At 64.9% G+C, this 57,671-nt stretch carries 48 protein-coding genes, 1 tRNA gene, 1 pseudogene and 1 riboswitch (1 of these 51 running past the window's edge); of the genes and pseudogenes, 31 read left to right on the top strand and 19 right to left on the bottom strand.

The window, feature by feature from the left end:
* A protein-coding gene (locus CXY74_RS10520) for an ABC transporter ATP-binding protein (protein WP_104200395.1) crosses the window boundary here: on the top strand, positions 1 to 1,164 show its 3' portion. The gene continues 699 nt to the left of window position 1, outside the view; the window shows 1,164 of its 1,863 coding nt (coding positions 700-1,863); its start codon lies beyond the left edge, outside the window; it ends in the stop codon at positions 1,162 to 1,164.
* A complete protein-coding gene (locus CXY74_RS10515) occupies positions 1,161 to 2,978 on the top strand; it encodes an ABC transporter ATP-binding protein (RefSeq protein ID WP_104200394.1) in 1,818 nt (605 codons plus the stop codon). The genes CXY74_RS10520 and CXY74_RS10515 overlap by 4 nt, the downstream gene beginning before the upstream one ends.
* A 368-nt stretch (positions 2,979 to 3,346) precedes the next feature.
* On the opposite strand, the gene CXY74_RS10510 is transcribed toward CXY74_RS10515, so the two are convergent.
* Together CXY74_RS10510 and CXY74_RS10505 are read right to left on the bottom strand one after the other, a co-directional pair.
* The gene (locus CXY74_RS10510; RefSeq protein WP_104200393.1) at positions 3,347 to 3,748 is read right to left on the bottom strand and encodes a hypothetical protein; all 402 of its coding nucleotides are present in this window, start codon (positions 3,746 to 3,748) and stop codon (positions 3,347 to 3,349) included.
* 361 nt (positions 3,749 to 4,109) lie between these two features.
* A complete protein-coding gene (locus CXY74_RS10505; RefSeq protein WP_104200392.1) occupies positions 4,110 to 4,481 on the bottom strand; it encodes a cupin domain-containing protein in 372 nt (123 codons plus the stop codon).
* A 145-nt stretch (positions 4,482 to 4,626) separates the two neighbouring features.
* On the opposite strand from CXY74_RS10505, the gene CXY74_RS10500 reads away from it, so the two are divergent.
* Positions 4,627 to 6,255, top strand: coding sequence for a DUF4389 domain-containing protein (locus tag CXY74_RS10500; RefSeq protein ID WP_104200391.1), 1,629 nt, complete (start codon positions 4,627 to 4,629; stop codon positions 6,253 to 6,255).
* A gap of 45 nt (positions 6,256 to 6,300) precedes the next feature.
* Here CXY74_RS10500 and CXY74_RS10495 read toward each other — a convergent pair whose 3' ends face one another.
* From CXY74_RS10495 to CXY74_RS10485, 3 genes are all read right to left on the bottom strand, one after another.
* On the bottom strand, positions 6,301 to 7,203 hold the full coding sequence (locus CXY74_RS10495) for a sugar ABC transporter permease (RefSeq protein ID WP_370446147.1): 903 nt from the start codon (positions 7,201 to 7,203) through the stop codon (positions 6,301 to 6,303).
* On the bottom strand, positions 7,200 to 8,813 hold the full coding sequence (locus tag CXY74_RS10490) for an ABC transporter permease subunit (RefSeq protein WP_104200390.1): 1,614 nt from the start codon (positions 8,811 to 8,813) through the stop codon (positions 7,200 to 7,202). The genes CXY74_RS10495 and CXY74_RS10490 overlap by 4 nt, the downstream gene beginning before the upstream one ends.
* Before the next feature lie 92 nt (positions 8,814 to 8,905).
* The gene (locus tag CXY74_RS10485) at positions 8,906 to 10,141 is read right to left on the bottom strand and encodes a maltose ABC transporter substrate-binding protein (RefSeq protein ID WP_104200389.1); all 1,236 of its coding nucleotides are present in this window, start codon (positions 10,139 to 10,141) and stop codon (positions 8,906 to 8,908) included.
* 251 nt (positions 10,142 to 10,392) lie between these two features.
* Between CXY74_RS10485 and CXY74_RS10480 the strand changes: the two genes are divergently transcribed.
* On the top strand, positions 10,393 to 11,409 hold the full coding sequence (locus CXY74_RS10480; RefSeq protein ID WP_104200388.1) for a LacI family DNA-binding transcriptional regulator: 1,017 nt from the start codon (positions 10,393 to 10,395) through the stop codon (positions 11,407 to 11,409).
* Between the two features lie 68 nt (positions 11,410 to 11,477).
* Here the strand turns inward: CXY74_RS10480 and CXY74_RS10475 are convergent, their stop codons facing one another.
* Both CXY74_RS10475 and CXY74_RS10470 read right to left on the bottom strand, forming a co-directional pair.
* Positions 11,478 to 11,816: an MGMT family protein gene (locus CXY74_RS10475; RefSeq protein ID WP_104200387.1), complete on the bottom strand. Its 339-nt coding sequence runs from the start codon at positions 11,814 to 11,816 to the stop codon at positions 11,478 to 11,480.
* An 18-nt stretch (positions 11,817 to 11,834) separates the two neighbouring features.
* A complete protein-coding gene (locus tag CXY74_RS10470; RefSeq protein ID WP_104200386.1) occupies positions 11,835 to 12,287 on the bottom strand; it encodes a GNAT family N-acetyltransferase in 453 nt (150 codons plus the stop codon).
* A gap of 158 nt (positions 12,288 to 12,445) precedes the next feature.
* Between CXY74_RS10470 and CXY74_RS10465 the strand changes: the two genes are divergently transcribed.
* The 5 genes from CXY74_RS10465 (at position 12,446) to CXY74_RS10445 (ending at position 21,009) form a co-directional block, all read left to right on the top strand.
* Complete coding sequence (locus CXY74_RS10465) at positions 12,446 to 13,660, top strand: NADP-dependent isocitrate dehydrogenase (RefSeq protein ID WP_104200559.1); 1,215 nt, start codon at positions 12,446 to 12,448, stop codon at positions 13,658 to 13,660.
* Positions 13,661 to 14,089: 429 nt separating this feature from the next.
* Positions 14,090 to 17,788: a S8 family serine peptidase gene (locus tag CXY74_RS10460; RefSeq protein WP_233193335.1), complete on the top strand. Its 3,699-nt coding sequence runs from the start codon at positions 14,090 to 14,092 to the stop codon at positions 17,786 to 17,788.
* A gap of 196 nt (positions 17,789 to 17,984) precedes the next feature.
* Entirely contained in the window at positions 17,985 to 19,232 is a 1,248-nt protein-coding gene (locus CXY74_RS10455; protein ID WP_233193334.1) for an MFS transporter, read from the top strand.
* Positions 19,233 to 19,307: 75 nt separating this feature from the next.
* Positions 19,308 to 20,315: a ring-cleaving dioxygenase gene (locus CXY74_RS10450; RefSeq protein WP_104200383.1), complete on the top strand. Its 1,008-nt coding sequence runs from the start codon at positions 19,308 to 19,310 to the stop codon at positions 20,313 to 20,315.
* A 34-nt stretch (positions 20,316 to 20,349) separates the two neighbouring features.
* Positions 20,350 to 21,009 (top strand): alpha/beta hydrolase, encoded by a 660-nt coding sequence (locus tag CXY74_RS10445; protein ID WP_104200382.1) that lies wholly within the window; start codon positions 20,350 to 20,352, stop codon positions 21,007 to 21,009.
* 57 nt (positions 21,010 to 21,066) lie between these two features.
* Here the strand turns inward: CXY74_RS10445 and CXY74_RS10440 are convergent, their stop codons facing one another.
* Both CXY74_RS10440 and purU read right to left on the bottom strand, forming a co-directional pair.
* Positions 21,067 to 21,423, bottom strand: coding sequence for a YrdB family protein (locus CXY74_RS10440; RefSeq protein WP_233193333.1), 357 nt, complete (start codon positions 21,421 to 21,423; stop codon positions 21,067 to 21,069).
* 113 nt (positions 21,424 to 21,536) lie between these two features.
* A complete protein-coding gene (purU, locus tag CXY74_RS10435; protein ID WP_104200381.1) occupies positions 21,537 to 22,397 on the bottom strand; it encodes a formyltetrahydrofolate deformylase in 861 nt (286 codons plus the stop codon).
* Positions 22,398 to 22,593: 196 nt separating this feature from the next.
* On the opposite strand from purU, the gene CXY74_RS10430 reads away from it, so the two are divergent.
* On the top strand, positions 22,594 to 23,859 hold the full coding sequence (locus CXY74_RS10430) for an MFS transporter (protein WP_104200380.1): 1,266 nt from the start codon (positions 22,594 to 22,596) through the stop codon (positions 23,857 to 23,859).
* Positions 23,860 to 23,927: 68 nt separating this feature from the next.
* On the opposite strand, the gene CXY74_RS10425 is transcribed toward CXY74_RS10430, so the two are convergent.
* Positions 23,928 to 25,403: an amino acid permease gene (locus CXY74_RS10425; RefSeq protein WP_233193353.1), complete on the bottom strand. Its 1,476-nt coding sequence runs from the start codon at positions 25,401 to 25,403 to the stop codon at positions 23,928 to 23,930.
* A 428-nt stretch (positions 25,404 to 25,831) separates the two neighbouring features.
* Here CXY74_RS10425 and CXY74_RS10420 point away from each other — a divergent pair, with 428 nt between their 5' ends.
* The 6 genes from CXY74_RS10420 to mnhG are packed head-to-tail and all read left to right on the top strand — an operon-like array spanning position 25,832 to position 32,146.
* Entirely contained in the window at positions 25,832 to 28,783 is a 2,952-nt protein-coding gene (locus CXY74_RS10420; protein ID WP_104200379.1) for a Na+/H+ antiporter subunit A, read from the top strand.
* Complete coding sequence (locus CXY74_RS10415; protein WP_104200378.1) at positions 28,780 to 29,310, top strand: sodium:proton antiporter; 531 nt, start codon at positions 28,780 to 28,782, stop codon at positions 29,308 to 29,310. The genes CXY74_RS10420 and CXY74_RS10415 overlap by 4 nt, the downstream gene beginning before the upstream one ends.
* Positions 29,307 to 30,914 (top strand): Na+/H+ antiporter subunit D, encoded by a 1,608-nt coding sequence (locus CXY74_RS10410; RefSeq protein WP_104200377.1) that lies wholly within the window; start codon positions 29,307 to 29,309, stop codon positions 30,912 to 30,914. Before CXY74_RS10415 ends, CXY74_RS10410 begins: the two co-directional genes overlap by 4 nt.
* Positions 30,911 to 31,513: a Na+/H+ antiporter subunit E gene (locus CXY74_RS10405; RefSeq protein ID WP_104200376.1), complete on the top strand. Its 603-nt coding sequence runs from the start codon at positions 30,911 to 30,913 to the stop codon at positions 31,511 to 31,513. Before CXY74_RS10410 ends, CXY74_RS10405 begins: the two co-directional genes overlap by 4 nt.
* Entirely contained in the window at positions 31,510 to 31,779 is a 270-nt protein-coding gene (locus tag CXY74_RS10400) for a monovalent cation/H+ antiporter complex subunit F (RefSeq protein WP_199183204.1), read from the top strand. Before CXY74_RS10405 ends, CXY74_RS10400 begins: the two co-directional genes overlap by 4 nt.
* Before the next feature lie 34 nt (positions 31,780 to 31,813).
* Positions 31,814 to 32,146, top strand: a complete 333-nt coding sequence (mnhG, locus tag CXY74_RS10395) for a monovalent cation/H(+) antiporter subunit G (RefSeq protein ID WP_104200375.1) — start codon at positions 31,814 to 31,816, stop codon at positions 32,144 to 32,146.
* An 80-nt stretch (positions 32,147 to 32,226) separates the two neighbouring features.
* Here the strand turns inward: mnhG and CXY74_RS10390 are convergent.
* Positions 32,227 to 32,478, bottom strand: a pseudogene (locus CXY74_RS10390) (LLM class flavin-dependent oxidoreductase); the annotation flags it as partial.
* Between the two features lie 140 nt (positions 32,479 to 32,618).
* Positions 32,619 to 32,707: riboswitch (ZMP/ZTP riboswitch) on the top strand.
* Between the two features lie 21 nt (positions 32,708 to 32,728).
* Here CXY74_RS10390 and glyA point away from each other — a divergent pair.
* Positions 32,729 to 34,021 carry a serine hydroxymethyltransferase gene (glyA, locus tag CXY74_RS10385; RefSeq protein ID WP_370446146.1) on the top strand — a complete coding sequence of 431 codons (1,293 nt, stop codon included), beginning with the start codon at positions 32,729 to 32,731 and terminating at the stop codon, positions 34,019 to 34,021.
* A gap of 181 nt (positions 34,022 to 34,202) precedes the next feature.
* The gene (locus CXY74_RS10380; RefSeq protein ID WP_104200555.1) at positions 34,203 to 35,087 is read left to right on the top strand and encodes a bifunctional methylenetetrahydrofolate dehydrogenase/methenyltetrahydrofolate cyclohydrolase; all 885 of its coding nucleotides are present in this window, start codon (positions 34,203 to 34,205) and stop codon (positions 35,085 to 35,087) included.
* Between the two features lie 135 nt (positions 35,088 to 35,222).
* Here CXY74_RS10380 and CXY74_RS10375 read toward each other — a convergent pair whose 3' ends face one another.
* The 3 genes from CXY74_RS10375 to galT form a co-directional block, all read right to left on the bottom strand.
* Complete coding sequence (locus tag CXY74_RS10375) at positions 35,223 to 35,765, bottom strand: gamma carbonic anhydrase family protein (RefSeq protein WP_104200374.1); 543 nt, start codon at positions 35,763 to 35,765, stop codon at positions 35,223 to 35,225.
* Between the two features lie 179 nt (positions 35,766 to 35,944).
* Positions 35,945 to 37,108 (bottom strand): galactokinase, encoded by a 1,164-nt coding sequence (galK, locus tag CXY74_RS10370; RefSeq protein WP_104200554.1) that lies wholly within the window; start codon positions 37,106 to 37,108, stop codon positions 35,945 to 35,947.
* Positions 37,109 to 37,146: 38 nt separating this feature from the next.
* Positions 37,147 to 38,331 carry a galactose-1-phosphate uridylyltransferase gene (galT, locus tag CXY74_RS10365; RefSeq protein ID WP_104200373.1) on the bottom strand — a complete coding sequence of 395 codons (1,185 nt, stop codon included), beginning with the start codon at positions 38,329 to 38,331 and terminating at the stop codon, positions 37,147 to 37,149.
* 86 nt (positions 38,332 to 38,417) lie between these two features.
* Here galT and CXY74_RS10360 point away from each other — a divergent pair, with 86 nt between their 5' ends.
* The 3 genes from CXY74_RS10360 to CXY74_RS10350 are packed head-to-tail and all read left to right on the top strand — an operon-like array spanning position 38,418 to position 41,202.
* Positions 38,418 to 39,299 carry a DeoR/GlpR family DNA-binding transcription regulator gene (locus tag CXY74_RS10360; protein WP_199183202.1) on the top strand — a complete coding sequence of 294 codons (882 nt, stop codon included), beginning with the start codon at positions 38,418 to 38,420 and terminating at the stop codon, positions 39,297 to 39,299.
* A 9-nt stretch (positions 39,300 to 39,308) separates the two neighbouring features.
* A complete protein-coding gene (locus tag CXY74_RS10355; protein WP_104200372.1) occupies positions 39,309 to 40,280 on the top strand; it encodes an aldose 1-epimerase family protein in 972 nt (323 codons plus the stop codon).
* A gap of 1 nt (position 40,281) precedes the next feature.
* Positions 40,282 to 41,202, top strand: a complete 921-nt coding sequence (locus tag CXY74_RS10350) for a DMT family transporter (protein WP_104200371.1) — start codon at positions 40,282 to 40,284, stop codon at positions 41,200 to 41,202.
* Positions 41,203 to 41,350: 148 nt separating this feature from the next.
* Here the strand turns inward: CXY74_RS10350 and CXY74_RS10345 are convergent, their stop codons facing one another.
* Positions 41,351 to 43,555 carry a heavy metal translocating P-type ATPase gene (locus CXY74_RS10345; protein ID WP_199183201.1) on the bottom strand — a complete coding sequence of 735 codons (2,205 nt, stop codon included), beginning with the start codon at positions 43,553 to 43,555 and terminating at the stop codon, positions 41,351 to 41,353.
* 265 nt (positions 43,556 to 43,820) lie between these two features.
* Here CXY74_RS10345 and CXY74_RS10340 point away from each other — a divergent pair, with 265 nt between their 5' ends.
* From CXY74_RS10340 to CXY74_RS10330, 3 genes are all read left to right on the top strand, one after another.
* Entirely contained in the window at positions 43,821 to 45,107 is a 1,287-nt protein-coding gene (locus CXY74_RS10340; RefSeq protein ID WP_104200370.1) for a DUF445 domain-containing protein, read from the top strand.
* A 101-nt stretch (positions 45,108 to 45,208) separates the two neighbouring features.
* A complete protein-coding gene (locus CXY74_RS10335; RefSeq protein WP_104200369.1) occupies positions 45,209 to 46,456 on the top strand; it encodes a GAF domain-containing protein in 1,248 nt (415 codons plus the stop codon).
* Between the two features lie 90 nt (positions 46,457 to 46,546).
* Positions 46,547 to 47,065 carry a pyridoxal 5'-phosphate synthase gene (locus CXY74_RS10330; RefSeq protein WP_104200368.1) on the top strand — a complete coding sequence of 173 codons (519 nt, stop codon included), beginning with the start codon at positions 46,547 to 46,549 and terminating at the stop codon, positions 47,063 to 47,065.
* Positions 47,066 to 47,181: 116 nt separating this feature from the next.
* Here the strand turns inward: CXY74_RS10330 and CXY74_RS10325 are convergent.
* Positions 47,182 to 47,254, bottom strand: a tRNA-Lys gene (locus CXY74_RS10325).
* A 102-nt stretch (positions 47,255 to 47,356) separates the two neighbouring features.
* Here CXY74_RS10325 and CXY74_RS10320 point away from each other — a divergent pair.
* From CXY74_RS10320 to CXY74_RS10300, 5 genes are all read left to right on the top strand, one after another.
* Positions 47,357 to 47,986 carry a DNA-directed RNA polymerase subunit beta gene (locus CXY74_RS10320; RefSeq protein ID WP_104200367.1) on the top strand — a complete coding sequence of 210 codons (630 nt, stop codon included), beginning with the start codon at positions 47,357 to 47,359 and terminating at the stop codon, positions 47,984 to 47,986.
* Between the two features lie 357 nt (positions 47,987 to 48,343).
* On the top strand, positions 48,344 to 48,928 hold the full coding sequence (locus tag CXY74_RS10315; protein WP_233193332.1) for a sigma-70 family RNA polymerase sigma factor: 585 nt from the start codon (positions 48,344 to 48,346) through the stop codon (positions 48,926 to 48,928).
* The gene (locus tag CXY74_RS10310; RefSeq protein ID WP_104200365.1) at positions 48,925 to 49,857 is read left to right on the top strand and encodes an anti-sigma factor domain-containing protein; all 933 of its coding nucleotides are present in this window, start codon (positions 48,925 to 48,927) and stop codon (positions 49,855 to 49,857) included. Before CXY74_RS10315 ends, CXY74_RS10310 begins: the two co-directional genes overlap by 4 nt.
* Positions 49,858 to 49,931: 74 nt before the next feature.
* Complete coding sequence (locus tag CXY74_RS10305) at positions 49,932 to 50,819, top strand: aminodeoxychorismate lyase (RefSeq protein ID WP_104200364.1); 888 nt, start codon at positions 49,932 to 49,934, stop codon at positions 50,817 to 50,819.
* A gap of 123 nt (positions 50,820 to 50,942) precedes the next feature.
* Entirely contained in the window at positions 50,943 to 52,253 is a 1,311-nt protein-coding gene (locus tag CXY74_RS10300) for a UDP-glucose/GDP-mannose dehydrogenase family protein (protein ID WP_104200551.1), read from the top strand.
* Positions 52,254 to 52,466: 213 nt separating this feature from the next.
* Here CXY74_RS10300 and CXY74_RS10295 read toward each other — a convergent pair whose 3' ends face one another.
* A complete protein-coding gene (locus CXY74_RS10295) occupies positions 52,467 to 52,940 on the bottom strand; it encodes a hypothetical protein (RefSeq protein WP_104200363.1) in 474 nt (157 codons plus the stop codon).
* A 94-nt stretch (positions 52,941 to 53,034) separates the two neighbouring features.
* Positions 53,035 to 53,397, bottom strand: coding sequence for a zf-TFIIB domain-containing protein (locus tag CXY74_RS10290; protein ID WP_104200362.1), 363 nt, complete (start codon positions 53,395 to 53,397; stop codon positions 53,035 to 53,037).
* Positions 53,398 to 53,609: 212 nt separating this feature from the next.
* Between CXY74_RS10290 and CXY74_RS10285 the strand changes: the two genes are divergently transcribed.
* Positions 53,610 to 55,823 carry an acyltransferase family protein gene (locus CXY74_RS10285; RefSeq protein WP_104200361.1) on the top strand — a complete coding sequence of 738 codons (2,214 nt, stop codon included), beginning with the start codon at positions 53,610 to 53,612 and terminating at the stop codon, positions 55,821 to 55,823.
* 124 nt (positions 55,824 to 55,947) lie between these two features.
* On the opposite strand, the gene CXY74_RS10280 is transcribed toward CXY74_RS10285, so the two are convergent.
* Positions 55,948 to 56,571: a flavin reductase family protein gene (locus tag CXY74_RS10280; RefSeq protein WP_104200360.1), complete on the bottom strand. Its 624-nt coding sequence runs from the start codon at positions 56,569 to 56,571 to the stop codon at positions 55,948 to 55,950.
* Positions 56,572 to 56,720: 149 nt separating this feature from the next.
* Here CXY74_RS10280 and CXY74_RS10275 point away from each other — a divergent pair, with 149 nt between their 5' ends.
* Entirely contained in the window at positions 56,721 to 57,488 is a 768-nt protein-coding gene (locus tag CXY74_RS10275) for an HAD-IIB family hydrolase (RefSeq protein WP_104200359.1), read from the top strand.
* Positions 57,489 to 57,671 lie beyond the last annotated feature (183 nt).

Below are 57,671 nucleotides of genomic sequence, written 5' to 3'. Positions count from 1 at the left end.
CTCAAAGCATTCGGCCGCGGGTCTTTCGCCCTCAAGAACTTCGCCTCACAGGCGGAAAGCCTGCGCGGCACCGAGATCGAGAAGGCCCGCGCCATTGCGGGCATCTGGCTCTGGTTGCTGCTCGTGCCCGACGTTGCATTCGCGTTCTGCCTCGTGGTCGGCGTCTGGCTCACCAGCCAGGATGACCTGAGCAGCGGCGAGCTGCTGGCCTTCTTCGCCACCGCCACCGTGCTGCGGTTTCCGGTGGAATCGATCGGGTTCCTGCTCTCGATGACCTTCGACGCGCGCACTGCGACCGATCGCTTCTTTGACATTCTCGACACCCCGAACGAGATCACCGACCCGAAGGACCCGGCCACAGTGGCGGCACCGCTCGGCCGACTCGCGTTCGATAACGTGCACTTTCGCTACCCGGATTCGCCCGAGCGCTTTCCTGACCTGCTCAACGGCATCGACCTCGTTCTCGAGCCGGGGGAGACCATGGCGCTCGTCGGCCTCACTGGAAGCGGCAAGTCCACACTCACGGCCCTCACCACCCGGCTGTATGACGTGACTGCGGGCGCCGTGACGCTCGACGGTGTCGACGTGCGGGCGCTGCGTCGCGAGGAACTGCGCGGCCACCTCGCGATGGCATTCGAGGATGCCACCCTGTTCTCGGCATCCGTTCGTGACAACGTTCTACTCGGTCGCGCTGACCTGGCCGACAGCAGCCTCGAAGCGGACGCCGCGCTCGCGCAGGCCCTACAGATCGCGCAGGCCGATTTCGTGCACGATTTGCCCCTCGGCGTCGACACCCTCGTTGGCGAAGAGGGAATGAGCCTGTCCGGCGGGCAGCGTCAGCGTCTGGCGCTTGCTCGCGCGGTCGCGGCGCGGCCATCCGTTCTTATTCTCGACGATCCGCTGTCGGCGCTCGATGTGAACACCGAATCGCTCGTGGAGAACGCGCTGCGAGAGGTGCTCGTCGACACCACCGCGCTCATCGTGGCGCACCGACCGTCAACGGTCATGCTTGCCGACCGCGTGGCGCTGCTCGAAGACGGCCGCATCACCGCCATCGGAACGCACTCCGAGCTACTGCGCACCAGCGCGCACTATACCTTCGTCATCTCCAGCCTCGAAGACGAAGAACGCAGAGAATCGAACCGAGCGGAGGAAAAGCTGTGACCGCCAAGGGGAGTGTCCGCGGCGTCAGCGGGGAAGAACGCCACGACTTCACCAAGGCCGAAAGCAAGCAGATCCGCGCGCGTTCGCTGCGCCTGCTCGGTTCATTGCTGTTGCCGGTGCGCGGCAAGGTCGTGCTCGCCATGCTCGTGGTCCTCGTCTCGACCGCAGCCCAGGTCGCCGGCCCCGCGCTCATCGCCTTCGGCATCGACCGCGGGCTACCCGCATTGCTCAAGCAAAACTGGGTGCCGCTTGCCGCGACCGGCGCGATCTACCTGATCGCCGGGGTGCTCGGCGCGCTCCTCATCGCCTGGTACACCGTGTTGAGCGCCCGGGTGAGCCAGGGCGTCTTGATCGACCTGCGCAAGCGGGTATTCTTGCACACGCAGAAACTCAGCCTCGAATTTCACGAGTCGTATACTTCCGGCCGCATCATCTCGCGCCAGACCAGTGACCTCGATGCCATTCGAGAACTGCTCGATTCCGGCATCAACCAGCTGGTGCAAGGCATCCTTTATATGTCATTCACCGCGATCGCCCTGGTGCTGCTTGACGCTACCAGTGGACTCGTGCTCCTCGGTGCACTGCTGCCGCTCGTCATTCTCACCCGCTGGTTCCAAGTGCGCTCGCAGAGCCTGTTCCGGCAGTCGCGGGTCGCATCGGCGAGCCTGATCGTGCGATTCGTCGAGACGATGACCGGTATTCGTGCCGTGAAGGCTTTTCGCACCGAAAAGCACAACGAGACGGTGTTCGGCACGCTCGTCGAAAGCTACCGCATGGTCAACGCGCGCGTCATCCAGCTGTTCGGGGTCTTCGACCCGGGGCTCGTTCTCATTGGCAATGTCACGGTCGCTGCCGTGCTGCTCGTTGGTGGTTTTCGGGTGGCTGACGGCCAGCTGGCCATCGGAGCACTGCTCGCGACGTTGCTCTACACTCGCCGGTTCTTCGACCCGATGGAGGAGATGGCGATGTTCTACAACTCCTACCAGTCGGCCGCTGCGGCGCTCGAGAAGATCTCAGGCGTGCTCGAGGAACGCCCCGGCGTGCCCGATCCAGTCGCCCCGGTTGACCTCTGGGAGGCTCGCGGTCGGGTGCGGTTCGACAACGTGCAGTTCGCGTATCAGGCGGATCGGGAGATCCTGCCGCACTTCGACCTCGACATTCCGGCCGGGCAGACCATCGCTTTGGTCGGGTCGACCGGAGCCGGTAAATCGACGCTCGCCAAGCTGATGAGCCGGTTCTACGACCCGACGGATGGCCGGGTTCGGCTCGACGACATAGACCTGCGCGACCTGCATCCCAAGGACCTGCGGCGCGCAATCGTCATGGTCACCCAGGAGGCCTACTTGTTCAGCGGTTCGGTCGCCGAGAACATCGCAATCGGCAAACCGGATGCTTCGGCGCAGCAAATTCGCGCCGCCGCGGCTGCCGTCGGTGCTCACGAATTCATCGAGAATCTACCGAATGGCTATGACACCGATGTGAACAAGCGTGGCGGCCGCGTGTCAGCCGGACAACGCCAGTTGATCTCGTTTGCGCGCGCTTTTCTCGCCAATCCGGCGGTGCTCATCCTCGATGAAGCTACATCGTCGCTCGACATCCCGAGCGAACGGCTCGTGCAGGAGGCGTTGCAAACCCTGCTCGCTGATCGCACGGCCGTGATCATCGCCCACCGCTTGTCGACGGTCGCGATCGCCGACCGGGTGCTCGTAATGGAACACGGTCGCATCGTGGAGGACGGAACCCCGAATGACCTCATCTCGGGAACCGGCCGCTTCGCGACCATGCACGCCGCCTGGCGCGAGTCCCTCGTATAGCCACTCCCAGGAGACGGCGAGCGTCTTCGTGGCTCCCGGAAAAAGACCAGTCTCGGACCATGACGGTCGTGCACAGTGCACGCCAGCTTCGGTAGTCGCCGTGCAGGTGACCTGGTTGCGGGTTGTCCCCGGCGAGCTGCTCGAGACCGCCGTTTCGTGAGTTCACGGCGATGGCGTATGACCTACGGGAGCGCGTGTAGAGGCATCGGCCTCTGGCATGCCGCGCTGCCAGTTGCAGCGTCGCAGCATCGTTTCAGTACGCCTGGCCCCTCACCCACGGAGAAGACTCTTGTAGTGACCCGAGTACCCGCGACGATGACCATGAGCGTTAGCTGAGCCTGGGCCAGGAAGGTGGCCCGGTGGGCACCTCAGCCAGCGGGCTTCGAACTGAGATATCGGCGTAGGCCGGGGATGGCAAAGTCGATTTTGCCGTGCCCGACCGATTCAATGAGTCCGGCGGCCAGAAGCCGTGTCCGGTAGTTGGCGACAAGATTTGTCTTGGCGCCCAGCCGTCTCCCGATGTCGCCGGCGACCGATGGTTTGTCGTCTTTGGCCATTGCGTGAAGGAATTCCATGTCTTTGGGTGAGGTGTCGTGGGCGGCACCGAGCATGACGGTCTTGCCGATGCCACGGGCACCGGTGAAGATGGTCAGGAGTCCCGGTGCCCCTGAGCCCAGGCGCAGACCGTAGTCAAATTCGTCGAGAAGGCCTGCCCGGCCAAGGATTTCCGGCGGTGTGGCGCCCGCCGAGGGGCGGAATGGGTTCTCCATCTAGTGGATTCCTTGTGAGTCTCTGTGTGTTTTGTGAGTTTCATTGGATTTATGAGTTTGGTGAGCTTCTGTATCACGATACCGCCCGCATCAGCATCTGGAACGTGTGACCGGCAAAGATCATGCGTGCAGTGATGCGTATCCACGCCCATAGACCGGTCTCGTGCAGCCGGCCAGATCTTGTTCGGCAAGAACTCTTCATAGCTGGGCTTGCAAGGCTGATGCAACGGAAGCCTTGGATTTGATTCTGCCCGGGCATGTTTGTTCATGCGGAGGCCGCCGGTGTTGACTTCCGCGCCACTCGTGCCGAAGATCCAGACGCCCTCGCTGGCCAATGGCTTCTCCAGTCGAGTCGGTCAGCTCAATCGGGCACGGGACTGAGGGAACCATCGGGACCGAGGGGCTCGGGGGAGCCGGGGGTGAGCGGGTCCGGGGCAGGTTCCTTGAGTTCCACGAAAATGGTATGCGTGGCCGTTTCTCCGATGTTCGCACCGGAATGCTCCTGGGCGGGGAGCCACCGAGCCACGCCCTCCGGCAGCTCGAGGTCGACGGATCGACCGCCGGTGGTCAGCCGCCGGGTGAAGGCCGTGAGGGTGAACATGACGCTATCCGGGTGCCGATGCGGCGTTGTTTCGTCGCCGGGCCGGTCGAGGTACTCGAGCACCCGCACCCGCTCGTTTTCAAAGATCACCCGATAGAACTGCGGGTTGGTAACGACCGGATCGCTCTGCATGGCAGCACGGTAGCACCGCGCCGGAGGCCTGCACAGCAAACCACAGTCGGGTCTTTGGTCACTGGTCAGGCGTGCGGAGGTGGGGCATGCTGGACTCGGAAGTTCATTCCCTGGGCATAAACGTTTTCAGAAAGGCTGCCAGACGATGAGTAACCTGAATTCACCTACTCGACCCGCGCTGCCCCCTTCCGATTCAGCGCCCACAACTCCCGGTCGCGTACGGTCAGGGAGACGACCGGGTGCGATCATCATGCTCGCTCTGGGCACGGTGCTGGGCCTGGTCGGTGCTGGCATGCTGTCCGGGGGAACGGCGCTCGCCGTCGCCACGGCGGCCCAGGGAAATGATGGATACTTCACATCACAGGCCGAGATCTTCACGACCGATTCGTCCGCGATCACATCGCCGAATTTTGACATTGGCAGAGACTTCGACGTGCCGACCGGAGTCGGATTCGACCTGGCCACGCTGCGCCTGCAAGCCAGCAATGTCGCGACCGACCGGGACGTGTTCATCGGCATTGCGCCACGCGCCGACGTCGATGCGTACCTCGCCGACGTGAATCACAGCGAGCTGCGTGACGTGCAGACGTCACCGTTTCGAGTCGATTACCTCGACGTTCCCGGCACCCAAACGCCCCCCGCTCCCGCCGACCAGACTTTCTGGACCGAATCTGCAGCGGGCTCGGGCCCTCAGGAGATCATCTGGAAACCCGCTGCGGGCGACTGGTCGGTCGTGGTGATGAATGCCGACGCCAGGCCCGGAATCGCGGTGAACCTCGCAGCCGGCGTCCACACCGATCTGCTGGGGCCGATCAGCATGGGGCTCGTCCTGGGCGGTGGCATCTTTTTTCTGCTCGGTGTTCTTCTCGTCGTGTTCGGTGCCATCGGCCTCGGGAGAAGGCTCACGCCGACGACGGTCGAGCCCGGTGCTCTCGGTGATGCTGGCGCGCCAGTGCAGGCGCCCGCCTTCGGCCGAGTGGATGCGACAGGCCCGGTCACCCCGCAGCGGGTCGCCCGGGCGGCGACCGCGCCGCAGGCATCCGTTCTGGTCGCTTCTGACTCGGTCAAACCCGTGTATCCGTCAGCACTGACCGGGCACCTCGACCCCGTGTTGTCCCGTGGGCTGTGGCTGATCAAATGGCTGTTGGCCGTTCCGCACTTCGTACTGCTCGCCGGCCTGTGGTTCGCGTTCCTGGTCACGACGGTGGTGGCGGCGTTTTCGATTCTGTTCACCGGTCGCTACCCGCGTTCGATCTTTCACTTCAACGTGGGCGTGCTGCGGTGGAGCTGGCGCGTGTTGTTCTACGCCTATTCGGCCCTCGGTACCGACCGATACCCGCCATTCACCCTCGCGCGCACCGACTACCCCGCCGACTTCGACGTCGAGTACCCCGAGCGACTGTCGCGCGGCCTCGTGCTCGTGAAGAGTTGGCTGCTCGCCATTCCGCACCTGGTGTTGCTCACGGTACTCGTCGGCGGCGGGTCGGCCGGAGCCTACCCCTGGCGAGGCGACGGCGGCGCGGGTGCCGGCGGAACCGACGGAGTATCGCTCCTCGGCATTCTCGTCGTGGTCGCCGGGGTTATCCTGCTGTTCACCGGCCGGTATCAGCGGCCGCTGTTCAACGTCATCATGGGGGTCAACCGCTGGGTGTTTCGCGTCGTGACGTACACGGCACTGCTGCGCGACGAATACCCGCCGTTCCGACTGGATCAGGGCCCGACCGAGCCTGCCACCGAAACCGCCGCTAAAACGCCCGCCGGGTCGACGCTGTAGACCGTGCCGGGCCGTTCGACTTGCCGCGGTCGGGCCAGCCGTCCGCTACTTGTCCGACCCAGCGGTGAGGCCGCCCACGATGTACTTCTGCAGGTAGAGGAACAACGCCATCACCGGCAGGGCGGCGAGCACTGCCCCGGCCGAGAAGGCACTCCAGTCGGCGTAGTTCGGGTTGGACACCAGCCGGTACAGTCCAACGGCGAGGGTCTGCTTGTCCGGGTCGATCAGCAGCACGCTGGCGACCACGAAATCGTTCGTCGTCGCGATGAACGAGAGCAGCCCCACCACGGCCAGAATCGGGGCGACGAGCCGCAGAATGATCGTGAAAAAGATACGAGCGTGACTGGCCCCGTCGATCTTGGCGGCCTCATCGATTGATGCGGGAATGGTGTTGAAGAACCCGTACATAAGGTACGTGTTCACGCTGAGAGCTCCGCCCAGGTACACCATGATCAGCCCGATCTGCGTATTCAGGCCGATTGCCGGGAACAGATCGCTGATCGTACTCATCACCAGAAAGATCGCAACGACGGCGAGCAGCTGCGGAAACATCTGCACGAGGACGAGGGTGAGCAGCCCCACGCGGCGACCGGTGAAGCGCATGCGCGAAAAAGAATATGCCGCGAGGGCGCCGAGGAACACGGTGAGGATAGCCGTCGTCGCGGCGACGACGATGGTGTTGCCGAACCACAACGCAAAGGGGGCTTCGGGCGTGCTGAGAATGCGAGCGTAGGCATCGAAGCCGATGCGCGAGAACAACTGGTTCGATCCGGTGAGAGTGCCTTGCGGATTGAGCGACGCCGACAGCACGTACAGCAGCGGAAAGCCGGAGAACACGACCATGACGATGCCCACCAGGTGACGCCAGCCGGTGCGAGCAAACCAGCGCCGAAGTGTGAACGGACGTTTGAGCGGGATTACCCGCGTGGCCCCGTCGACAGACATCATCGGTTCAACTCCTCGAGTGCCTTGGTCTTGCGGAACGCGACCACGGAGATGACCGCAACCAGAATGAAGATGATGATCGAAAATGCGCTGGCGAGTCCGTAATCGCGCGCTTGACCGGTGAACGCGACCTTGTACACCATCGAGATCAGGATGTCGGTGGCCCCGACGTTCACATCGGCCGCGGCATCGCGCGGCCCGCCGCCGGTGAGCATGTAAATGAGATTGAAATTGTTGAAGTTGAAGGCGAACGATGCGATGAGCAGGGGGGCAACGGAGACGAGGAGCAGTGGCAGCTTGATCAGCCGGAACACCGCCCAGGGCTTGGCGCCGTCGACCGTGGCCGCTTCTTCCAGCTCTGCCGGAATGGATTGCAGAGCTCCGGTGCAGACCAGGAACATGTACGGGAAGCCAAGCCACAGATTCACCACGAGAACGCTGATCTTGGCCAACCACGCATTGGTCAGCCACGGAATCTCAGCGCCGCCGAGCAGAACCTGGTTGACAAAGCCGAAGCTTTCGCTGAGCATTCCAGCCCAGACCAGCGCGGACAGGAACGCAGGAAAAGCGTACGGCAAGATCATGGCGACACGATAAAACTTACGGCCCTTCATGCGCATGTCGTTGAATACGATCGCGAGGAAAAGCCCGAGGAAGAACGTGGTCGCGACCGACAGCGTGGCGAAGGTGATGGTCCACAGGGTCACGCTGATCAGCGGGGTACGGATGCCTTCCTCGGTGAACGCGCGGGCGAAGTTGTCGAATCCCACGTTGATGCGCCAGCCCGGCAGCATCTCCGCGCCAGTTGCGGAAACAAACGCGCCGTCACCGGTGTCGGTGAAGATGGTGCCGGTTTTGGCATCCGTCATCGTGTCGGCCTGCTCGTCGTAGACGAGGGAGGAGAGATACAGGTACGCGCTACTCCCGTCGTTGGTGCGCAGGGCGCCGTCGTTCGGATCATCGGAGAACGGCACCGCCAGGGCCGTGATTTCGGTGGTGCGGGACAGGATGTCCTGAAAGCTGAGGGTCGTGTAGCCGGAGAGGCCGACGCCCTCGCCGCCGTCGATGGTGGCGTTGTTGACGGGGGACAGTGGGCTGTCGGCCGAACCGAGGCTGACCTCACCGTTGGGGTCGGTGACCAGAAAGCTCAGCGTGCCGAATTGATCGAGCACCGTCACCGCGTAGGTCGGGGAAGCGGGCACACGCTCCTGGGCGCTGCTCATCAGCGCCGAGATGGCCTGCGCCTTGTCGCTGTTGTGCCCGGTGCTGTAGTTGGTGAAGCCGATGTAGGCCGTGTAACCAACCACGAAGATTTGGAACACGACAAGAAAGATGACGCCGGGGGTGAGGTACTTGGCCGGTAGCTTGCCGGGCGTGAAATAGATCCAGTTGACGACCAGAGTGACCGCGGCGACGAGCCCGAAGATGATCCACTGCTGCTGAAGGAACAGGGTGAACAATCCGTAGAGGGCGATCGCGTCTACGATGCCGAGGAGCGTGATTTTGATCAGGATGGTTTTGAGGCCACCGGACGCCGCCTCGGCGATCATCGCGGCGCGTTGGTGACGCTTCGACGGTTTCGTTGTGCTGGCATCGGTGTCATCGGTGCGCATAGTTCTGCTTTCAAACGGTGAACGGGTATCTGGCCTGTGGCTGCCGGACGGGCGGCCACAGGCCATTGGGGTGGCGCGGGAACGTACGTTTTCTAGCCGATGGCGCCCTGCACGTCGGCGGCCAGCTTCTGCCACGTGACGGTCGGATCTTCACCGTTGATGACGGCGGCCTGGGCGATTCCCCAGAACTGCCAGACCTGGCCCATGGCAGGGATGGCGGGCATCGGCACGGCTTGTGCGCCTACGGCAGCGAAGCCGGCAACCACGGGATCGCTCGAGGCAGCTTCAACGGATGCCTTCAGCGCGGGAAGCACCTGTCCTGACTCGAACAATGCGGTCTGTACCTCTTCGGTAGCCATGTAGTTGACCAGAAAGTCGTTGGCGGCGACCTTGTTCGCGCTCTGCTCGCTGATGAAGAACCCCTTGACGCCGGCGAAGGGAGCCGCAGTACCCGTTGACGGAGCGGCGATCGGGTCGACGGCGAGATTGATGCCGGCCTCGAGCGCAGCGCCGACGTTCCATGGTCCAGTCAGCCAGAAGGCCGCGTCGCCGGAAGTGAACGCGGTCTTGGCGATGTCCCCGGTGATCTCGGTGTTGAACACCCCGGTGCCGTTTTTGCCTTGGCTGCCGAGCCAGCTCGCGAACGCCTCGCCGCCGGCATTGCCGATCTCAAGCTTTGTGGCGTCGTAACCGCCGGAAGCGTCGGTGCCGAAGACCGGAGCACCGAAGGAGGTTTCAAATGGGTACAGGTGGTACGGGTTACCGTCAACACCCTGCTCGACCAGGAACGGGTAGGTCACCCCGGCGGCCGTGCCCTTGGTGATCATGTCCTCGTAGGAGCTGGCCGCCTCGGGGACGAGATCCGCGTTGCGCAACAGGGCGAGGTTCTCGACGGCATAGGGCAGCTCATACACCTGGCCGTCGTAGGTGGACGCTGTGATGGCGACGGGGAGAAAATCGTCGACCTTGTCGCCGAGTTCGATCGGGCTCACGACCCCATTGGTGACCAGTTCGCCAAGCCAGTCGTGGGCGCCCATGGTGATGTCGGGACCCTTGCCAGTGGGTACCTGCTGAATGAAGTCGTCCTTGAGAGTGGCGTTGTCTTTCGAAACGAGATCGACCTCGACACCGGTTTTTTCGGTGTAAGCGGCCGCGGCGGGTTTCAGGGCCTCGACTCGTTCGGCATCAACCCACACGGTCAAGGTGTTGGCGGACGAGTTGTCACTGTTGGTGTTATCGGACGATGCGGGGGAGCATCCGGCCAGGGCCAGAGATGCGACGACCGCGAGAGCGCCGACTCGGAGCAGGTTCTTGGTATTCACCGTCATTGGTGTGGAGCCTTTCGCAAAATAGTGCCTGCAGCGGTGCAGGCCGGCTATGACCGGCTCGTTTTGCAAGCGATTGCACAACGCGCCTGCACTGAGGCTAGTCTAAAATCACGACAATTAGGTCACAAAATGACAACAAACTCAGCGTCGCTCGAGTCGGGAGCGAATCATTCTGCAATCGCTTGCAGTGTCTGAAAGATGTGTAACATATCAACTGCGCCACCAACGAGGGCGGCACGTTTGAGGACTTCATGATCAATATTGCCGACGTCGCGCGTCACGCCGGAGTATCCACGGCCACCGTGTCACGGGCGCTCAGCGGCGGTCATCACGTGTCGCCAGCCACCCGCCTGCGCGTCGAGGCATCCGCTGCGCACCTGGGGTATGTCGTGTCGTCGAACGCGTCCAGCCTGGCGTCCGGGCGCATGAAGAATATCGGCGTGGTCGTGCCGTTCTTGAATCACTGGTTTTTCGCGAGTGTCGTCGAAGGCGCCCAACAAGCGCTGCAACGCCACGGGTACGACCTCACTCTCTACAACCTCACCGGCGGACTCGAAGCTCGCCGCAGCGTCTTCGAACACTTTCTGCTGCGTCAGCGAGTGGATGCTGTCATCGCGGTTTCGCTCGAGCTCACCGAAAACGAGGTGGCCCGGTTGCACGCTTTAAACAAGCCCCTCGTGGGCGTCGGCGGTCCGCTGGCCGGCGTTCGCACGCTCACCGTCGACGATCTCGCCGTTGCCCGTCTCGCGACGGAGCACCTCATTGCACTCGGCCATACCCGCATCGCGCACATCGGCGGTGACAAGGCATTCGATCTGGACTTCAACCTGCCGACCAACCGGCGCTTCGGCTATGAGGCCGCCCTCGTGGCCGCGGGAATTGAAGCGCGCCGCGATGATTTTCGTCCGGCCGATTTCACCACTGCCGGGGGCTATCAGGCGGCCAAGCAGTTGCTGGGGCGGCCGCACGAACGCCCGACTGCCATCTTTGCCGCCTCCGACGAAATGGCCATCGGCAGCATTCTGGCCGCGCGCGACCTTGGGCTCGTCGTGCCAGGGGACGTATCGGTGATCGGTGTCGACGACCATGAACTGGCGACTTTTTTCGGGCTCAGCACCGTGGCACAGTTTCCGCAACGGCAGGGCGAGAAGGCTGTCGAGGTACTCATGGAAGAACTCCGACCGCACCCGGAGTCGCGCACTGGGCTCAATATCAACATGCCGTTCGAACTCATCGTGCGGGGCAGCACGGCACGTCCGGCGGTGTAACCTGCCCACGATTGCACCTTCACCGCAGCTGTTCGGCGGGCTGGGGTCTAGTCCACTGCGCTCTGGTCTCACGTGCGCGGCGCCCAGCGGGCAGCAGTGTAGTCGACGCGGTAGGTGGCATCCGTTGTCGTTTTATCCTTGACCGCACACAGCAGCGGCGTGTGCTCGGCCTCGTAGTGCGGCAGCGCCTGGGCCTCGTGCCCGATGGGCGGATGCCCGCCGGCGCGAATCACCCGCCACCACGCCACATCAGAGCCATAGCGAGCCATGACTTGGCCGACAGCGCGGGCGGCGCGGGAGCCGAGCTGGGCCGCCACTGCACCATACGTCATCACACGACCCGCCGGGATGGACTCAACCACGCCGAGCACCCGCGAGACGAAGTCATCGGGCTCCGGCGTGGTCATGCGCAGATTGAACGCAGCTCAGAGCTTCAGCGAACCGATGACCTCGCCGTACTGGGTCTCGCCGACGTCGACGAAGCCCAGACGGTGAAAGAAGGCCTCCGGGCCGTCGGCGCCGGGCTCCCAGATGACGTTGACGTGATCGAAACCACGATCGCGGGCTTCAGCGGCCAGCGCTTCGGCGGCGAACTTGCCAACGCCCTGACCCTGGGTCTCAGCGTTGACGTTGATGCGCCAGATGCAGGCGCGAAACTCTTCGTGCTCGGAGTGAGGGTCGAAGTTGCCGTGAATGAACCCCGCGACGACGCCGCCGAGAAGTACCACGCGCTGCCACGATGTGGCCGGGTTGATCACCGAAGCGGCAACCGAATACGAGACCGGTGCAATGAATTGCTCCTGGCCCGGCTTCAGGCTCAGGTTGTTGGCCGCAACGATATTGCGTGCGGATAGTTCTTCCAGCGTCAGCTCACCCATGTGCTCAGGCTAACGTGCGCCCGGGGCCGCCGATAGTCGATCCACGCTTCGACACCCGCAATTCACTCGCAAATTTATCTCGATGTCAAGATAGTTGTGAGTTTCTAGTAAGCTCGACGATGGTCGTGACGGCCACACTGAACAAAGAGGAGAAATTTTTGTCGAAGATCAAGGTTGAGGGAACAGTCGTCGAACTCGATGGCGACGAGATGACCCGCATCATCTGGCACGCCATCAAAGAAACGCTCATTCACCCGTACCTCGATATTGACCTCGAGTACTACGATCTCTCGATTCAGAAGCGCGATGAAACCAACGACCAGGTCACGATCGACGCCGCCCACGCCATTCAGAAGCACGGCGTCGGAGTGAAGTGCGCGACCATCACCCCCGACGAAGCTCGGGTGGAAGAGTTCGGCCTCAAGAAGATGTGGCTCTCGCCGAACGGCACCATCCGCAACATCCTCGGCGGCACCATCTTTCGTGAGCCGATCGTCATTTCCAACATCCCGCGCCTGGTTCCGGGCTGGAACAAGCCGATTATCATCAGCCGGCACGCCTACGGCGACCAGTACAAGGCCACCAACTTTCGTTTCAAGGGCAAGGGCACGCTCAGCATGACCTTCACGCCGCAGGACGGCAGCGAGCCGTCGACGTTCGAGGTGTTCGAGGCCCCTGGCGACGGCGTCGCCATGGGCATGTACAACCTCGACTCGTCGATCACCGACTTCGCTCGCGCCACCCTGGCCTACGGCCTCGAGCGCAACGTGCCGGTCTTTCTCTCGACCAAGAACACCATCCTCAAGGCCTACGACGGTCGGTTCAAAGACATCTTCCAGGACATCTTCGACGCCGAGTTCAAAACCGCCTATGAAGCGGCCGGCCTCGGCTACGAGCACCGCTTGATCGACGACATGGTCGCCTCGGCCATGAAGTGGGAGGGCGGTTACCTCTGGGCCTGCAAGAACTACGACGGCGACGTTCAGTCCGACACCGTCGCCCAGGGCTTCGGCTCGCTCGGCCTCATGACCAGCGTGCTCTCCACCCCCGACGGCAAGATCGTCGAAGCGGAGGCCGCCCATGGCACCGTGACACGTCACTATCGCCAGCACCAGCTCGGCAAGCCCACGTCGACCAACCCGATCGCGTCGATCTACGCCTGGACCCGCGGGCTGTCGCACCGCGCGAAGCTCGACAACAACCCGGCCCTGGCCGAGTTCGCGTTGACCCTTGAAGACGTCGTGATCAAGACCGTCGAAAGCGGCAAGATGACCAAGGACCTCGCGCTTCTGGTCGGCCCCGACCAGGGCTACCAAACCACCGAAGAGTTCCTCGCCTCGCTCGCCGAGAACCTGCAGACCCGCCTGGCGTAAGCGCTGGTAGCAGTAGCACACAGGCCCCGACCAGTTCTGGTCGGGGCCTGTGTGCATCTGCGAGTCGATGCCGGTCGTGGGTGTACCCGGGTGGCGGAAGGAGCGGCGGACGGAGTGGCGGCGCGCAGGGGCCAGAATCGGGCCATGACCCGCATCCCGGCCCTCGTTTGGAGGTATCGCATCGTGGCGGCGACGATCGTCGGACTCGAGCAACCTCGACTGGGCGTCCATCGCGATCGGATCACTGACCGCGCTGAAAACCTCGGTGCGCGTCGGCGCGCCGCTGCCCGACGTACCTGCGGAATACCCCTATCCGCAGGACGGTCAGCGCGCTACGGTCACCAGCGAACTGTCCCGCGCATCGGAACAGCGAACCGTTCCCGCTGTGGAACGAGACCACCTCGCACCCTTATCGGATTGGACACCAACGTGAGTTCTTTCTTTAGGCGCACGATGTCGGCGCCGGATTCAGCGCTGAACCCGGCGCCGACATCCCGCATACGTCGCCGCGCCACGATTGCGGCCACCGTCACCGTCGCCCTGGTGGGCGCTTCAGTACTCGTCGGCGGCACCCTGCCCGCCGGTGCTGCCCCCGCTGCGACCGGCCTGTACGGCAGCATCGCCGCTCCCGGCGGACAACGGATGGACTTCACCGCCGGACGCTACATCGTGACCCTCAGCAACCAGGCTGTCGCGCTGTACCAGGGTGGGGTCAACGGTTTCTCGGCGACCATGCCGGATGCCGGAGCTAAGCTCGACGCGCAAAGCCGCTCGGCCGAGACCTACAAGGACTATCTCACCCGACTGCAGAGTGAGGCAGCAGCATCCGTTGACGCCACGGTGGCGTATTCCTACACGCTCGCGGTGAACGGATTCGCCGCTCAGCTGACCGGCAAACAGGCGGCGGCCCTCGCTATCAAGAAGAACGTTGTGTCGGTTGTCCCCGACGCCCTCCGTCACGTGACCGCCGAGTCATCGACCGACTTTTTGCGCCTGAGCGGGCCGACCGGACTGTGGTCCAAGCTGGGCGGATCGAGTGAGGCCGGCAAGGGCGTGGTGATCGGCGTGCTCGACACCGGCATCGCCCCGGAAAACCCCTCCTTTGCCGGCTCATCGCTCGGCACGACACCCGGCGATGAGCCGTGGCTCGATGGCGACACGATCACCATGAACAAAGCCGACGGGACCACCTTTACCGGCACCTGTCAGACGGGTGAACAGTTCACAGCGGATGCGTGCAGCACCAAGGTGATCGGTGCGCGTTACTTTCTCGACGGCTTCGGCGCCGGCCAAATCGGCGACGCGTCAACGGGTGAATATGTCTCCCCGCGCGATGGTGACGGCCACGGTTCGCACACCGCGAGCACCGCCGGCGGAAACGTCGACGTTGCCGCGAATCTGAACGGTGTCGACTTCGGTACCATTTCCGGTGTGGCTCCGGCCGCCAAAATCGCCGCCTACAAGGTGTGCTGGTCCGGCCCCGACAACTCGGTCACGACCGATGACGGATGCACGGACACCGATATTCTGCGTGCCATCGACCAGGCCATCTCCGACGGCGTCGACGTGATCAACTACTCGATCGGCGGCGGCCCGGCCCAGACTACGTTCTCACCCACCGGCCAGGCCTTCCTCGGGGCGGCGGCAGCTGGCATCTTCGTGGCCGCTTCTGCCGGCAATGCCGGACCCACGCCGTCGACCCTCGACAACGCATCACCGTGGATCACCACGGTCGCTGCGAGCACGATCCCGTCCTATGAGGCGACGGCCGCTCTGGGTGACGGCTCGCAATACGTCGGTGCCTCGATCACCGTTGACCGTACGCCGGGAGCCACCCCGCTCTCCGGTGATCTCGTGCGAGCCGACCTCGTATCGGTGAACGGCTTCGACCCGGCCGACGCGCTGCTGTGCGCGCCGGATTCACTCGACCCGATCAAGGTGGCCGGCGCAATTGTGTTTTGCCAGCGCGGCGTCTACGACCGAGTGGCCAAGTCGGCCGAGGTACTTCGGGCCGGCGGCAGCGGAATGCTGCTGGTCAACCGCACACCGGCTGACGTTGACACCGATGAGCACTCGGTGCCGAGCGTCCACCTGGACGCGAACGCCTTCGATCCGGTCTTCGCGTACTCGGCAACGGATGGCGCAACGGTCACGTTCACTCCCGACAACAGCACCGCCACGCAGACTCCGGTGCCCCAGGTGGCCGGGTTCTCCTCTCGTGGACCGGTTACTGCCGACGGCGGCGACCTGCTCAAGCCCGATATCGCCGCGCCCGGTGTCAGCATCCTGGCCGACGGCGCCAACGCGGCCGGGGCCGACCCGACGTTCGAGTTTCTGTCGGGCACCTCCATGGCCAGCCCGCATATCGCCGGTCTCGCCGCGCTCATTCTGGGCTTTCGGCCGCTCGCGACTCCGTCCGAGATCAAATCAGTCATGATGACGACCGCAAAAGACACGGTCGACGCCAATGGTGACCGGGTGACCGACCCGTTCGCGCAGGGTGCTGGACAGGTCAATCCCTCGTCCTTCGACTATCCGGGCCTGGTCTACCAGAGCGGCCCGGCCGACTGGCTGGCCTACCTGCAGGGAATCGGATTCGATGCCGGCGTAGAGCCGATCGATGCGAGCAACCTGAACCTGCCGTCGATTCAGATCGGAGCGTTGACCGCGCCCGAGACGGTCACCCGCACGGTCACCGCGGTGCGGGTCGGCACCTACACGGCCCTGCCGATCGTGATTCCCGGCATCAACGCTGTCGTTTCGCCGGCCGAGATGACGTTCGGTGCGGTCGGTGAGAAGCAGAGTTACACGGTGACGTTCACTCGAACGGATGCTCCGCTCGACGTGTACACGACCGGCGCGCTGGACTGGGGCTTCGGAAACGGTGGCTCGGGTGACCCGGGCGACTTCTTCGACGTCGTGCACAGCCCAATCGCCATTCGCCCGGTCACTGTCGTCGCTCCGACCGAGGTGGCTGGCGCCGGAGTGGACGGCACGGTCGACGTGACCGTGGCCCCAGGCGGTTCAGAGCCAGTGGCGCTGAACCTCGCCGGCCTCGCCAACGGGGTACATCAGAACAACGCCGACGACCCGTCCAGCCCGCATACCAATGCGGGCACGACGGGCGATCAGTTCACCTACGAGGTGGAGATTCAGGAAGGTCGGCTGGCCCGGTTCGATCTGAACGCCGTTGATGATTCAACCGACCTCGACCTGTTCGTGCTGTTGCTCGACGGCCCCGGTGGCGACCCGGTGGCCGGCTGGCAGTCGGCCACCGGGTCGGCTGACGAGCACGTCGACCTGAACGACCCCGAGGCCGGTTTCTACCAGGTGGTCGTTGACGTGTTCTCCGGTTCGACCGCGTTCGATGTGAACACTTTCTCGGTCTCGTCGGGGGAGCCCAGCAATGGGTTCACAGCGACCCCGCCCGCGATTCAGGGACCGCAGGGCGTTCCGATTACATACACGCTGAGCTGGGCCGGCCTCGTGCCGAACACGCCGTACCTCGGTGTGGTCGACTATGGCGACAGTGCTGCGTCGACGATCCTCACCGTGGCTGCCAGCCAGGGCGGCCAAACGGATGCCCCGGTGAACACGGTGGCGCCCATCGTGTCGGGTCCGGCAGAGATCGGGTCGGTACTGACCGCTGACCCCGGCCAGTGGAACACCGAGGGCCTCGCCTTCGGCTACCAGTGGCAGAGCAACGGCGTCGACATCGCCGGTGCTACGTCGGCGAGCTTCACACCGACCAAGGCGCTCGCCGGAACCACATTGACCGTGGTGGTGACCGCCACGGTACCCGGCGGGCCGAGTGCCACGGCGACGTCGGTCGGGGTCGTCGTGAAGTATGCCGCGAAGGTTGCCCTGAGTATCAACCACCGCGCCGTCTTCTTCTCCAGCCGGGTCACGGTGTCCGTTACGGTCACCAGCAAGGGTGCGGTCGGCGACATGGCGACCGTGACAGTCGATAAGCGCCGGTTCACCGTGGCGCTCGACGCGAACGGGCGCGGCACCATCACGCTGCCGAAGCTCGGTCGTGGCCTGTACAAGGTCGTCGGCCACTACGCCGGCAACGACGCGGTCGCCGCCGCGACGAGCCCGGCGCGTTCCCTGCTGATCGTGCGGTAGTCCCGCCGCTCGCCCGCACCCCGGGCCCCGTCTCTCTCTGGACGGGGCCCGGGCCCCGTCCGTGGGCCCAGGTTAGAAACTGGGCCCATGGTCAAAAGGTGGGCCCGGACTCGGCCCGGGCGACGGGCGACGGGCGACGGGCGAGGTGCGGGGGCGAGGTGCGGGGGCGAGGTGCGGGGCGGCTTAAACTGGAGGGATGCGAGTGGCGGAATGGATGCGGGGGCGACGCCGGGCATCCGCTGTACCCGAATCAGACCCGGGCAGCACGAGCCAGAAGCCCCGTTTGAATCGCGACGTGATCGTGCTCGGCGTCATCGCCTTCTTCGTGATGGTGGGGTTCGGCGTTGTCGTTCCGGTGCTTCCGGTCTATGTGCAGAGTTTCGGGGTGGGTAACCTCGAGGTCGGGGCAGTCGTCTCGGCGTTCGCGCTCATGCGTTTCGTGTTCAGTCCGGTCTGCGGGCGCCTGATCGACTGGGCGGGGGAGCGCGCCGTGCTGGCAATCGGCATCGGTATCGTCGCCCTGTCCAGTGGCCTGGTCGGCGCCGCAGACAGCTACCTGCAACTGCTGCTGCTGCGCGGCGCGGGCGGTATCGGCTCAGCCATGTTCTCGGTGTCGGCGATGACGCTGTTGCTGCGCACGGCGGAACCGGGCCGACGGGCCCGCGCGATCGGCTTCTATCAGGGCGGATTTCTCATCGGCGGCATGGCCGGCCCGGCGATCGGCAGCCTGCTCGCCACGATCTCCCTGACGGCGCCCTTCTTCTTCTACGCTGGTACCCTCACCGTGGCTGGCCTGGTCGGGCTGTTTCTATTGCGCTCGGGCGGGCGAAGCGGCGCGCTGGCCGGAGGCGACGCATCCGCCGTGCGCACGCCGTTTCGCACCGTGCTGCGCGATGAGCGGTTTCGCGCGGCCTGTATCGCCAACTTCGCCCAGGGCTGGACCTCGCTCGGGGTGCGCACGACACTCATTCCCCTGTTCGTCGTCGTGGTTCTCGGCGGAACGAGCTCATGGACCGGCATCGCCCTCGCCGCCGCCGCCGTGGCCCAGGCCCTCGCCCTCGCTCCGGCCGCTCGCTTTGTCGACACCGTTGGGCGTAGACCGGCCATCATCGGGGCGTTCACTGTCGCCGGACTCGCGATTGTGGCGATCTCGTTCTCACCGAATATCTGGGTTCTCGGCGCCCTGCTCTGCGTCTACGGAGTCGCCGCCGCGTTCATGGGCACGGCGCCGGCCGCAGCCGTAGGCGATGCTGCCGGTGCACACGGGGGCCGCCCGGTGTCGGTGTTCTCCATGTGCGCGGATGCCGGTGCGATCGTCGGTCCGCTCGTCGCGGGCCTGCTCGTTGACACCTTCTCGTTCTCGGCCGGGTTCGCGGTCGGCGGGATTTTCCTCGTCATCGCGGCCATCTATGCAGTACGGATGCCGACCGAACGGCGTGTCTGAGAATTTGGGAATAAAACCCGATATACATGCGTTTGCATAAATATTGAACGTTTAATTTGCCCAGGAGAGGACCTCATGACCGCCCAGACCACCGGACTGCACCATGTCACCGCGATCGCGGGCGCCCCACAGCGCAACATCGACTTCTACGTGACCGGGCTCGGCCTGCGCCTCGTCAAGAAAACCGTGAACTTCGACGACCCAGGAACCTATCACCTCTACTACGGCGACGATTCCGGCCGACCCGGCTCATTGCTCACCTTCTTTCCCTGGACCGGCATTCGCAGCGGTCGCATCGGCGCCGGCCAATCGACGACGACCGCGTTCTCGGTTCCGGCCGGCAGCATCGGCTGGTGGAAGGACCATTTCGCGAAGCTTGGCGTGGAGTCTGACGTGACCGGGCGTTCCTCCCACGAGGAGCGGCTCTCACTGCGCGACCCGGACGGGCTGCAGCTGGATCTGGTGGCGTCGTCGACGGTGGATCCGCGTAATCCCTGGGATTCCGCATCCGTTCCCGCCGAGTTCGCGGTTCGCGGGCAGCACTCCTCCGTGCTCACCGTGGCCGACCCGGCGAAGACCGTGCAGGTGCTCACGGCCGACCTGGGCATGCACGTCATTTCCGAAACGGCGGGCCGCATTCGCGTGGGCGCCGGCGACGGCGCGCCGGGCAACCTCGTCGACGTGCTGGCCGACCCCACGAATGAGCCCGGTTTGACCGCCGGTGGCAGCGTGCACCACGTGGCCTTCCGAGCGCCTGACCGGGCCACCCAGGTCGAATGGCGTGAGCAGCTCGCGGACCGCGGCTACGGCGTGACCGCCATTCTCGACCGCCAGTACTTCACCTCGATCTATTTTCGCGAACCCGGCGGCGTACTGTTCGAAATCGCCACCGATACTCCCGGATTCGACATTGACGAGCCGCTCCTCGAGCTCGGCCGGTCGCTCAAGCTTCCGCCGTGGCTCGAGCCGAGCCGTGAGGCCATTGAGAATGCGGTCGTGCCGATCACTCTGCCGCCCGCGAACAACCCCGGGGCAGCGGATGCTGCGGCACCGGTTTCGGTTGCCGCCTCGGTCACCGAATGAGCGTCGCCGCGCACACGTCGAGCGGACCGGCCGAATGAGCGCCGTGAACGAGAATGCCCAGTGGCCGCACCTGTTCCGGCCCGGTTCTATCGACGCGCCCGTGCTGCTTATGCTCCACGGTACCGGCGGTGATGAACAACAGGTCAGTGGTCTGGCCGCGGCGCTCGACCGAAACGCCGCCGTGCTCGCCCCGCGCGGTCGCGTGCAGGAGAACGGTATGAACCGCTGGTTCCGGCGCCTGTCAGAGGGTGTCTTCGACACCGACGACGTGGTGCGACGAGCCGATGAGCTGGCCGGATTTTTGGTCTGGGCGCGTGACCACTATGAATTGGGTGACCGCTCGCTGGTCGCCGTCGGATTCTCGAACGGCGCCAACATCGCGCTTGCGACGGCGTTATTACACCCCGAGGTGGTGCCGCGCGTGATCGCGTTTTCGGGCATGCATCCGCTCGACCGGGCTGCATCGAATGCAAAACCTGACGCGCGGGTCGCCGGGAGAGAGCTGGCGGCATCCGCTCTGCTGCTACTGAACGGGCGCAGCGATCCGATGGCACCGCTGCCGAGCGTTCAGAAACTCGTGACGTTGCTCGAAGCGCGCGGCGCGCAGGTGCAGCAGGAGCTGCGCGCGGGCGGCCACGGCATTGCCGAAACGGATGTTGCCGCCGCGGTGGCCTGGCTGGGCGCCGTCTCGTAGCCTGCCGCGAGTGTGCGAAGTGCCCGTTCCCACGGGTACTTTTCGCTCTCGAGCGGGCTAGCGGAGTTCTTTTCGACCCGAGATGACGCCGCTCACCGTGGCGACGACGGCGAAGACCACGGTGATGATGGGGAAGCCGAGGTCCCACCAGGCGATCGCGGCTGCGCCGAAGATGGCGATCTCGATGAAGGCCTTACCGAACGGATCGAGGCGGAACACGGCCTTCGGGGACCGGAACAGGGCCCAGACCAGAATCGCGAAAGCCGGGGTGGCGAGGCCGAACAAGATACCGGGCCAGGGGAGTGGCCAGGCGATGAAGCCCCAGAATCCGAGGCTGATGAAGGCGAAGAGTTCGAGCACGAACCGAAGCATGTCGTTGGGGCCGATTTTCGGAAGGCCGCGCGTATCTGTCACCTATCAATCTTAGCGATGCGCTCCGCCCCCGCGGCCCGGGCCTGGGCCCGAACCCTGGGCCCAGGATAGAAACTGGGCCCAAGGCCAGAAGGTGGGCCCGCGAACGGGCGCGGCTACTTGAAGATGATCGTGCGCGCCCCGTCGAGCAGTACCCGGTTCTCGGCAAACCACTTCACCGCCTGGGTCAGCGTGCGGCTCTCCTCGTCTTGTCCGATCGACACCAGCTCCGTCGGGGTGCGCGAATGATCGACCCGCACCACGTTCTGCTCGATGATCGGTCCCTCATCGAGATCGCCGGTCACGAAGTGCGCCGTCGCCCCAATCAGCTTCACGCCGCGGGCATGCGCCTGGCGGTACGGGTTGGCACCCTTGAACCCCGGCAGGAACGAGTGGTGAATATTGATCGCCCGACCGTTGAGCCGAGCGCACAGTTCGGGCGAGAGAATCTGCATATAGCGGGCGAGCACGACGAGTTCGATATCGAGCTCGTCGACAGCGTCGATGACGCGGGCCTCGAAAGCGGCCTTGCTGGCGGCATCCGTTATCGGCAACGACTCGAACGGAACGCCATAAAACCCGACCAGGTCGCGCAGCGTGCCGTGATTGCTCAGCACGAGCGGAATCTCGACCGGCAACTGCCCGCCACGCTGGCGAAACAGCAGGTCGTTCACGCAGTGGCCGGCCGACGAGGCGAGCACGAGCGTGCGCAGCGGACGCCCGACGACATCGATGATCGACGCCATCGCGTAGCGTTCGATCACGGGCGCGAGGGCCGCTTCGAGCTCGGGCCGGGTTGCCGGCGACTGCACCTGCAGCCGCATGAAAAACCGCCCGGTGTCATCACTGGAGAACTGCTGGCTCTCGGAGATATTGCCCTGCGCCTGAACGATCGCGCCGCTGACCGCGTGAACGATTCCGGGCTGGTCGGCACAGACCAGCGTGATAACCCAGTGATGTGGGGTGGAAGAAGTCATTACCTCAGAATACCGGGCGGTCGAGCGGATGCCGTGGTCCGACGAGTCTGCCGCCTCACCTCGTTTGAGTAGACTACCCGTTGGTCGTACTGAACAAGGCGGCCCCGGGCGCGCACGTCGGCGCGCAGTCGAGTGGATTTGACCTCGGTGTGCATGGTCCCACCGGTCGGCTTCGACTCTCAGCATGAATGCAGACATGACCAATACAGCCAATATTTTTCTGCCCACCGGGTCGATCCCCGTCGTGCGTCCCGCCCGCATCCGCGCGAGTGAACCTCCGTTTCCCTGGGTCGGATTGATCACACTGTCGGCCGCCGTATTTCTTTCAGTCACGAGCGAAATGTTGCCGACGGGCCTGCTCCCCGAAATGAGCGGCAGTCTGGGCGTCGCCCAGTCGCAAATCGGGCTTCTCGTCTCGTGGTTCGCTTTCACGGTCGTGCTCACGAGCGCCCCGGTCGCAATTTGGACCCGCCGTTTTCCGCGCCACGGCCTGATCATCGTCGTGCTCATCATCTTCGCGGTGAGCAATATCCTCACCGCCATCGCTCCGACCTACGAGTTCGTCGTTGCCGCCCGAGTGCTCGGCGGCGTCGCGCACGGCTTGTTCTGGTCGGTTGTCGGCGCCTACGCTGCCCACCTCGTGCCGAAGGCGCAGATCGGTCGCGCGGTTTCCATCACGGTCGCGGGTGGCACGCTCGCCTTCGTCTTCGGGGTTCCGCTCGGCACTGCGGGCGGGCATCTGCTCGGCTGGCGGCTCTCTTTCGTCGTGCTCGCCGCCCTGATGCTCGTCGGCGCGGTACTGGTCTGGAAATTTCTGCCGCCGGTGGCGCGGCACTCTACGGGCGCATCGACATTCGCTGACCCGACCAAATCGGCAACGAAAAACCGTCGGGACGCGACTGTGCCGGCGGTGGTGCTGATCTGCAGCATCACCGGCATCACGATGATCGGTCACTACAGTTTCTACACGTACATCACGCCATTCCTGCTCGATGGGCTCGGCGTCGACCCCGTTCTCCTGGCCCCGCTGCTCTTCGCCTATGGCGTGGCCGGTGCTGTCGGATTGCTGCTCGTCGGCACGGTTTTCGGTTCCCGACCGAGCCTCGGCCTGGTTCTCGGCCTCGCCGCGAGCGCCGTCAGCGTGAGTCTGCTCGCCCTGTTCACGGCGACCCTGCCCGTCGCGATCGCCGCGTTCGTGCTCTGGGGCATGGTGTTCGGCATGCTGCCCCCGCTCATGCAAACGCGGATGCTGCACGCCGCGTCGCCGCACATGCGCGATACCGCAAGTGCCTTCTACACCACCGCGTTCAACGCTGGTATCGGCGGCGGCGCACTGCTCGGCGCTGTGCTGATTGACAGCGTCGGGCTCGAAACGGTGCCGATCGTCTACGTGGGGGTGCTGGTCGTGGCGCTGGTGCTCGTGATCATTACCGACCGCATGGCGACCCGCCGCAGCAGCTGAATGCCGCAGCAGCTGAACGCCGCAGCGACCAAACGCCGAGCAGCGCGTTGCTCAGAGAAGGCGGATGGCTAGGGGCGGGGTCGGTCGGACAACGGACGGTTGGCGACGACCGGCACGTGGCCGGTGAAGCCCTCGCGGGCCGCGGCGATCTCGAGAATGCGGCCGCGGCAGGCATACCAGCCGATCATGAGTCCCGGAATGATGAGCACGAGTGAGCTGATCGTGAGCGTGCCCACCGGCCAGTCGAATGCCATCAATACGAGCACCCCGACCAGGAACACGAGCGTCACGTAGCCGGAGTATGGCGCCCACGGCATGCGGAACACCGGGCGCACCAGAATGCCCCGTTTGGCCCAGGCCTGCAGTCGAAGCTGGCACAGCACGATCATGCCCCACGCGCTCACGATGCCGATCGCAGCCATATTGAGCACGATCTCGAAGGCATTGTCGGGCACGATGGCGTTGAGTCCGACGCCGAGCAGCGTTACGGCACCGGTCAGCAGTATGCCGCCGAACGGCACGCCGTTGCGGCTGATCTTGCCCGCGAAGCGCGGCGCCGAACCGGCGAGCGACATCGACCGGAGTATGCGTCCAGTGGAATATAAACCGGCATTGAGCGAGGACAACGCCGCTGTGAGCACGACGAGGTTCATGATCACGTCGACGCCATCGACCCCGATCGTGGCAAAAAAAGTGACGAACGGGCTCTCGCCAGCTTTGTAGGCCGTGTACGGCAACAGCAGCGAGAGCAGCAGGATCGAGCCTACGTAGAACACCGCGATGCGAATGATGACCGTATTGATCGCCTTGGGCATCACCTTTTCGGGGTTCTTCGTCTCGCCCGCTGTCGTGCCGACCAGCTCGATCGAAGCGTAGGCAAAGACGACGCCCTGAACGACCAAAACGGATGCGATCAGTCCGTTGGGCAGCCAGCCCCCGTTTTCACCGATCAGCGCAAACCCAGCCGTGGCGCCGTCCAGTGGCGTGCCGAAAATCACCATCCAGGTTCCTACGATCAGGAACGCCACGATCGCGAGCACCTTGATCAGCGCGAACCAGAATTCCATCTCCCCGAACACCTTGACCGAGAGGAGGTTCAGGAACATGACCAGGCTGAGAGCCGCGAGGGCATACAGCCACTGCGGCACCGAACCGAACGGTGCCCAGTAGGTGGCGAAGAAGTTCATATACAGCGCAACCGCTGTCACATCGACGATGGCTGTCATAGCCCAGTTCAGCCAGTACAGCCAGCCGGTCACGAAAGCCGTCTTCTCGCCGAAGAACTCGCGTGCGTATGACACGAAGGAGCCGGAACTCGGACGGTGCAGCACCAGTTCACCGAGCGCCCGCAGAATGAGAAAGGCGAAGAAGCCGCAGATTGCATAGATGACTACCAGGGCGGGACCGGCGCTGGCCAGGCGTCCGCCGGCACCGAGGAACAACCCGGTGCCGATCGCTCCACCGATCGCAATCATCTGCACGTGGCGAGACTTCAGTCCCTTATGCAGCGCATCATCTTCGTGCACGCTCAGGGCGTCTTCGATGTGCTCGAAGGGGGTCTCTCCGGGCGGATTCGCGTGGTCGTGGTGTCCGTGCGGCTCAGAAGGCGAGGCACCCGGTGCCGGGGTGGAAGAGGGCTTCTGGCCGCGGGTGGGGCTCACAACGGTGCTCGATTTCGTTGGCCGGACCCTCACGAGCAACTTCTTCAGAACGAAAACAGTGCGTTCGAAGAAACGGTCGAAAGTGGCGCGGAAAGTGGCCGGAAACTGTAAGCTCGCACGCTCATGGCGGCGGGCGACGTCGGCCGGGTGGATAACGTAACCCTACCCCGCGGTCCGATGTGCTCGGCTGGGAGATGCGCCGGAAGTGCACTTCTCCGTCCGGGGCGCCGGTCGGCGGGTAGAATTGGGCTTCACGACCCGACCTGACAAGCCCGCCCTGACCAGCCCGACCTGACAAGCCTGGAGGACGCATGGTTCCATTGCTCCTCGCGTTCATCGTCTTGTCGGTACTGACGCCCTGGCTCACCCGGTATCTGGGTACCCGCGTCTTCTACCTGATCGCCCTGCTGCCCGCCGGCGCCTTTGCCTACACGCTCACCCAGACGGCCACGGTCACCGCGGGCGGGGCCGTAACCCAGTCGATTCCGTGGGTTCCGCAGCTCGGCATCAGCCTCTCTTTTCGGGTCGACACCCTGGCCTGGTTGCTCGCCCTCGTCGTCACGGGCATTGGCGCCCTCGTATTGGTCTATTGCGCCCGCTACTTCACCGATCAAGAACCCAGCCTCGGTCGTTTCGCCGCACTGTTGCTCGCCTTCGCGGGCACCATGTACGGGCTGGTCACCGCCGACGACCTGGTGATCATGTTCATGTTCTGGGAGATCACGAGCGTGCTCTCCTACCTGCTGATCGGGCATTACACGCACAAACGCGAGAGCCGCGGCGCCGCCCTGCAGGCCCTGATCGTGACGACCTTCGGCGGCCTGGTGATGTTGGTCGGCGTTGTGATGATCTCGGTCGCTTCCGGCACGACAAGCCTCGCCTACATCGTGGCGAACCCGGTGACCACCCAGATGGGCACCTGGGCGATTCTGCTCATTTTGGTCGGGGCGCTTTCCAAGAGTGCCCTCGTGCCGTTCCACTTCTGGCTGCCCGCCGCGATGGCCGCGCCGACCCCGGTCAGTGCCTACCTGCACGCCGCCGCCATGGTCAAGGCCGGCATCTACATCGTCGCCCGTCTCGCCCCCGGCTACGCCGACAGCGACGGCTGGCTGCCGGTGCTCGTCACCTTCGGCGTCTGGACCATGATCGTCGGGGCCTGGCGGGCGCTGCGCCAATATGACCTCAAGCTGCTGCTGGCCTACGGCACGGTCAGCCAGCTCGGCTTTCTCATGATCGCGATCGGATTCAACACCCGCGACACCGCGCTCGCCGGCGCCGCTCTGCTGCTGGCGCACGCCTTGTACAAAGCCACACTCTTTCTCGTGGTCGGGGTCATCGACCACCGGGCAGGCACCCGCGACTGGCGCAAACTCAGCGGCGTCGGTCGCAGCGCCCCGGCGCTGGCCGTCATCGCGTTCGTGGCGGTCGCGTCGATGGCAGGCCTGCCGCCGTTCTTTGGTTTCGTCGCCAAGGAAGCCGTGTTCACCTCACTACTCGACGCCGGTGTCGGCGGTTCCGGCTGGGGTTATGCAGCGCTGATCGGCACGGCCGTTGGATCCGTTCTCACCGTGGCCTACAGCATCCGCTTCTTCTGGGGCGCTTTCAAAACGCGCAAGAAGCAGCCGGCCACAGTGCTGCGCGCGAGTCCGTGGGACACGCTTCTCGCCCCCGGTGTGCTCACGGTGGCGACCATCGGCCTTGGTCTGTTCGCCTCGGTACTCGACCCGTTGCTCACGCCCTACGCTGACACGGTGCCGGGCGTCGGCAGCCTGACCGAACCGCCGTATCACCTGGCGCTCTGGCATGGGCTGGAACCGGCCCTGTACCTGAGCGCGGTTGTCCTGCTGCTCGGAGCGCTCATGTTCCGCGCTCGCCGCCAAGTATTGCGGCTGCAGGCCAAGGTGCCCGACGTTATCGATGCCGGCCGCGGCTACGGCAAGGCCATTCGCGGTGTCGACCGTCTTGCGGCCCGGGTCACCCATTTCGCCCAGCGAGGCGGGCTCCCGCAATACCTCGGCACCATCCTCACCGTTTTCGTGCTCACCCTCGGCTTTGCAGCCTTCGTCAACCGCACCTGGCCCGACACAATCGTGTGGTGGGACTACCCCGGCCAGGTGCTCATCGCACTGATCATGGCCATCTGCGCGGTCATGGCGGCGCGGGTCGAGCAGCGGATGACCGCGGTCATTCTTGCCGGTGTCACCGGTTACGGCCTCGTCACCCTGTTCGCTTTCCACGGCGCGCCCGACCTCGCCCTCACCCAGGCGCTGGTGGAATCGATCACCCTCGTGATTTTCGTGCTGGTACTGCGCCGCCTGCCCGCCAACATCGCCCAGCACAACAAACCGGTGCGTCCCAAACGCCGCCTGCTGATCGGCAGCCTCGTGGGCCTGGTCATGGGAACAATCGGCTTCATCGCGCTCGGCGCCCGCCAGTTCGACAGCATCGCCGGCGCCCTGCCCCGATTGTCGGTCGAAGACGGTCACGGCGACAACATCGTCAACGTGATGCTCGTCGACATACGCGCCTGGGACACCATGGGCGAGGTATCGGTGCTCATCGTCGTGGCGACCGGCGTCGCGAGCCTGCTGTTCGTCTCCGGTCGCAATGCGGTCGTGCCGCGCCTGAAGGAATCCCGCAGCCTGCGCTCGGCGGCCAACCGCCGTCGAGTCGTCGCCGACCCCGAACTCTCGAGCGAGGGCCACGCCGTCACCCGGCAGGCTTTCCTGCTCGCCGGGCGCAAAAATGATCCGCGCAGCCGGTCGATTCTCATCGAAGTGCTCGTGCGGCTGCTCTTCCACCCCGCAATGATCGTGTCGATCTACCTGCTCTTCGCCGGCCACAACCTGCCCGGCGGTGGATTCGCCGGGGGACTGCTGGCGGGCCTGGCGCTCGTGGCCCGGTATCTCGCCGGCGGACGCTACGAGCTCAGCGAAGCGGCCCCGATCGACCCGGGCAAGCTTCTCGGCTTCGGCGTCATCCTCGCCGTGGGTATGGCCGTCGTCTCGCTGTTCTTCGACGGCCTGCCGCTTGAATCGGCTTACTTCACGGCGACCGTGCCCGTGCTCGGCGACCTGTCGTTTGGCACCTCGACCATCTTTGACATCGGTGTCTACCTCGTCGTCATCGGCCTGACCTACGACATTCTGCGCAGCCTCGGCAGCGAGATTGATCGGCAGAGTGACAATGACGAGATCGGGCCACCGCCGGACACCGCTCCCGAGGGCGCATCCACGACAACTCCCGAGCAGGTCACCCGATGAGCGCCTCCCTGACCCTCGTCATCGTGATGGCCGTCATGTACGCGGCCGGCGTCTACGTGATGCTTGAACGCAGCCTCACCCGGGTTCTGATCGGCTTTCTATTGGTCGGCAATGCCACCAACCTGCTCATCTTCATCATGAGCGGCCGGCCGGGCAGCGCGCCGATTGTCACCGGTTCGAGCGTCGAAGATATGGTCGACCCGATTCCGCAGGTGCTCATGCTCACCGCGATCGTGATCAACTTCGGCATCTCCGCACTGCTGCTCGCCCTCATCTACCGGTCGTGGTGGCTGGCCCAGCTCGGCGACGAGGGCGATACCCTCACCGATGAACACGCCACCGAGAGTGGCGACGATGCCGACGCCACTTTTCGTTCTTCCTCTGACGACGACGACGCGGTTGCCGAATCGATCGACGAGTTCGAGCGCGGTGACGGCGCGACGAGCGACGAAGACACCGTCTCCACCAAAACGCATACTGCCGGCGGGGCCGCCGCATCCGGTTCCAACCCGGGGGACGCGCGGTGACCACCCTCATTCCCCTCATCGTCTGCCTGCCGCTGCTCGGAGCGGCCGTAGCCCTGATGCTCGGCCGGCGCCGCCGCCTACAGGTGCTGGTCAGCGTGCTGAGCCTCACCGCCGCCACGGTGATGAGCGCCGTGCTGCTGGTACTCGTCGACCGGTCTGGCCCGGCCGTGGTGCAGGTCGGCGGCTGGGAAGCACCGTGGGGCATCGTGCTCGTCGTCGATCGGCTCTCGGCGATCATGCTGCTCATTTCGGCGCTCATGCTGCTCGGCGTGCTGCTGTTTGCGGTGGGCCAGGGCATCATCGACGGTGACACCGAGACTCCGGTCTCGATCTTTCATCCCACCTATCTGGTGCTCGCCGCCGGATTGTTCAACGCCTTTGTCGCCGGCGACCTGTTCTCGATGTACGTTGGCTTTGAAATGCTGCTCTCGGCCAGTTATGTGCTGCTGACCCTCGGCGGCACCGGCGCGCGCATTCGGGTGGGCATCACCTATATCGTCGTGAGCCTGGTGTCGTCCATGCTCTTCCTCAGCGCGATCGCCCTGATCTACGGCGCCACCGGCACTGTCACCCTCGCCTTGATCGCCGAGCGGATGCCCAACCTCCCCGCCGACATCCAGCTGATTCTCGGGCTGTTGTTGCTGATCGCTTTCGGGGTGAAGGCGGCCGTATTTCCGATGTCATTCTGGCTGCCGGACTCCTACCCGACGGCGCCGGCGCCGGTCACCGCGGTGTTCGCCGGGCTGCTCACCAAGGTCGGTGTCTACGCGATCCTGCGCACCCAGACCTTGTTTTTTCCCGACAACCAGTTCTCGTTACCGCTCATGATCGTCGCCGCACTGACTCTGCTCGTGGGCATTCTTGGTGCGCTCGCCCAGGCCGACATCAAACGACTACTCTCATTCACCCTGGTCAGCCACATCGGCTACATGCTGTTCGGCATCGCGATTGGCACCCCGCTGGCTATTGCCGCGACCATCTTCTACGTCGTGCACCACATCGTTGTGCAGACGACGTTGTTTCTCACCACGGGGCTGATCGACCGTGTCGGTGGCACCACGTCGCTCTCGCGCCTCGGCGGGCTGCTGCGGTCGTCGCCGCTCGTGGCCATCCTGTTCTTCCTGGGTGCCCTCAACCTCGGAGGGATCCCACCGTTCTCAGGCTTTCTCGGCAAGATCGCCTTGTTTCAAGCCGGCACAATCGTGGGTGACCCGATCATCTACCTGCTGATCGGAGTCGGGGCGCTCACCTCGCTGCTCACCCTGTATGCCCTGGCTCGGGCCTGGAACATGGCGTTCTGGCGGCCGAAGCAGCAGGTCACGGATTACACCTCGTCAATGTCGGCGTCACTCGTGGAAGACCCACACGACGAGGGAATCGTGGTGAAGAAGACGATCTCCCCGCTCATGATCGGCGCGACCACCTCTATGCTCGTGTTGACTCTGGCCCTCACTGTGTTCGCCGGGCCCATCTTCGACTTCACCACTCGAGCAGCCGCCAATATCCGCTCACCGTCGACGTACATCGACGCCGTGTTTCCGAACGGCACCGGTTCTATTGCCGAGAGTAACGTGGGCACCAACTTCGAGGGGGGCGCGAAGTGACCACACCGCGTGAACGCCTCGAGGCGGTGGGCAACCAGATTCCGCCGCTGATCGCCCTGATCGTGCTGTGGATGCTGCTGTGGGGCGAGCTCTCCTGGCTCAACCTGCTGGTCGCTTTCGTCGTGGGCATCGTGGTGACCGTGGCGTTCTACCTGGTGCCGGTGCAACTGAGCGGTCGGGTGCATCCGCTGCACGCCGTCGTGTTCTTCGTGCGCCTCATTCTGGATATCGTACGGGCGTCGATCGACGTGGCCTGGCTGGCGATCCAGCCGAAGCTGGTCACGAGCAACGCAATCCTGGCGATTCGCCTGCACACCCGCAGTGACCTCATTCTCACCTGGACCGCCGTCGCCACGTCGATCGTGCCCGGCTCGATCGTGGTGGACATCGACCGGGAATCTTCTATTTTGTATCTGCACGTGCTCGATATGCACAGCGCCGCTGACATCGAGAGTTTTCGTCGGCAGGTACTCGACACCGAACAGCGTATTGTGCGCGGGTTCGGCTCACGCGAAGACGTCGAGCGGATGCGCGGGGTGCCGCCTGCCAACCGTCGCACCGCTCGCGGCGCCGACCAAAATGGACAGGGACCATCATGATTCTGCAGATTGTGGCCGTGGTCGCTTCGATCATGTTCGGGATCGCGGCGCTTTTCTCGGCGTATCGCATCGTCGTCGGCCCGAGCGTGCTTGACCGGGTCATCGCCTCCGACGTGCTGGTCGCGACGGTCATCTGCGCCCTCGGCGCGGAGATGGCCCTGAACCGGCACACCGACAATCTGCCGGTGTTGCTCGTACTGGCCCTGTTCGCGGTACTCGGGTCGCTGAGCGTCGCCCGCTTTCTGCCCGGCCGGGACAGCGCATGAGCGCCCCACTGTTGTGCCGGCTGGCGGTGAGTGTATGAGCGCGATGCTGCACGATGTGTTCACGGGGCTTCTCGTGCTCGCCAGCGCAACCATGTGCCTCGCCGCCGGAATCGGGCTCATCCGCTTTCCCGACGTACTATCGCGCCTGCACGCGGCGACCAAGCCGCAGATCTTCGGTCTCATGGCCGTGACAACGGATGTTGCCATCAACAATTTCTCGGTCGGCACCGTGACCCTCGTTGTCGCGATCGTCGTCTTCCAGGCCCTGACAGCGCCGATGGCCGCGCACCTGGTGGGCCGGGCCGCCTACGAGACCGAGCACCTGCGGCCCGACCTGCTCATCGTCGACGAACTGAAAGGCCGCTGACCGGCGGCATCGCTCGCGGCACTGACCCGGGAAGCGGGCACTCCGAGGTCGGAGTGCCCGCTTCCTCAACGAGTGCCGCGAGTGCTCAGTGTCGTTGCGGTCGACAGGATGATGCGCTGGGTCTGCGCTGCAACGTAGCCGCGCAGGGTCGTCGGCGACGACGGCACGAACGGCGGATTGTGGTGCTCGACGGTCGCGAAGACGTCGAGGCCCACCTCCTCGACCTTCTGCGCAATGGTGAGCATGGCCTTGATCCGGGCGTTCTCGGTGGGGGTGTCGCCCGTGGTGGGATCGGTGGTCCTGTCCCCGACCGTGAAGATTCCGAGCTGCATGCCATCCTCCAAAATTCAATGCGTATGCAGGTATATCTAGGATAACGGTGGATCGCCCCGGGCGATTCCCTCGGTGGGTCGCTCGGTGCCGACGCGCAAACGGATGCCGAGATCGCGGCCGGCAGCATCCGCTGATATGCTGGTGGAGTCGCAACTGGCGTAGCACGAAGATGGGTCACCATCGGGGAGCGACTGACACGGTTAGTGGCCGCACGCCTGGGCCGCAACATCCATATATAAGGAGAACTCCGTGCCTGATTCCGCCATTGCTGTGAAGTCAACCTTCAATGAACCACTCTCGATCGTCGACCCCGAGATCGCCGCCGTGCTCGAGCTGGAGCTTGGTCGCCAGCGCGACTACCTCGAGATGATCGCGAGCGAGAACTTTGTTCCGCGCGCCGTACTGCAGTCGCAGGGCTCGGTGCTCACCAACAAGTACGCCGAGGGTTACCCCGGTCGCCGCTACTACGGCGGCTGCGAGTACGTCGATGTCGCTGAGCAGCTAGCCATCGACCGGGCCAAGAGCCTGTTCGGTGCCGCCTACGCGAACGTGCAGCCGCACTCCGGCGCCACCGCCAACGCCGCGGTACTTTCTGCCATTGCCACGCCCGGCGACACCATCCTCGGCCTCGAGCTGGCCCACGGCGGCCACCTCACCCACGGCATGAAGCTCAATTTCTCGGGCAAGCTGTACAACCCGGTCGCCTATGGTGTCGACCCGGAAACCTTCCGCGTCGATATGAACGTCGTGCGCGACAAGGCGCTTGAGAGCAAGCCGAAGGTCATCATCGCCGGCTGGTCTGCCTACCCGCGCCACCTCGACTTCGAAGCCTTCCGCGCTATTGCCGACGAGGTTGGCGCGCTGCTCTGGGTCGACATGGCTCACTTCGCCGGTCTCGTCGCCGCCGGGCTGCATCCCTCGCCCGTGCCCTATGCCGACGTCGTGTCGACCACCGTGCACAAGACCCTCGCCGGCCCGCGCTCTGGCTTGATCATCTCGCGCGACATGGCCCTGGCCAAGAAGCTCAACTCCAACGTGTTCCCCGGCCAGCAGGGCGGGCCGCTCATGCACGTGATCGCCGCCAAGGCCACCGCGTTCAAGCTCGCCGCCGAGCCCGAGTTCAAGGAACGCCAGGAGCGCACCCTGCGCGGTGCCAGCATCCTCGCCGACCGCCTCACCGCCGACGACTCGCGCGCACACGGCATCGACGTGCTCACCGGTGGCACCGACGTGCACCTCGTGCTCGCCGATCTACGCCACTCCGAGATCAATGGCCAAGAGGCCGAAGATGCCCTGCACGAGGTCGGCATCACGGTGAACCGCAACTCCGTTCCCTTCGACCCGCGCCCGCCGATGGTCACCTCGGGCCTCCGCATCGGCACGCCAGCCCTGGCCACCCGCGGCTTCGGCGACGTGGAATTCACCGAGGTCGCCGACGTCATCGCCGAGGCCCTCAAGCCCGGCGCCGACATCGCCGCGCTCCGCGCCCGTGTCGGCGCCCTGACGCAGGCGTTCCCGCTGTACTCCGGCCTGCAGCAGTAACTTTCCCGAGAGCGGATGCCGCCGGCCGGGCCGGCGGCATCCGCGCGCGCACGTACCCACTCATCACCACTGGACGGGCCCTGGGCCCCGACCCTGGGCCCAGGTTATAACCTGGGCCCGTGGACGGGGCCCGGGCCCCGTCCGAGCGAAGTGCATCGATCGACAACAGTAGGGAACCATGATGACGGCAATCACACTCGACGGGGTCAAGACCGCGTCCGACATCAAGGCCGAGCTGCGGGGCCGTATCGCTGCCCTGCGCTCGCACGGCGTGGTGCCCGGCCTGGCCACCCTGCTCGTTGGCAACGACCCGGGCTCCGAAATCTACGTCGCGGGCAAGCACCGTGACTGCGCCGAAGTCGGCATCGAATCGCTGCGCATCGACCTCCCCGGTTCGGCGACCTCGGCGGATGTCCGCGCGGCCATCAAGGATCTCAACGACAGCCGCGAGGTGACCGGGTACATCATCCAGCTGCCGCTGCCGGTCGGCCACAACGAGAACGCGATGCTCGAACTCATCGATCCGTCCAAAGACGCCGACGGCCTGCACCCGACCAACCTCGGGCGCCTCGTACTCGGGATCGAGGGTGAACTGCGTTCACCGCTGCCGTGCACCCCGGCCGGAATCGTCGAGCTGCTGCGCCGCTACGATGTGCCGATCGTCGGCAAGAAGGTCGTTGTGGTCGGCCGCGGCCTCACCGTCGGTCGCCCGCTCGGCTTGCTGTTCACCCGCAAAGGCCTCGACGCGACCGTCACCCTCACCCATTCGCGCACGGTCGACCTCGCCGGCGAGGTGCGCCGCGCCGACATCGTCGTAGCCGCCGTTGGCGTGCCGCACCTGATTCAAGCCGACTGGATCAAGCCGGGCGCCGCCGTGCTCGACGTGGGTATCACCCGTGTGCACAACGAAGAGACCGGCAAGGGCCGGCTGACCGGCGACGTGCACCCCGACGTGGCCTCGGTCGCCGGGCACCTCTCGCCGAACCCGCGCGGCGTGGGTCCGATGACCCGCGCCATGCTGCTCTCCAACGTGGTCAAGGCCGCCGAGCAGTCCCTGCTGGCGTAGCGGCTCGGCCCGGGGTTCAGTCGGCCGTAGTTCACGCCGGTAAATTTCGCGGCACGCCGTTACCTCAGCACTTCTGACCCGGCGCGTCGCAGATTGACCGGCGTGAGCGCCGGGGCATCCACTAGTGCCGAAAAACTACTGCTGGGCGAGGGCTGCGCGATGCAGCTCGGTGTGCTCGAGATAGTTCTTTGCGTTATGACGGATGCTGGCGATCTCGTCGTCGGTCAGGGGGCGTCGAACCTTGGCGGGGACACCGGCTACGAGCGATCCGGGTGGCACGACGGTGCCACCAAGCACGACGGCTCCGGCAGCCACGAGGGATCCGGTGCCGATGACGGCGCCGTTCAGAATGGTCGCGGCCATGCCGACGAGCACGTTGTCTTCAATCGTGCACCCGTGCAGCACTGCGCCGTGCCCGACCGAGACTCCGGTGCCGAGAGTGAGTGGAAAGTCGGTGTCGACGTGGCAGGAGACGTTGTCCTGCAGGTTCGAGCCGGCCCCGATCGTGATCGGCTCGAGCTCGGCGCGCAGCACAGAGTTGTACCAGACGCTGGCCCGGTCCGCGAGGATGACATTGCCGACGATGACGGCCCCGGGGGCGACGAACGCCGTGTCGGCGATGCTCGGAGCGGGCGTGTGCGGCAAAACGATGATTCGGGCAGCGCTATCGGCAGTCATACGCGTCAGCCTAGCTGAGCCGCTTCCCGGGGCCATGCGTTGCCGGACCCCGGGGTTCTGTTAGAGCGTGCTGTCAGGCGATCATGAACGACGTTGGTGAGGAATGACCAGCCACGATCATCCTTCCGACCGACCTTGTTATTCGCGCGTCCACCTAGGCGGGTCGGGGGTTTGACGGCTCAGGGGCGCACGCCACTGTCGCGGGCTGCCCCATCGGCGGCGTGCACCACGAACACGTCGGGGGTGGCAAAGCCTCGTTCGGTAAAAGCCACCATCACGGCGGCCGTCACCGCCGGCACGAGCTCGGTCGGGGTCAGGGCGATGGCCGCGCCACCGAAGCCGCCGCCGGTCATGCGCGAGCCGATGGCACCCGCGCGGCGGGCGGTGTCCACGGCCAGGTCCAGTTCGGGCGCTGAAATCTCGAAGTCGTCCCGCATCGAGCGGTGTGACGCATCCAAGAGCGGCCCGATCGCGGTGCATCCGCTCGATCGCAGTGCCTGCACGGTGTCGAGCACACGTTGGTTCTCGGTCACGATGTGACGCACTCGGCGAAAAGTCTCGTCGTCGAGCAACGTCTGCGCTCGGGGGAGATCGTGCAGGCTGAGATCGCGCAGGGCCGGTACGCCTAAAGCGCGGGCGCCGGCCTCACACGACTTTCGGCGGGCGGCGTACCCACCCGTCGCGTGCGAGTGGCTCACCCGGGTATCGATGATGAGCAATTCGAGGCCTGCCGGGTCGAGTCCGAGCGGGATGACCTCGGCCGCGAGGCTGCGGCAGTCCAGAAATACCGCAGCGTCGGCTTGGCCGAGCAGTGATGCCGATTGGTCCATGATGCCGGTCGGGGCGCCGACGACCCGGTTCTCGGCGAGCTGGCCGACACGGGCCAGCGTCGCACGGTCGAGGCTCAGGTGCCACACGTCGTTGAGGGCTACCGCAATGGCGCTTTCAAGCGCTGCTGACGACGACAGCCCGGCGCCTACCGGCACGTCGGAGTCGATATAGACGTCGAATCCCGGCACGGCGGTGAGGTCGGCTCCGAACTGCCCGAGCGCCCAGGCCACACCCAGCGGGTACGCTGACCAGCCGTCGAGCTTCTCGGGAATCAACTCGTCGAGGGAGACCTCGACGGTCTCGGACGCGAAGGAACTCGCGACGCGAACGACTCGGTCGGTCCTGGTCGCGAGCGCAACGACCGTGCGCCGGTCGATGGCGAGCGGCAGCACGAACCCATCGTTGTAGTCGGTGTGCTCACCGATCAGGTTGACCCGGCCGGGCGCCGACCACAGGCCTGTCGCCAATCGATGAAAGCGACTCTGAAAGCCCGCCTGGGCCGCGCGGTCCAACGCATTGACGATGCCGGGGCCGTGAGCATTTTGGCCCGTCACGGGTGTGTCCTCGACGTGACGGTGACGGAGTCCGCCTCGGCGGCGCGGGCGACGGCCGCGCGAATCGTGGCGGCAGCATCCTCTGGAGTGACATCGCCGATCCAAGCGCCCATGGCGGCCTCCGACCCGGCGAGAAACTTGAGCTTCTCCTCGGCGCGTCGCGGGCTGGTCAGTTGCAGCATCAAGCGGATGTCCGCCCGGTGCGTCCGTACCGGCGCCTGGTGCCACGCGGCGATATAGGGAGTCGGGGTCGAGTAGATCGCGTCGATGCCGCGCAGCAGCCGACGATACAACACGGCCAGCTCATCGCGTTCGGCGAGGGTGGTTTCGGCGAAGTCGGGTGTCTGGCGGTGCGGCAGCATGTGCACTTCGATCGGCCAGCGCGCCGCGAAAGGAACAAAGGCGGTCCAGTGTTCGCCGCGAAGAATCACCCGGTCGCTGGCTTGTTCGCTCGCCAGAATATCGGCGAAGAGGGTTGGTCCATAGCGTTCGAGCGAGTCGACCAAGCGCTGGGTTCTTGGGGTCACATAGGGGTACGAATAGATTTGACCGTGCGGATGCCGCAGGGTCACCCCGATCTGCTCACCTTTATTCTCAAACGGGAATACTTGCTCAACGCCCGGCAACTGCGACAGCGCGTGGGTGCGTTCTGCCCAGGCCTCAATAACGGTTCGGGCTCGAATCACCGACAGGCTGGCAAAGGATCCCTCGTTCTCGGGACTGAAGCACACCACCTCGCAGCGGCCAACGGACCGGCGGGTACGGCCGATGCCGATGCGGTCGAGATCGGCCAGATCGACCGGGGTGGCGGCATCCGCCAAAAGAGGACCAAATGACGGGGACTTATTTTCGAAGACGGCCACGTCGTAGTTGCTCGGAATCTCCGAGGCATTGCCGGGGGATTGTGGTGCGAGCGGGTCGAGGTGGGCGGGCGGCAAGAACACCCGGTTCTGGCGATTGGCGGCAATGGAGACCCATTCCCCGGTCAGTGGGTCTTGGCGCATGGTCGCGGTGGTCGCACGTTCGGTGGGTTCACGCAGGTCGAGCGCCCGATCCGGCGACAGCGCGGTGTCAGGGTCGTCAAAATACACGAGGTCGCGACCGTCGGCGAGGGTGCTGGACTGCCGCCCGATTGTCTCATCGGCGACAAAGTGCGGGCGGTGGGTGTGTGGATTCGTCATGGCACTGTCATATTAGCAAATTTTGCGCAAGCGAAACCATGCAATTGCGTATTGAAAAGCAAAAGAAATCAAGTGATACTGGTTTGATGATCGCGACCGAACCAACGCGCAGCCCGATACCCAATCCGCTTCCTGCTCACGTTCGCCGCGAGCAAGCACAGCGCCTGGTGGACGAACGCGGGTTCGTGCGCGTGAGCGAATTGCGGAGCGCCTTCAACATCTCCGGAGTGACGGCCAGGGCTGATCTTGACGCCCTAGAGCTTCAGGGTGCTGTTCGGCGCGTGCACGGCGGAGCGGTACCGGCACATTCCCTCGGCGAGGGCGAAAGTTTTCGCGCTGAACGCGAGCACTCGTTCGAGGAAGCTCTGGAAGCCTCGATCGTTCCCAAACAACAAATTGCGCAGATCGCGGCCGGGCTCGTGCGCAGTGGGCAGAGCGTGATTCTGGACGTGGGAACCACGACCCACGCTGTGGCCCGCGCGCTGGTTGCGCGGGACGACCTGCATGACGTTGTCATCATCACTAATGGGCTCAGCATCGCCCTCGAACTGGAACAGGCTATCCCACGGTTCACCGTGATCGTCACCGGAGGGTCACTGCGCCCGCTGCAGCACTCGTTGGTCGAGCCGCTCGCCGGGCTGATGCTCAGCCAGGTTCATGCCGACCTGGTCTTCATCGGTTGTAATGGCGTCGACATCGCCGGCGGTGTCACCAACATCAACCTGCCGGAGGCCGGAATCAAAGCGCTCATGCTCACCGCGGCGGAGCGAGTGGTCGTCGTGGCCGACCGCTCCAAGCTGGGTCAGGTGCATCTCGGCCGGGTGGGCCCGCTGAGCGACTTCCACACGCTCATCACCGATGCCGCTGCAGATCCGGCGATGCTGGATTCGCTGCGCGAGGTCGGGCTGAGAGTCTTGCTCCCCGTCGAGCTAACCGAAACTGCGCCGCAGGCGCCGGACCGGCCCTAGGCTAAGCGGATGCGCGCACCGACTGGAATTCAATACGATCTGACCGTGCAGACAGCGAGGGGAACAGCCCACGCCGTCGTGACCGAGGTGGCAGCTGGGCTCCGGGCATATTCCGTGAACGGCATAGACCTGGTTGAGAACTTTCCCGAAGCATCGCAACCTCCCATGGCTGCCGGCATCGTCCTCGTGCCGTGGCCCAATCGCATTCGCGATGGTAAGTGGACCCAGAACGACGTCACCCGCCAACTCGCGCTCACCGAACCGGCCCGCCACAATGCCATCCACGGGCTGCTCCGCTTCACCTCCTACCGCGAGGTGTCGAGGCAGAGTGATTCGGTCACGCTCGCCGCGACGGTCTTTCCGCAGTCCGGCTACCCGTTTCACCTCGACACCGAGGTGAGCTATGCGCTCACTCCCAACGGTCTGAACGTGACACACCGACTGACCAACGTCGGTACCGACGCGGCGCCGGTGGCGGTGGGGGCGCATCCGTATCTGAAAATCGGTGACGTACCGACCGGCGATCTCATGGTGCGAGTGGATGCCGCAACCCATATCGACGTAGATGACCGCCTCAACCCGACCGGCGAAACCCCCGTCGACGGCACCCGGTTCGACCTGCGCGGGGGCGTTGTGGTCGGCGACCTCGACCTCGATGATGGCTTCGGCGGGGTCGGCCTGGCCCGTCTCAGCTCGGGCACGCCCGGCGAACACTCCCTCACGGCGGCGGATGGCCGCAGCGTCACCCTCTGGGGCGATGAGAATATGCGCTACGTGCAGGTCTTCACGCCCCGTGTTTTTCCGGTTCGTACCGGAGCCACCGAGCCATTACGCGGCCAGGCGATCGCCATCGAACCGATGACGGCACCCGCCGATGCCTTCAACACCGGCGCTGGTCTGCACTGGCTGCAACCGGGGGAGGAGTGGATCGTGCGCTGGGGCATCTATCATGCCGGGTTCGACTCGCCGAGTCAACCGTAGGATGACCACAACCCTGACGCACCGCATGCTGCCGCACCTCGGGCGCTACCGGGTCGACCTCGTGCTGCTGCTCGTGGCCTTGGTCTGGGGCGGAAGCTACCTGAGCGCGAAGGTGCTCACCGAGCAGGCGAGTGTGTCGGCCGTGCTCGCGCTGCGCTTTCTGGTCGCGGCGCTCGCCCTGCTGATCGTCTGGGTGATGCGGCGCGAACGGTTGCCGTCGCGGCGTGCGTTCGGGGTCGGCGTGTTGCTCGGGGTGACCCAGGCGAGCATCCTCTGGCTTGAGACCCAGGGCGTGGCATTCACGTCGGCCACGAACGCGGGCCTCATCATCAGCCTCACCATCATTGTCACTCCGGTGCTGGAGTCGTTCGCGGCCCGTCGGTGGCTGCCGCGCCCATTCTTCGTGGCCGCCGTGCTCGCCGTCGTCGGGGTTGCCCTGCTCGTCTCGGGCAACGGGTTTGCGCAGCCCAATGTGGGCGACCTGCTTATTCTTGCGGCGGCACTCGTGCGCTCCCTCCACGTGACGATGATGGGCCACCTGATTCGCGGGCGCAGTGACAGCACCATAACGCTCACCCTGGTGCAGGCGGTCGTCGGGGCGGTCGTCTTCACCGCATTCGATGTTCCCGGCCTCGTCGCGGCCGTCCTGACTTTCAACCTGGCCGCGTGGATCGGCGTGCTCTACCTGGGCTTGGCCTGCAGCGTGTTCGCGTTTCTGGCGCAGATGTGGGCGATCCGCCGCACGTCGGCGGCCAGGGCCAGCCTCCTCATGGGCACCGAACCGATCTGGGCGGTGCTCGTGGGGGTGTCGCTTGGCAGCGAAGCCCTCGGCCTCATCGGGGCACTCGGTGCCGTGCTCATCATCGTGGGAACGTTCTGGGGCCAGCGCATCGAAGCGAGCCACCGTCTGAACGTGGGGTGAGTACCCGTTGGGGTGATCCGGTCAGCGCGCTCCTTGACCGAGCCGTGCATTTCACGGCGCTGAATCGTTTGTAGGCGCGCAAGACCTACGGGTCGGTTTATGAAACCCACACCTCGGCGCACGAACGCATGGTTCGAGGCTCGCGTCCCTACGGCTCGCGCACACTCGCCCCCGGGCGCAGATCGAGGCGGCGCAGTAGCTGCGCGTTCAGGGCGACGACCACGGTCGATGCCGACATGAGCAGGGCACCGATCTCCATCGGCAGTATGAAGCCGATCGGCGCGAGCACACCCGCGGCGAGGGGAACCGACAGCAGGTTGTACCCGGCCGCCCACCAGAGGTTCTGCTTCATCTTGCGATAGCTCGCCCGCGACAATTCGATCACCGAGAGCACCGACCGCGGATCGTCACTGGCGAGAATGACTCCCGCCGACGCGATCGCCACGTCGGTCCCGGCGCCGATCGCGATGCCGACGTCGGCCTGCGCGAGCGCCGGGGCGTCGTTCACTCCATCGCCGACCATTGCCACGCGGCGGCCCTCGCGCTGCAGATCGGCCACTTTGCGCGCCTTGTCCTCCGGATGCACGCCCGCGAACACCCGGTCGATACCGAGCTCGGCTGCGACCGACTGGGCCACAGCCTGGGCGTCGCCGGTGATCATGACGACCTCGATGCCTCGTCGGTGCAGGGCATCGACGGCTTGCCGCGACTCCTCGCGAATCTCATCGGCGAGGCCGATCGCGCCGACGACCATGCCGTCGCGCAGCACGTGCAAAATGATTGCGCCCTGGCTCTGCCACGCCACGGTCTCGGACAGCGGCGTCGCCGCGTGCTCGTCGAGCATGCTCGGCCCGCCAACGCTCACGCTGTGCCCGTCGACCAGGCCGGTGACGCCGATCGCCGCCGCAGTCTGAAACTCGCTTGCCCGTGGCACGGTCAGACCATGCCCGCGGGCAGCCGTTACGATGGCGCGAGCCAGCGGATGTTCACTGTCACCTTCCACAGAAGCCGCCCACGCGAGCACATCGTCGCTCGAAAACAGGTCAGCACCCGTCGAGGCGCCCGCCGAAGCCGCGCCGGCCTCAGGGACGCGCGTCGCGGCATCCGCCTGGCTGCTTGCGACGGCTACATGACTGACCGTCGGCTCGCCCTTGGTGAGCGTGCCGGTCTTGTCGAACAATACCGAGGTCACCTGGCGCATGCTCTCCAGGGCGAGGCGATCCTTGATGAGCACGCCGCCCTTCGCTGCGCGCTCCGTCGCGATCGACACCACGAGCGGGATCGCCAGCCCGAGCGCATGCGGGCAGGCGATCACGAGCACGGTGATCGTGCGCACGACGGCATCCTGTGGCTGGCCGAGCAGTGTCCAGACGATCGCGGTCACGATACCGGAGCCGAGCGCGAACCAGAACAGCCAGCCGGCGGCCCGGTCGGCGATGCGCTGCGCTCGTGACGATGAGGTCTGTGCCTCGGTGACGAGTCGCTGGATTCCAGCCAGCGCGGTGTCATCGCCGACAGCGCTCACGCGCACCCGCAGGGCGGAATCGGTCGCGACCGTCCCCGCCACGACCTGGTCGCCGGGCGACCGCTGCACCGGCCGCGATTCGCCGGTGATCATGGATTCGTCGACATCGGCCGTGCCCTCGGTGACTTGCCCGTCGGCCGGCACACGCCCGCCCGGCCGCACCACGACGAGGTCGCCCAGCACCAGGTCGCCCGGTGAGACCATGACACTGTGCTCGCTAACGAGGCCATCACCCTCCACTCGCTCGGCCTCATCGGGCAGCAGCGCAGCGAGCGATTCCAGCGCGGTGGATGTCTGCGCCAACGAGCGCATTTCGATCCAGTGGCCGAGCAGCATGATCACGATCAGCAGCGCGAGTTCCCACCAGAAATCGAGCTCAGCGTCGATGAGGTCGAGGCTCGCGCCCCAGGAGGCGAGAAACGCGACCGTGATCGCCAAGGCGATCAGCAGCATCATTCCGGGCTTGCGGGCCTTCAGCTCAGACACCGCTCCGGTCAGGAACGGTCGTCCGCCCCAGACATACATGACGGTTCCGAGAATGGGGGAGATCCAAGTCACGCCGGCTTTGTCCGGCAGGGCGTACCCGACGAGCGTCCCGAACATGTGGCTGAACGCCACCACGGGCACCGCGATGACGAGCATGGTCCAGAACAGGCGCCGGAACTGCTCGGCGTGATCGCCGTGCCCGCTGTGGTTCATAGCGCCATGGTTCATCGCGTCGTGGTCCATGACGTCGTGGTCCATCGCGTCGTGGTTCATGGCCGCGTGATCCGGCTTCAGGTGAGCCGTGCTGCCGTGCGTGTCGTGGTTCGAGTTGGGCTGTGTCATAACGTTCCTCGATTTTCGAATCTGCAGATACTCGCGAAGTATACCCCCTTAGGGTATAGCATTCTCAGTTTCGGTACCGATGAGCACCGTTGGCACTGCGGCGCTAGTCGCTGTCGCTGTGGCTGTGGCTGTGGCTGTGGCCGTGGCCGTGGGCGTGGGCGTGATGCCAGTGAACACGTGCCCCCTCGTATCGCATTCGCACGCGTCCGGGCGGAACACGCATGAATGAGCACCACTCTGCCGCGCAATCGGGCAGGCTTAAGTCATGGCGCAGAGCATACATACGGCACCCCCCGCCGAATCCCCGAACGACACCGCCCGCCGCGCCGCGCTCACCCGCATGAAGCGACTCGCGACCGGCCTGCTCGCCCTGATGGCCATCATCTTCACCGTCTCGTTCGCCCTGCAAGAGCGCTACCCCTGGCTCGAATACGTGCGCGCCGCCGCCGAAGGCGGCATGGTCGGCGCCATCGCCGACTGGTTCGCCGTGACCGCCCTGTTTCGCTACCCGATGGGCCTGCGTATTCCGCATACCAACATCATCGCCAACCGCAAGGACGAGATCGGCGCGAGCCTCGGCGAGTTCGTCGAGACCAACTTTCTCTCCGAGGCCGTCATCCGAGGCAAACTCGAATCGGTAGGACCAGCCCGCCGCATCGGCGCCTGGCTCAGCGACGACAAGAACGCTGCAAGGCTCACCGACGAGCTCGCTATTGCCGGCCAGGGCGTACTCAACCTGCTCGGTGACAACGCCATCAAGAACCTCATCGAATCCGTCGCGCGCGAACACCTGATCCAACCAGAGTGGGGCCCGAGCCTCGGCCGGGTGGGGGAACGGCTGGTCACCAGCGGGCAGCAGCACGCGGCCGTCGACCTGCTGCTCGACCGCGCCGACGGCTGGCTGCGCGACCACCCCGAAGCGTTCGGTCGCGTCGTGTCGCAACGATTGCCCACCTGGCTGCCCGGATTCGTCGACAAGCTCGTCGACGACAAGGCCTACCGTGAAGTATTAGCTTTTGTGGCGTCCGCCCGCCAAGACCGGCAGCATCCGATGCGAAAAGCACTGGATGACTACCTGGGCGAGGTCATGCATGACCTGCAATATGAGCCGGCCATGATCAAGCGCGTCGAAAACCTCAAGGTCGAGGTTCTCGACAATGCCAAGTTGCGCGAATTTGCCGGCGACACCTGGCAGGCCATCAAGGCCTCCCTCACGCGGGCGCTCGACGACCCGACGAGCGCGCTGCTGGTGGGCATCCGCTCCACTCTGCACGATATCGGTAACCGTCTCACAGCGGATGCCGCGCTCGGCTCCCGCATCGACCGCTGGCTCGCCGACACCGCCAGTCACGTCATCTCCGCCTATCGCCACGAGATCGCCGGGGTGATCACCGAAACCGTGGAGCGCTGGCCGGCCCGAGAAACGGCCGAGAAGATCGAGCTGCAGGTGGGCCGCGATCTGCAGTTCATTCGCATCAATGGAACCGTGGTGGGCGCTCTCGCCGGCCTGGCCATTTTCACGTTCGCGCACGCGGTGGCCACGCTGATTTGAGTCGGCAGCCCGGCAAATAGCTGAAAAAAACTCTATGGGTATTTGGGCTTTCCCCCATTCGGGGCAGAATAAGTCTTTCTGCTATTTCCGAAAGGCGCCAAATGCACGACCTGACTAGGTGGGCCGTCCGACCGCTGATGCGCGTGTGGGCGGCATTCGCCGAGAGTCAAGATCGCCACCTGCCCCGGCCGAGCGATGTCCCGCAGGCGCATGCTCCCGGAATCGACAGCGATCGGGTACTCATTCTGGGCTGCGGACCGGCCGTCGGTTGGGGTGTGCTCAGCCACCAACTCGCGCTGCCCGGATCGCTTGCCCGGGAGCTGTCGGCGCTCACCGGCCGCGGAGTAGACATCGACCTCGTGGCCAGTCGCACCATGACGGCGGCGAACGCGCTCCCCGCATTGAACGTGCAAAGGCTCAGTCGCTTCGACGCCGTCGTGCTGACAATGGGCGTCAATGAGGCTTTGACACTGATGAGTCGTCGCGAATGGCGCACCCGACTCGGAAAACTACTTAGGGTGCTCCAACGAGAGGCCTCGCAGAGTACCCACTTCTACATTCTTGGGATCGCACCGATTCGGAGCATCGAGATCTTCAACCTCCCGCTCGGATTCATCGCCGATCATTCCGCAGCAGACCTCAACCGGGTCAGCGCGCAGCTGGCTGCTGAGGCACCGCGCACCACCTTTCTGCCCTTTTCACCCGCCGCCACGCTCACGCCCGACCGCCATCGCAGCCCAGCCGACTACCGGGACTGGGCCCTGCTGCTGGCCGGTGCCATGGCCGACACCCTCGACGCAGCACGCCTCGGCATCAATGAGGAACCCGGCGGTCAACGGGTAGCGGATGCTGCCAGTGTGGAACGCACCCGGCAGGCGGCCGTCGATAGCCTCGGGATTGTCGACACCCCACCGGAGGCCCGGTTCGATGAACTCGTCGCTCTGGCACAGCGACTGTTTGAAACCGAGTCGGCGGTGATCAGCGTCATCGACCACGATCGGCAGTGGCACAAGGCGAGGGTCGGAGTGGCAGCACCGGAGATTCCGCGCGCCGACTCGCTCTGTGCCTACACGATTGCCGGAGACGGGCCCTTCGTGGTGGAAGACGCTCAAAAGGACCAGAGGTTCAGCCAGAACCCGCTCGTGCTCGGTGATTCGCTTATGCGCTTCTATGCCGGATTTCCGATCGAATCGCCGTCGGGGGAGCGCATCGGATCGCTGTGCGTCTTCGATCCGGCCCCGCGTTCGCTCGCCGAGGTTGACCAGGTGCTGTTACGCGAACTTGCGCTGCTGGTGCAGCGCGAGTTGCGGGTGCCGCCGAGCGGGGGTCCGGCATACCCTCCGGCGTAAGTGGTGGTGGTGCTCGAGATGGTGCCAGCCAGGTAGATCACTCGCAGCGCTCTAACGGTTATTTTTGGCAGCGGCGGGTAAGCTCGCGGCGTGAGCGAATCCTTCAGCCAACGCCTCCGGGCCCTCCCGGATTTTCCGAGCGATCTCCCGAAATTCGATCCAGCCACTGCACCGGCCGATTCCGTTGACCTGTTCCTCGAGTGGCTCGAAACCGCGCTCGCGGATGGGGTAGCGCAGCCGCACGCTTTCAGTCTCGCGACGACGACCACAACCGGTCAGGTATCGTCGCGCATGATGATTTTGAAGAACATCGACGAGGGAGCCTGGCACTTTGCCAGCACGGTCGGTTCCCGCAAAGGCCGGGAACTTACCGCGAACCCGCAAGCCGCCATGAATTTCTACTGGGCGAAATTTGGTCGGCAGGTGCGCGTTAGTGGCGCGGTCACCCTGCTTTCGGCCGAGGCATCCGCTCGCGACTGGGATGAGCGTCCCGGCGCCGACGGCCGTGACAACCCCGATTGGCAGCTTTTTGCCCTGCATCCCACGGAGGTGGAGTTTTGGCAGGCGAGCAGTGATCGCCACCACATTCGCCACCGATACGTGCTGTAGAGCCGGGCTCACGACATTCGTTCGCCCGATCAGGCGTAATCGTGGTGGCTGACGAAGATGCGCACAGAATCCGAGGGATTCGGTGCGCATCTTCTGCGCAACCTGCGCGATTATTGTGGGCCCCGTCGGGCTCGAACCGACGACCCAAGGATTAAAAGTCCTTTGCTCTACCAACTGAGCTAGAGGCCCGTAGGCTCTAATCTACCGTGGATTCACACTCAGCTTTTCTCGGTAGCGTCAGGGGCGACAAAAAACGCCACCCGAGCACGCATTGAAACGAGGAGAACCGCCATGGCCGACAACTTCCACAAGCCCACCCTGTTCTCCGCAAATAAATTCGAGGCCTTCCAGGGTGGCGACGATCCCGCCGCTATCAGCCGGGTCGCTCACGAGACCGCGCAGGCCCTGCTCAATCGTGTGCGCAGCGACCCCGACCCCGAGACGGTCGAGCGCCTCGTCGCCTACACCGACGAAAACGGCATCGACGCGGTCGCGGAGCTGTGGTCGCGGGCCGCTCCGCGCAGCCTGCCGGGCGCGCTTTGGCGCATCTACCTCATCCGCATGCTGATTCGACAGGACCCCGAAGGCTGTGCCTACCTCTACCAACGAGGAACGGATGCTGTCGCCACGATCGATCCGCTGGTCGCGGGCGCTGCCCTGCCCACGGGTCCCGCCGAGATCATGACTCTCGCGGACGAGATTCTGCGCGGACTATTCACCGGAGACTTCGCGGTCGCGCTGGATCGCGGGGCCGCGTATTGCCGGGTCACGGCGGTCGGGGCCACGACCATCGCCGACGATCTCGAGCTGACTGAGCCGCACCGCTCCTCGGAGCTGACCACCCGCGCGCTGCGCTTTTCCAAGACTGCCGCCGAGTTCGCGGCCTGTGCGCGCCTCTGGCGCCGCGACTTGCTCGAGTAGTCCCGCACGGCCCGGGCCTGGGCTTCATCAGGTAAGCCGGGCGAGCGTCACCACGGCGAGGGCATTTTCCGTGTGCGCCCGCGGCGAACATTCGACGCCGACCGCCCCGTTCGAATACACTGGAAGCTGGCCGGGCCGCAGTAATCCCGGGTTCCATTATTCGCCGCTTCGAGCGGCCTCGCGCCGAGAGGTGCTCTGCGGCCCGACCTTCTCATTTTTGTCTACCTTGTGGGCGACGCTCGGGCCCAGCTGCGACCATTCCGTTTCGCTGAATACTTGCCAGATCGACCAATCCGTTCCCGACTTCGTACCGAACCTTAGTCATGGAACGGGACGAGACCTGACATGCTAGGTCTTATGACTGTTGATTCCGCCGGAGACCTCGCGCCGCCAGCCCCTGCCAGCAAGGAGGAGCTGCTCGTTCGAGTAGCCCGAGGCGATCGATCGGCCTTCGGAGAACTATATGACCAGATTGCCCCGCGGGTGCTGGGCTTGGTCAAGCGTCTGCTGGTCGACCACGCACAGTCGGAAGAAGTGACTCAGGAGATTTTTCTGGAGATCTGGCAGTCGGCCACACGGTACGAATCAACGCGTGGTGGTGCGAGCACCTGGATTCTCACCATGGCACACCGCCGCGCGGTCGACCGAATTCGGTCGTCACAGGCCGGACGTGACCGCGATACCAAAATTGGAATCCGTGACCTGGCCGTTGCCTACGATCACGTAGCCGAAACCGTTGAAGTACGAATCGAACATGAGAGGGTGGAGAAGGCGATGAATCGATTGACACAGCTACAGCGTCAGGCTGTCAGCCTCGCGTACTACGGCGGGTTTAGTCACAGCGAGGTCGCCGACATGCTCCAGATTCCTTTGGGCACTGTGAAAACACGGCTTCGCGACGGGCTGATCCGCCTGCGCGACGAATTGGGCGTGGCATCATGAGCCGCAGCAGCGAGCAGCACCCCGCCGATCTTGCCGGCGCTTACGCCCTGCATGCCCTCGACGCCGACGACATGGTAATTTTCGAAGCGCATCTCGCCGAATCCGAGGAGGCGCGCATCGAGGCTGCCGAGTTGAAGGACATTGCTGTAGCCCTCGGCCTCGCCGTCGCACCCGTGCAGCCTTCGGCCGCCGTCAAGGCCAACCTCATGGCGATGCTCTCGTCAACGCCGCAGCTTCCACCGCTGCCCGCATCGCGTGCCACTAGTCTCGCCGCAATGGATGCTGCCGCCACCGATCCGGGGGCAACTCCCGCCGGTTCGCCGGCCGCGACGGCAACCCCGGGGACCGAAGGTGCGGCCTCAACTGGTGCTACGACCACCGGCGCGCCGCGACCAGTCCCTGACGTCCATTCTGGCGACGCTTCCAGCACGCCGCGCCCAGCGACGGCTAGCGAGCGGGCCCAAACGCGCTGGTTCAAGCGTCCGGCGCAGTTCATTCTGTCCATCGCGGCTGCGGTCGCCCTGTTCGTCGGTGGAATATCCCTCGGCCAGTCGCTCAACAGCAACCAGTTCGAGTCGCAGCAGGCGGCCAGTCTCGCGCAGATCAACGCGGCCAATGACTCTCAGCGCGCTGCGACCACCACCGTCGACGGTCAGGAAGTCACTCTGGTTTGGTCCAACACACTCGGAATCTCCGCACTGTTGGTCGACAACCTGCCCGTGCTGCCCGGCGACCAGGACTACCAGCTGTGGTACATGAACAATGGCGCTGCGACCGCGGCGGGAACCTTCGATTCCAGCGGCGACGGCACTGTCTGGCGCGTGCTCGATGGCACGATGCACACTGGCGATCAGGTGGGCGTCACCGTCGAACCCACCGGTGGCTCGGACCAACCCACCGGCGACCCGATCGTGGCCCTCCAGAGCTAGCGGGCTCGGCATCCGCTCAGCAGAGTGCGTAATGCCGAGCGTGCTGGGGCTGCGTGGCGAAGTAGGCTCGTGACATGAGACTGCCTTTCACTCTTTTGATCGACCCCGTGCCCGCTGACTCCCTGCAGCAGGACTTCAACGTCACGTTCCATGAAATGGATTCGTCCGCCCCGGCGCTGCGCGTGGGGGAGCTCAGTACCCAGCGCGGCGACGGAATCTTCGAAACCCTCGCCGTCGTCAATGGGCACCCGCAAGAGGTTGAGCCGCACATCACCCGGTTGCGTAACTCCGCCCGCATCTGCGAGCTGCCGATGCCGAACGTGCAACAGTGGCGCGCTGCGATCGCATACGCGGTCTCGCGCGTTCCGCAGCGGGGTGAAATCGCGCTCAAGTTCGTGCTCAGCCGCGGCGTCGAGCACGGTCCAGCACCGACAGCCTGGCTGCACGCGGTCGCCGCGGCGGACTTCAGCATCGTGCGTGCGAACGGCGTGCGCGTCATCACCCTCGACCGCGGCTATCCGCGTGGCGTCGCCGAGCGAGCCCCCTGGCTGCTGATGGGCGCGAAAACGCTCAGTTATGCGGTCAATATGGCGGCTATTCGCGAAGCGCGCCGTCGCGGCGCCGACGACACCATTTTTCTCACCACCGACGGCTTCGTCATGGAGGGCCCCACCTCGAGCGTCGTGCTGCGCTTAGGCGGCGAGTACGTCACGCCCGCGCCGAGCGGCGCCATTCTGCACGGCACCACGCAGCAAAGCATGTTCGACTACCTGCGCGCGCAGGGTGCTTCGGTACGGTATCGCGATGTCACCGTCGAGGAACTTCGCCAAGCGGATGCCGCCTGGCTCGTCTCCAGCGTGCGCCTGGCCGTATCCGTTGTCGCCCTCGACGGCGACCCGTTTCCGGCCGATCAGGCGTTCACGGATGCCCTGAACGCGTACCTGTTGGCACGCACGTCTTAGCGGCGATCGCAGCTTCCGCTGGTGGGGGAGTGGCAGGAAGGGGTGCGGTATCCGTTTGTTGACGCCCTCGAATTGGGCCGACGTGTCGCGCCCAGTATGCTCTGGGATGACCGAGAGGAATACATGAGAATTTCTGTCATTGGATGTGGGTACCTGGGCGCCGTGCACGCGTCGGCCATGGCCGAACTGGGGCACGATGTCGTCGGAATCGACGTCGACGCCGCTAAGATCGCCCAACTTGCCATCGGCAAGCCCCCCTTCTTCGAACCCGGACTTCCCGAGGTTCTCACGTCGGCTATGAACAGTGGCCGGCTGCGTTTCAGCACCGACATAGCGGATGCCGCTGGCTCGCAGGTGCACTTCATTGCCGTGGGTACTCCGCAGAAACCCGGCGGTTACAGTGCCGACCTGCGCTATGTGGATGCCTCGATCGAATCGCTCCTTCCGCACCTGTCCGACGGCGATCTCGTCGTGGGCAAGAGCACGGTGCCGGTGGGAACCGCCGCGCGCCTCGCCGAGCTCATCGAAGCTGGCAGCGGCGCGTCGCTGGCGTGGAACCCCGAGTTTCTGCGCGAGGGATTCGCCGTGCAGGACACCATCAGCCCTGACCGGCTGGTCTACGGGGTCGCCCCCGGTTCACTGGGCGAGCACGCCACGGAGCTACTCAACGAGATCTACGCCACGGCGCTCGCCGCCGACACTCCCCTCGTCATAACCGACTACGCCACCGCCGAGCTCGTCAAGGTCGCCGCAAACGCGTTTCTCGCGACCAAGATCAGCTTCATCAATGCCATGGCCGAGATCGCCGAGGTCACCGGCGCCGATGTGACGCAGCTGGCAGATGCCATCGGCTACGACGGACGCATCGGTCGTCGCTTTTTGGGCGCCGGCGTTGGTTTCGGCGGCGGCTGCCTGCCGAAAGATATTCGCGCCTTCACCGCGCGCGCGGAAGAGTTAGGACGCGGTGAGTCCGTGGCCTTCCTCAAGGAGATCGATAAGATCAACCTGCGCCGCCGTCAACGTGTGGTCGATCTCACCGTTGGGGCGCTCGGCGACTCCGTTTACAACGCCAAGGTCGCGGTGCTCGGCCTGAGTTTCAAGCCACACTCCGACGACGTGCGAGACTCACCGGCGCTCGACGTGGCCGTGCAATTGCGCGGCCTCGGGGCCGACGTCGTGGCGACCGACCCGCAGGCCATCGATAACTCGAGGGCGCGGCATCCGCAGTTGCAGTATTCCGAGTCTCTCGAAGACACCCTGCGGGGAGCCGACGCCGTCGTGCTCGTCACCGAGTGGCCCGAGTTTAGGCATCTTGACCCGGTGTGGGCCGGTGCGCTCGTGAAAACGAAGACGGTGATCGACGGCCGCAACGCCCTCGACCCTGCGGCCTGGCGTGCTGCCGGCTGGACCTACCACGGCCTCGGTCGCCCGTAGCCTGAAGTTCCGTCCTCGATGTGATGCGTTCTGGGCTCACGTTATGCACGTGGGCCCAGGCACGCCACGGTGCCGATCGCGGTTCTGCGCCCGGCTCGTGGGGCGCCCCGCCCAGGCTCGTCCCAATGGATTTCGGGGAATGCTCCTCGCGGCCCTCAAGCGGAGGCCGCCCTTATTTACGGCCGCTGCTGGGAGCCCGGGTACTCGCGCCCGCTATGGTTTTGCGGCCCGTCGCCACGGCGGTATGGCAAAGAGCGCAATCTGGCTCACGAGAGCGACGACAGCGGCAAAGATGGCGCCAAGATGCACGTTCAGCGGGCTTCCCGCGTACATGGTGACTCCGACGAAGAGCAAGGCCAGGGCCAGAACCGCCAGCGACACCCAATTCTGCCTACGCATGCCTATCAGAACCAGCGCCGCCGGAACAACGTACAGCATGATGCTCGCAACATTCATGGCGTTGACCATATCCACCAGGGGCCCAAGGGGCACCCCGTCGAAAATGGTGCGATAGAACATGGCCGCACAATGGAAAGCCAGACCGACAACGCCGCACACGAGCAGAACGGTGTCGACCACCGACAGTCTGACCGCGAGCCTGGCCAGCGGGAGCTGGGGCACCACTAGCCGCGCCAAAAGAATGAGAGCGGATGCCCCGGCAAGCGTGAACGCAAATGCTGAGGTCATGCCGCGCCAACCACGGTCGCCGAGCAGTGAGCATATGGTTGAGCACTGGCTCGAACATCACTCCATGTCATGACTAACTCCGAGTCTTCATGGTTTAGCCGAAAAGGTCTCCGAGCCAGCTTTCCTTCTTCTTCGGGCGATAACCATCCCGATGGTCGCGGTCGCGATCACGATCCCGGTCATACCCGCGGTCACGGTCGTTGTCGCGCTCGCCATACTGTGGAGCCCGCGTGCGAGCATCCGGATACTGCTGGTGCGGGGGTACAGCGACAATCACCGGTGCCGCGTTGGCAGCCGGAGTTGGCGCTGCAGCCGCGAATTCTTTTTCAGCACGATCAATGATCTTGTCAAGCTCACCGCGGTCGAGCCAGACTCCGCGGCATTCGGGGCAGTAGTCAATTTCTACACCGCTACGTTCGCTCATCACGAGGGTGGCGGAATCGGTTGGGCACTTCATGGGAGTCCTCCAAAACGTCGTCGGTCCTCAACCCTAAACAGTGAACACCGGCTGTTGCTGAGAGCCGAGGGGAGTGCGGGAGCGCGTAACGGTTGAGTACAACTACGTCGGCGGGTTTGCCTCCGTAGCTGAGATTACGTCATAATCTCAGAGCGTGCCCGAAGGCCGGGCCGAACACGTACCAGTTCCGAAACCCGAGTCGGAGGCTATACATGTCCGTTCAGTCCACCGTGGGGCGGCGCGAGCGCGCACCCGACCGCCCCTCTGGCGGCAAATCCGCCACCCGCACCTTCCGCGGCGACATCGAAGGCCTGCGCGCGGTCGCCGTGGTCGTGGTCATCTTCGACCACCTGCTCGGCTGGCCATCCGGCGGATTCATCGGCGTCGACATCTTTTTCGTGATTTCCGGCTTTCTGATCACGAGCCTCCTGCTCAAAGAACATGCACGCACCGGCCGCATCTCCCTGGTCGATTTCTATCGCCGGCGCATCCGGCGCATCCTGCCGATCTCAGTACTCGTGCTGGTCGTCACCGTGGCGGTCGGATTCCTGCTGCTTCCGAGTGCCCGCGCCCTCAGCACCCTGTGGGATGGAATCTACTCGGCACTGTTTGTGGCCAATTGGCACTTCGCCGCAGTCGGCACCGACTACCTGCAGGCCACCAACGCCGTCTCCCCCCTGCAGCACTACTGGTCGCTCGCGGTGGAAGAACAGTTCTACTTCGTCTGGCCGTTCCTGCTCATCGTCACCTTCGCCCTCGCCGGCCGTCGAACGCTGAGCGCCCGGGCCCTCATCACGCTCGTCGCTGCGACCACCGGCGCCATCACCCTCGCCTTTCTGGCCTGGAGTTTTTTCGAAACCTCGACTAGCCCCGCCATCGCCTACTTCTCTACTGGAGCACGCGCCTGGGAGCTCGGAATCGGCGCATTCGTGGCCGCTGCCGCGCCCGGCTTAGCGAAGCTACCCCTTCGGATGCGCCCTGCGATCGCCTGGTTCGGCCTCGCCCTTATCGTCGCCAGCCTCGTGCTGATCAGCCGCGATTCACCTTTTCCAGCGCCGTGGGGCCTGCTGCCCGTTGCGGGAGCTGCCCTTGTGATCGCCGCAGGCATCGGGCAGCCCGAGCAGCAGCTGTTGTTCCCCCTGACCAACCCAGTGAGTCGCTACGTCGGCAAGATCTCTTACTCCCTCTATCTGTGGCACTTTCCGGTCGTGATTCTGCTCGCCACTGTCCTGGCTACCGATTCCCCGCTCTACCTGCCGCTCGCCGCGCTGCTCATGGTCGCCCTCTCGGTGTTCTCCTTTCACTACGTTGAAAACCCCATACGTCACTCACTCTGGCTCGAAAACTCCGTCACCCGAAAGCGAGAACGGATGCGCCGTCCGATCCCCCAGAACCGCACCGGGATCACCCCGGTTCAGGCCTGGATCGGTGCCCTCGTGGTTGTTGCTCTCGTTCTCGTCTCGGTTTCGTTCATCGCGCTGCGGGGAGGCACGCCGTCCGGCCCGTCCGTGAACCCAGCCCCGGTCGGAGCGGCAGCTGACCTGGGAGTGGAGACGACCACCGAACCAGCCACCCTCCTGGCCACCCGGCAGGCCACCATCGCCGCGGCCCTCGCCGCAACTGCCTGGCCCGAGACCACCCCGGCGTTCGATTTGCTCGGCGACAACTCCGGCGCCCCGGAATGGGTCGACGACAACTGTCTCTCGGTCAGCGAGAAGAACGCCGCCGACTGTATCTACGGCGACCCGGCGGCGGCCAAAACCGCGGTACTGCTCGGCGATTCCATGGCGATCAGCTACATGCCCGCCATTCGTTCCGCCCTCGAACCGCTCGGCTACAACGTGCGGTCTCTGACCATGTTCTCCTGCCCGGGCGTGAACATCTCGGTGGCACCTAAGAACGCCTCCGACGCCTCGGCCGCCACCTGCGACGACCATCACGCCTGGGTCTACGCCGAGGTCGCCCGACTCTCACCCGACCTCGTCATCATGTCGAGCCTGGCTGGATCCATCGTGCGCCTCGCCAGCGGCAACGAAGGCGCCGCAGCTCTCGCCGAATGGCAGACCGCGACCGCCGACACGCTCACGGCGTTGCAGGGGTCGACCGACCGCGTCGCTGTGCTCTCACCGCCGCCGGCCAGCACCCCGTTCGCCGAGTGCAAAACCCTCACGAGCGCCCCCGCCGACTGCGCCTACAGCCCGTCGAACCTCTACCAGAAGGTCGTGGCCAGCGAGCAGGGCGCGATCGAGCAATTCGGTGACTTCGCCCAGTACGTGAACGTTGTACCGTGGCTCTGCGTCGGCGACTCTTGCCCGGCCTTCATCGCCGACACGCCGGTGTTCTTCGACGGCCAGCACTTCGTGCGTGAGGCGAGCGCCCAGCTCGGTCCGCTGCTCGCCGAGGCACTGTTTCCGCCGGCCGCCTAGAAGGCGCGAACGGCGCATCCGCTTGCCGCGGCGCTGGCCATGGCCGCGCCCGGTTGGGGAGTCGAATCCGATAACCGGCGGAACGGCCAGTTGCCGGGCGCGATCATCCGCTCGGGCGGAATGATCAGCGCTCTCTCGGCCGAAATTCGCGCGGCCAGTCACTCGCGCGAATCCGCCGGATCGCCTTGACCTCGCCGATGGTTCCCCACTCGTCGAGCCCGAGCCGTGACAACGGGCGCAGCTTCTCAATGAGTGGATGCTCTCCGTCCAGCACCGTTGACGACACCGCGATGTGCGTGACCTCGCCAAACACGAGCGTGCAATCGCCCAGCTCCAGCGTGGAATGCAGGCGGCACTCGATCGCCGCCGGGGACTCGGCCACCCGCATGGAGGCCACGGTCACACTCGGCTCCCGGGTGAGTCCGGCGCGGTCGAATTCGCTCTCCGCCGGCCCAAAATCAGTGCCGGTCGCGTTGACCTCTTCGAACAGCGACTCCGGCGTAAAATTCACCACGAAATCTCCGGTCGCCAAAATATTGCGCACGGTGTCCTTGACGCCCACCGAGGTGAACTGAACGATGGCCGGCGAAACGGATGCCACGGTGAAGAATGAATGTGGCGCGAGGTTGTCGACACCCGCCGCCGACCGGCTCGACACCCATGCGATTGGCCGCGGCACGACGAGCGAGTTCAACAGGCGGTAGAAATCAAGACGCGGCAGATTCCCGGGGTCAAAGTCAGTACGCACCCGATCAGACTAACAATTCGCGTCGCCCTTCGGGCCAGCAGCGCAGCCGCTATCGCGACGAGCGCGCCTCCGCCGACGCGACTAAACCGAATTCGCCATCCATACGCCAGGCGCAAAGTTCCGGCTGCCCGCGCCGATAGAATGGTCTGATGCCTATTCTTCCCCGCCTGGTGGCCTTCGACCTCGACGATACGCTCGCGCCGTCCAAGTCCGCGCTTGACCCGATCATGATCGACCTGCTCGTCAAGCTGCTCGGCGTCACCGAGGTCTGCGTCATCTCCGGCGGCCAGTTCGGGCAATTTCAGACACAGATCATCGACAATCTGCCCGAGATCAGTCCGGAGAAACTCGCCCGGCTGCACCTCATGCCGACCTGCGGCACCCAGTACTACCGCAGTGACTCGCAGGGCTGGAGCCAGGTGTACGCAGAGAACCTCAGTGAGGACCAGAAAACTCGCGCACTCGAAGCCGTTGAGCAGACCGCTCGCGACCTCGGTTTCTGGGAAAGCGACCCCTGGGGCCCTATTCTCGAAGATCGCGGCTCGCAGATCACTTTCTCCGCGCTCGGCCAGGCAGCCCCGATCGCCGCCAAAATCGCCTGGGACCCGTCCGGTGAGAAGAAGAATGTCCTTCGGAGCGCCGTGCAGGCCCTGTTGCCTGACCTCGAGGTGCGCTCGGGCGGGTCGACCTCCGTTGACATCACCCGGCAGGGCATCGACAAGGCCTACGGGATGAAACGCCTGGCCACCCTGACCGGTGTCGACCTCGAGGACATGCTGTTCGTCGGCGACCGCCTCGACGAAAATGGCAATGACTACCCGGTCAAGGTTCTCGGCGTCGAATGCATCGCCGTCGAGGGCTGGCCCGATACCGCGGCCCTGCTCACGGACCTGATTCCCCGCTACGTCGCCGTCTGACCGCTGGCCGCTGGGCGGCCCCTGCCCCTGCGCATAACTCCTGCAATTTTGGGACGAGTGCAGTAGCATCCGCATAATTTCGGGGTGTTCGTCGTGGCCACCGTGAAATTGCAGGAGTTATGCGCGGCCCAGCCCAGCCCCGCCCATCGCAGCCCCGCCCATCGCAGCCCAGCCCAGCCCGGC

This window comes from Cryobacterium sp. Y29, from assembly GCF_002929825.1.
Lineage (GTDB): Bacteria > Actinomycetota > Actinomycetes > Actinomycetales > Microbacteriaceae > Cryobacterium.
This window is presented reverse-complemented; position numbering and strand designations above follow the sequence as displayed.

What these genes read in the sequence shown, in the direction of transcription:
- CXY74_RS10510 (WP_104200393.1), bottom strand. Translation starts at nt 3,748, where the DNA reads ATGGAGAACCCATTCCGCCCCTCGGCGGGCGCCACACCGCCGGAAATC.
- CXY74_RS10470 (WP_104200386.1), bottom strand. Translation starts at nt 12,287, where the DNA reads ATGGGTGAGCTGACGCTGGAAGAACTATCCGCACGCAATATCGTTGCG.
- CXY74_RS10300 (WP_104200551.1), top strand. Translation starts at nt 50,943, where the DNA reads ATGAGAATTTCTGTCATTGGATGTGGGTACCTGGGCGCCGTGCACGCG.
- CXY74_RS10295 (WP_104200363.1), bottom strand. Translation starts at nt 52,940, where the DNA reads ATGACCTCAGCATTTGCGTTCACGCTTGCCGGGGCATCCGCTCTCATT.
- CXY74_RS10285 (WP_104200361.1), top strand. Translation starts at nt 53,610, where the DNA reads ATGTCCGTTCAGTCCACCGTGGGGCGGCGCGAGCGCGCACCCGACCGC.
- CXY74_RS10305 (WP_104200364.1), top strand. Translation starts at nt 49,932, where the DNA reads ATGAGACTGCCTTTCACTCTTTTGATCGACCCCGTGCCCGCTGACTCC.
- purU (WP_104200381.1), bottom strand. Translation starts at nt 22,397, where the DNA reads ATGACTTCTTCCACCCCACATCACTGGGTTATCACGCTGGTCTGTGCC.
- CXY74_RS10400 (WP_199183204.1), top strand. Translation starts at nt 31,510, where the DNA reads ATGATTCTGCAGATTGTGGCCGTGGTCGCTTCGATCATGTTCGGGATC.
- CXY74_RS10315 (WP_233193332.1), top strand. Translation starts at nt 48,344, where the DNA reads ATGACTGTTGATTCCGCCGGAGACCTCGCGCCGCCAGCCCCTGCCAGC.
- CXY74_RS10445 (WP_104200382.1), top strand. Translation starts at nt 20,350, where the DNA reads ATGAGCGCCGTGAACGAGAATGCCCAGTGGCCGCACCTGTTCCGGCCC.
- CXY74_RS10430 (WP_104200380.1), top strand. Translation starts at nt 22,594, where the DNA reads ATGACCAATACAGCCAATATTTTTCTGCCCACCGGGTCGATCCCCGTC.
- CXY74_RS10345 (WP_199183201.1), bottom strand. Translation starts at nt 43,555, where the DNA reads ATGACACAGCCCAACTCGAACCACGACACGCACGGCAGCACGGCTCAC.
- CXY74_RS10355 (WP_104200372.1), top strand. Translation starts at nt 39,309, where the DNA reads ATGCGCGCACCGACTGGAATTCAATACGATCTGACCGTGCAGACAGCG.
- CXY74_RS10320 (WP_104200367.1), top strand. Translation starts at nt 47,357, where the DNA reads ATGGCCGACAACTTCCACAAGCCCACCCTGTTCTCCGCAAATAAATTC.
- CXY74_RS10500 (WP_104200391.1), top strand. Translation starts at nt 4,627, where the DNA reads ATGAGTAACCTGAATTCACCTACTCGACCCGCGCTGCCCCCTTCCGAT.
- CXY74_RS10290 (WP_104200362.1), bottom strand. Translation starts at nt 53,397, where the DNA reads ATGAAGTGCCCAACCGATTCCGCCACCCTCGTGATGAGCGAACGTAGC.
- CXY74_RS10350 (WP_104200371.1), top strand. Translation starts at nt 40,282, where the DNA reads ATGACCACAACCCTGACGCACCGCATGCTGCCGCACCTCGGGCGCTAC.
- CXY74_RS10420 (WP_104200379.1), top strand. Translation starts at nt 25,832, where the DNA reads ATGGTTCCATTGCTCCTCGCGTTCATCGTCTTGTCGGTACTGACGCCC.
- mnhG (WP_104200375.1), top strand. Translation starts at nt 31,814, where the DNA reads ATGAGCGCGATGCTGCACGATGTGTTCACGGGGCTTCTCGTGCTCGCC.
- CXY74_RS10335 (WP_104200369.1), top strand. Translation starts at nt 45,209, where the DNA reads ATGCACGACCTGACTAGGTGGGCCGTCCGACCGCTGATGCGCGTGTGG.
- CXY74_RS10490 (WP_104200390.1), bottom strand. Translation starts at nt 8,813, where the DNA reads ATGCGCACCGATGACACCGATGCCAGCACAACGAAACCGTCGAAGCGT.
- CXY74_RS10480 (WP_104200388.1), top strand. Translation starts at nt 10,393, where the DNA reads ATGATCAATATTGCCGACGTCGCGCGTCACGCCGGAGTATCCACGGCC.
- CXY74_RS10340 (WP_104200370.1), top strand. Translation starts at nt 43,821, where the DNA reads ATGGCGCAGAGCATACATACGGCACCCCCCGCCGAATCCCCGAACGAC.
- CXY74_RS10455 (WP_233193334.1), top strand. Translation starts at nt 17,985, where the DNA reads ATGCGAGTGGCGGAATGGATGCGGGGGCGACGCCGGGCATCCGCTGTA.
- CXY74_RS10380 (WP_104200555.1), top strand. Translation starts at nt 34,203, where the DNA reads ATGACGGCAATCACACTCGACGGGGTCAAGACCGCGTCCGACATCAAG.
- CXY74_RS10275 (WP_104200359.1), top strand. Translation starts at nt 56,721, where the DNA reads ATGCCTATTCTTCCCCGCCTGGTGGCCTTCGACCTCGACGATACGCTC.
- CXY74_RS10360 (WP_199183202.1), top strand. Translation starts at nt 38,418, where the DNA reads ATGATCGCGACCGAACCAACGCGCAGCCCGATACCCAATCCGCTTCCT.
- CXY74_RS10495 (WP_370446147.1), bottom strand. Translation starts at nt 7,203, where the DNA reads ATGATGTCTGTCGACGGGGCCACGCGGGTAATCCCGCTCAAACGTCCG.
- CXY74_RS10475 (WP_104200387.1), bottom strand. Translation starts at nt 11,816, where the DNA reads ATGACCACGCCGGAGCCCGATGACTTCGTCTCGCGGGTGCTCGGCGTG.
- CXY74_RS10310 (WP_104200365.1), top strand. Translation starts at nt 48,925, where the DNA reads ATGAGCCGCAGCAGCGAGCAGCACCCCGCCGATCTTGCCGGCGCTTAC.
- CXY74_RS10415 (WP_104200378.1), top strand. Translation starts at nt 28,780, where the DNA reads ATGAGCGCCTCCCTGACCCTCGTCATCGTGATGGCCGTCATGTACGCG.
- galT (WP_104200373.1), bottom strand. Translation starts at nt 38,331, where the DNA reads ATGACGAATCCACACACCCACCGCCCGCACTTTGTCGCCGATGAGACA.
- CXY74_RS10485 (WP_104200389.1), bottom strand. Translation starts at nt 10,141, where the DNA reads ATGACGGTGAATACCAAGAACCTGCTCCGAGTCGGCGCTCTCGCGGTC.
- CXY74_RS10450 (WP_104200383.1), top strand. Translation starts at nt 19,308, where the DNA reads ATGACCGCCCAGACCACCGGACTGCACCATGTCACCGCGATCGCGGGC.
- CXY74_RS10375 (WP_104200374.1), bottom strand. Translation starts at nt 35,765, where the DNA reads ATGACTGCCGATAGCGCTGCCCGAATCATCGTTTTGCCGCACACGCCC.
- CXY74_RS10505 (WP_104200392.1), bottom strand. Translation starts at nt 4,481, where the DNA reads ATGCAGAGCGATCCGGTCGTTACCAACCCGCAGTTCTATCGGGTGATC.